Raw genomic sequence first — 46382 nt, forward strand, 5'->3', positions numbered from 1 at the left:
GCGAGGAAGTGCAGGGCCCGGCGCAGCAGGAGGAGTTCGTCCTGATGCACTGCGACAACGTCGAGGCCGCCGGCTTCGTCTCGCACCTGAAGTTGCCGCACTACGTCGACTTCCAGTCCGAGCTGGAGCTGATCCGCAAGCTGCGCCAGCCGCAGGCCGAACCGGCCGAGGTAGCCGCCGAGACGCCGGCAAAGGAGAAACGCGCATGAATGCCCACGCCATTCCCGCCAGCGAGGCGGGCTACAACTTCGCCTACCTCGACGAGCAGACCAAGCGCATGATCCGCCGCGCGCTGCTCAAGGCGGTCGCCATTCCCGGCTATCAGGTGCCCTTCGGCGGCCGCGAGATGCCGCTGCCCTATGGCTGGGGCACCGGCGGCATGCAGCTGACCGCGGCGATTCTCGGCGCCGACGACGTGCTCAAGGTGATCGACCAGGGCGCCGACGACACCACCAACGCGGTGTCGATCCGCCGCTTCTTCGCCCGCACTGCCGGGGTCGCCACCACCGAACGCACCCCAGAAGCGACGGTGATCCAGACCCGCCACCGCATCCCGGAAACCCCGCTCGCCGCCGGGCAGATCATGGTCTATCAGGTGCCGATTCCCGAGCCGCTGCGCTTCATCGAGCCGTCGGAAACCGAGACGCGCACCATGCACGCGCTGGGCGACTACGGCGTGATGCACGTGAAGCTCTACGAGGACATCGCCACCTTCGGCCACATCGCCACCAGCTACGCCTACCCGGTGACGGTGGACGGGCGCTACGTGATGGACCCGTCGCCGATTCCCAAATTCGACAACCCCAAGCTGGACCGCAGCCCGGCACTGATGCTGTTCGGCGCCGGCCGCGAGAAGCGCCTCTACGCCGTGCCGCCGTACACCCGCGTGGTCAGCCTGGATTTCGAGGATCACCCGTTCCAGATCCAGCAGTGGGAACAGTACTGCGCCATCTGCGGCAGCGGCGATTCCTACCTCGACGAACTGATCGTCGACGACGCCGGCAGCAAGCAGTTCGTCTGCTCGGATACCGACTATTGCGCGCAGCGCGTCCAGCAACAGGAGAGCCGCCCATGAGCGCCGCCGAACAACTGCTGCCCGCCCCGAGCATCGGCACCGAGCCGCTGTTCGCGGTACGCGACCTGACCCGCCTGTACGGCCCGGAAAAGGGCTGCCAGGGCGTCTCCTTCGACCTTTACCCCGGCGAGGTGCTGGGCATCGTCGGCGAGTCCGGCTCGGGCAAGTCCACCCTGCTCTCGCTGCTCTGCGGCCGCTGCCCGCCGGATCGCGGCAGCGTGCAGTACCGCGATGGTGCCGGCGACTGGCTCGACCTCTACGCCGCCAGCGAGGCCGAGCGGCGCACGCTGCTGCGCACCGAGTGGGGCTTCGTCGAGCAGAACCCGCGCGACGGCCTGCGCATGGGCGTTTCCGCCGGCGCCAACATCGGCGAGCGGCTGATGGCCCAGGGCGTCAGGCATTACGGCCAGCTGCGCGCCGCCGGGCTCGATTGGCTCAAACAGGTAGAGATCGACCCGGCGCGCATCGACGACCTGCCGCGGACCTTCTCCGGCGGCATGCAGCAACGCCTGCAGATCGCCCGCAATCTGGTCTCCAGTCCAAAGCTGGTGTTCATGGACGAACCCACCGGCGGCCTCGACGTGTCGGTGCAGGCACGCCTGCTCGACCTCCTGCGCGGGCTGGTGCGCGAGCTGGATCTGGCGGTGGTGATCGTGACCCACGACCTCGCCGTGGCGCGCCTGTTGGCCGACCGACTAATGGTGATGCGCCGCTCGCGAGTGGTGGAGTCCGGCCTGACCGACCAGATCCTCGACGACCCGCAGCATCCCTATACGCAGCTCTTGGTGTCCTCGGTGCTGCAGCCATGAAGGAATCCGTCATGACGAACCTGATCGAGGTCCGCGACCTCGCCAAGACCTTCACCCTGCACCAGCAGCACGGCGTCAGCCTGCAGGTGCTGCGCGGGCTGAACTTCACCGTCGCCGCCAGCGAATGCCTGGTGCTGCACGGCCAGTCCGGCGCCGGCAAGTCGACCCTGCTGCGCACGCTGTACGGCAACTACCTGCCCGCCGGCGGCAGCATCCGTATCCGCCATGCCGGTGACTGGCTGGAGCTGGTCGGCGCCGAGCCGCGCCAGGTGCTCGCCGTGCGCCGGCAGACGCTGGGTTACGTCAGCCAGTTCCTGCGGGTGATTCCGCGGGTGCCGGCGCTGGAGGTGGTGATGGAACCGGCGCTGGCGCGCGGCTGGACGCGTGTCGATGCCGAGGCGCGGGCCAAGGCGCTGCTGACCCGGCTGAACATTCCCGAACGGCTCTGGCAGCTGGCCCCCGGCACCTTTTCCGGCGGTGAGCAGCAGCGCGTCAACCTGGCGCGCGGCTTCATGGTGAGCTGGCCGGTGATGCTGCTCGACGAACCCACCGCCTCGCTGGACGAAGCCAACGCCGCCGTGGTGCTGGAACTGATCGACGAAGCCAAGGCGGCCGGCAGCGCGCTGATCGGCATCTTCCACGACCGCGCGATCCGCGAGGCAGTCGCCGACCGTTACCTGGACATGACGCAGGAGGACCTGGCCCATGCCAGCTGAACAGATACTCAGCAACGCCCGACTGGTGCTGGCCGATCAGGTGATCCACGGCAGCCTGCTGATCCGCGATGGCCTGATCGCCGACATCAGCGCAGGCGCCAGCAGCCTGCCACAGGCCCAGGACCTGGGCGGCGACCTGCTGCTGCCGGGGCTGGTGGAGCTGCACACCGACAACCTGGAAAAGCACATGAGCCCGCGGCCGGGCGTGGACTGGCCGTCCGCCTCGGCGGTGCTGACCCATGACGCGCAGATCGTCTCCGCCGGCATCACCACGGTGTTCGATGCGCTGTCGATCGGCGACATCAATCCCAAGGGCAAGCGCATGCAGCAGCTCGGGGTGATGCTCGAGGCCATCGCCGCGGCCGAGGCGGCCGGGCAGACCCGCGCCGAACACCGCCTGCACCTGCGCTGCGAAGTCAGCCACCCGCAGTGCCTGGAGCTGTTCCGCGAGCTGGTCGAGCAGCCGCTGGTGCAGCTGGTCTCGGTGATGGACCACGCGCCGGGCCAGCGCCAGTTCGCGCGCATGGAGAAGTACCGCGAGTACTACATGGGCAAGTACCACCTGAGCCCGGCGGAGATGGATGCCTTCGTGACCGAGCAGCTGGCCAACTCGGCGCGGCACAGCGACCAGCAGCGCGCCGCCATCGTCGACATCTGCCAGGGCCGCGAGCTGGCGCTGGCCAGCCATGACGACGCGACGCTCGATCACGTCGAGGAATCGGCCGGCTACGGCATGGCCATCGCCGAATTCCCGACCACTTTCGAGGCCGCCGAGGCCAGCCATGCGCGCGGGCTGAAGGTGCTGATGGGCGCGCCGAACATCGTCCGTGGCGGCTCGCACTCGGGCAACATCGCCGCCGCCGATCTGGCGCAGCGCGGCGTGCTGGACATCCTCTCCAGCGACTACTACCCGGCCAGCCTGCTGCAGGCCGCGCTGGGCCTGGCCGAGCAGGACAACGGCTACGACCTGCCGCGTGCCATCGCCACCATCAGCCTGGCGCCGGCCCGCGCGGCCGGGCTGGATGATCGCGGCGAGATCGCCGTCGGGCTGCGCGCCGACCTGGTGCAGGCGCAGGTGCACAAGGGCCAGCCGGTGATCGGCCAGGTCTGGCGCCAGGGCCGGCGGGTGTTCTGATGGCGCATTCCGGCAAAGCTGACAAGGAGCCAGCGGGTAGCGTGGCTGACTCTATACTGCCTGCCACTGCGCTGGCTTCGATGATCGGGAGTAACCCCATGCAAGGCCGCTTGATCTACCTGATCGGCCCCTCCGGTGCCGGCAAGGACAGTCTGCTCGACGCCGCACGCGCAGCGCTCGCCCAGCGTGGCGTGCGCATCGCCCAGCGAGTCATCACCCGTTCGGCCGAGGCGGTCGGCGAAGCGGCGCATTCGGTGAGCGCCGAGGAGTTCGAACGCCTGGAAGCCGAACAGACCTTCGCCCTCGCCTGGCGCGCCAACGGGCTGGCCTACGGCATCCGCGCCGAGATCGACGCCTGGCTGGCCGCCGGCGAGGACGTGCTGGTCAACGGTTCGCGCGGCTATCTGCCCGCGGCGCGACAGCGCTATCCGAACCTGCTGGCGGTGCTGCTGACCGTCGAGCAGGACGTGCTGCGCGAGCGCCTGCTGAACCGCGGCCGGGAAACCCCGGAGCAGATCGAGGCACGGCTGGCACGCAATGCGCTGTTCACCGGCGAACTGGATGACTACATCCGCCTGGACAACTCCGCCTCGCTGGAGCGCAGCGTCGAGCGCCTGCTGCAGCTGCTCGACGAGCACCGCCAATGCGGCTGACCCTGCTCGGTACCGGCGATGCCGCGCAGCTGCCGGTGTACAACTGCGGCTGCCCGGCCTGCGCCCGTGCGCAGAGCGAGCCGGCGTATCGCCGCGGCCCGTGCAGCGCGCTGATCGAATGTGGCGGACAAAGTTGGCTGCTCGACAGCGGCCTGACCGACCTCTGCGAGCGCTTCGCTCCCGGCAGCCTCAGCGGCATCCTGCAGACGCACTACCACGCCGATCACGCGCAGGGCCTGCTGCACCTGCGCTGGGGCACCGGGCTGCGCATTCCGGTGCACGGCCCGGACGATCCCGATGGCTTCGCCGATCTCTACAAGCACCCGGGCATCCTCGATTTCAGCACGCCGTTCGCCGCCTTCGAGCAGCGCATGCTCGGCACGCTGCGCGTCACCGCACTGCCGCTGGTACATTCGAAACCCACCCTCGGCTATCTGCTGGAAGGCCACGATCGCTGCATCGCCTACCTCACCGATACCGTCGGCCTGCCGGACAGTACCCGCGAGCTGCTGCAGGACACCGCGCTGGACGTACTGGTACTCGATTGCTCGACGCCGCCGCGCGATACGCCACCGCGCAACCACAACGACCTCACCCGCGCGCTGCAGAGCATCGAGGAGCTGCAGCCGGCGCAGGCCGTGCTGACCCATATCGGCCACGAGCTGGATGCCTGGTTCATGCAGGCGCCACGAGAACTGCCGGAAAACGTGTGTCTGGCGCGGGATGGGATGACGCTGTAACGCAGCTTGCCACCACCACCGGCGGGGAGCGGCGAAATACCGAGCAGGCCTATGGCAACGCGTGGAAAACGCTGCGCGGTTTTCCACCCTACGTTGACGATGGCGATGGCGATGGCGATGGCGATGGCGATGGCGATGGCGATGGCGATCGTAGGGTGGATAACGCGAAGCTTATCCACCCGGCCCCCACTCACCGCGGAAAAAACCTCGAGAGCCACGCAACACATGGAGCGACGTTGCAGTTTTTCGGCGGCTGGGCCTGGATCCGGCGCCGGCTAGCGCCCCGGCTGCGGGCGAAAGCCCGGCACGCTGCTCGGCCGTTCGACCCGCGCGGCCGGCATGCTGCAGTTGAGGTCGCGGAACGCGCGTTCGTTGAGCCGCTCCCAGCCTTCGCCCGGCGAGGTCTGGCGGCAGATGATGGTGCCGTCGAGCTTGCTCTGCCATTGGTAATAGGGCGCCGGCACCGCGCTGGCGGCAACGGGCAGGAACAGACTGAGGGCGAGCAGGAAAGTGCGCATGGCGGGCTACGGCGGAACGATGGCGCCACTCTAACCCTTCGGCCGCCCTTGGCAAGCGCCGTCCGGCGAGTACATCCCCTATGACCTGCCGGCCAAGGTTCGCTGCGCCGTGAGCGAACTCCTGCCGATCGAGCGTTAACGATAAGCGGATTTTTGCCTATTGCTGCCACAAGCAACACACGGAAGCCCGCTGCAGCGCGTTTTCATCGACTGGCACGGCTTCTGCTAATGGCTTTCTGCTCGATGCGATTCCAACGACAAGAAGAGCTGCCAGCGATTCCACCTTCCGGGACCTTCTCCCGGTGTCATCGCCCCCTCTGCTTGTGCGTCTGGCGCGTTCCCCGAACGCGGCATCGTCTATCGTCAACATGCTGCGCCAACCAATAAAAACGAAACGGAGATCCACCATGAGACTGACCAAACGCCTGGGCCTGCTCGCTGCCGCTGCGGCCTTCACTGCCAGCACCGCGGCCGTCGCTGCGCCGACCTTCATCAACATCCTCACCGGCGGTACCAGCGGTGTGTACTACCCGATCGGCGTGGCCCTGTCGCAGCAGTACAACAAGATCGACGGCGCCAAGACTTCCGTGCAGGCCACCAAGGCTTCGGTGGAAAACCTCAACCTGCTCCAGGCCGGCCGTGGCGAACTGGCGTTCTCCCTGGGTGACTCGGTAGCCGACGCCTGGAACGGTGTCGAGGACGCCGGCTTCAAGGCTCCGCTCAAGTGCCTGCGCGCCATCGCCGGGACCTACAACAACTACATCCAGATCGTTGCCAGCGAAGAGTCCGGCATCAAGACCCTGGAAGACCTCAAGGGCAAGCGCATCTCCGTCGGCGCGCCGAAGTCCGGCACCGAGCTGAACGCCCGCGCGATCTTCAAGGCCGCCGGCCTGAGCTACGAGGACATGGGCCGCGTCGAGTTCCTGCCCTACGCCGAGTCGGTCGAGCTGATCAAGAACCGCCAGCTGGACGCCACCCTGCAGTCCTCGGGCCTGGGCATGGCCGCCATCCGCGACCTGGCCAGCACCATGCCGGTGACCTTCGTCGAGATCCCGGCCGAAGTGGTCGAGAAGATCGAGAGCGACGCCTACCTGGCGGGCGTGATCCCGGCCGGCACCTACGACGGTCAGGATGCTGACGTGCCGACCGTGGCCATCACCAACATCCTGGTCAGCCACGAGAAGGTCTCCGATGAAGTGGCCTACCAGATGACCAAACTGATGTTCGACAACCTGTCGTCCCTGGGCAACGCCCACTCCGCCGCCAAGGACATCAAGCTGGAAAACGCCACCAAGAACCTGCCGATTCCGCTGCACCCGGGTGCCGAGCGCTTCTACAAGGAAGCCGGGGTTCTCAAGTAACCCAGCGCTGAACGACGGGCTGAGCAGGCCCTAGCGCCTGCTCCAGCCCGCTCCTTGTAGCAGCAGGCTTGCCTGCGTTGCCTCGTTGGCAAGCCTGCTTCTACAGGCCCCACCTTGCAGTGAGAGAGTGATACCCATGAGCGAAAGCCAAGGACTGCACGCCAGTCCCAGCGAATGGCCGAGGGCGCTGTTCTACGTCGCCCTGCTGTTCTCCATCTATCAGATCGTCACCGCCGCCTTTCACCCGGTGTCCAGCCAGGTGCTGCGCGCCGGTCACGTCGGCTTCCTGTTGCTACTGGTGTTCCTCTGCTACCCGGCGCGCGGCAACGGCAAGCCGTTCCAGCCAGTGGCCTGGGTACTCGGCCTGGCCGGTTTCGCGACCTTTTTCTACCAGTGGTATTTCGAGGCGGACCTGATCCAGCGCTCCGGCGACATGACCACCACCGACATGGTGGTCGGCCTGACGCTGATCGTGCTGGTGTTCGAGGCCGCCCGCCGGGTGATGGGCATCGCCCTGCCGATCATCTGCGGGCTGTTCCTCGCCTACGGCCTGCTCGGCGAATACCTGCCCGGTGATCTCGCGCACCGCGGCTATTACCTGGACCAGATCGTCAACCAGCTGTCGTTCGGCACCGAAGGCCTGTACGGCACGCCGACCTACGTCTCGGCGACCTACATCTTCCTGTTCATCCTGTTCGGCTCATTCCTCGAGCAGGCGGGCATGATCAAGCTGTTCACCGACTTCGCCATGGGCCTGTTCGGCCACAAGCTCGGCGGCCCGGCCAAGGTGTCGGTGGTGTCCTCGGCGCTGATGGGCACCATCACCGGTTCCGGCGTGGCCAACGTGGTCACCACCGGCCAGTTCACCATTCCGCTGATGAAGCGCTTCGGCTATCGCCCGGCCTTCGCCGGCGGCGTCGAGGCCACCTCGTCGATGGGCAGCCAGATCATGCCGCCGGTCATGGGTGCGGTGGCCTTCATCATGGCCGAGACCATCAACGTGCCCTTCGTCGAGATCGCCAAGGCCGCGCTGATTCCGGCGCTGCTCTACTTCGGCTCGGTGTTCTGGATGGTCCATCTGGAAGCCAAGCGCGCCGGCCTCAAGGGCCTGCCGAAGGACGAATGCCCGAGTGCCTGGACTGCGGTGAAGGAGCGCTGGTACCTGCTGATCCCGCTGGTGGTGCTGGTCTGGCTGCTGTTCTCCGGGCGTACGCCGATGTTCGCCGGCACCATTGGCCTGTCACTGACGGCTATCGTCATCCTCGGCTCGGCGATCATCCTCAAGGTCTCAAACTTCGCCTTGCGCATCGCCTTCTGGATCGCCCTCGGCCTGCTCTGTGCCGGATTCTTCCAGCTCGGCATCGGGGTGATCTTCGGTGTCATCGCGGTGCTGGTGGCGGTGTGCTGGTTCATCAAGGGCGGCCGCGACACCCTGACCATCTGCCTGCACGCGCTGGTGGAGGGTGCGCGCCATGCGGTGCCGGTGGGTATCGCCTGCGCCCTGGTCGGGGTGATCATCGGCATCGTTTCGCTGACCGGCGTGGCCTCGACCTTCGCTGGCTACATCCTCGCCATCGGCCGGGACAACCTGTTCCTCTCGCTGATCCTGACCATGCTGACCTGCCTGGTGCTGGGCATGGGCATCCCGACCATCCCCAACTACATCATCACCAGCTCGATCGCCGCGCCGGCGCTGCTCGACCTCGGCGTGCCGCTGATCGTCTCGCACATGTTCGTTTTCTACTTCGGCATCATGGCCGACCTGACGCCGCCGGTGGCGCTGGCCTGCTTCGCCGCCGCGCCGATCGCCAAGGAGCGCGGCCTGAAGATCAGCATGTGGGCCATCCGTATCGCCATCGCCGGCTTCATCGTGCCGTTCATGGCGGTGTACAACCCGGCGCTGATGATGCAGGGCGGCGACTGGGGCGCCACGCTGTACATGCTGTTCAAGGCGGCCTTCGCCATCGGCCTGTGGGGCGCGGTATTCACCGGCTACCTGCAGCGGCCCATGGCGCTGTGGGAGAAGCTGCTGGCCTTCGCTGCCGGCGCGGCGATGATCATGTCGTTGCCGATCAGCGATGAAATCGGCTTCGCCCTGGGCGCGCTGTTCCTTATCCAGCACTTCTGGCGCGCCCGCCGCTCCGTGCCGGCAGCCACGGCGTGATCGGTCTGTGCCTGGGGCTGGCCGGCGTGGTGTGGGCCGAAGTGCCCACCCCCGCCTTCACCCTGGCGTGGAACCACACCATCGAGAAGATCCGCTGGGAAGAGGATTACCGCGTGACGCCGGACGGGCTGCTGCTCGGCGAAGCGCGGGTCAAGGGTTCTGGTGCCGGGATGGAAATCCCGGATGACGCCGAACTGCGCGACGGGGCCTGGCACTACCAGCGCCAGATGCCTGCGTTGCCACTCCTGCGCCTGGGGCGAACCCCCGAGGCAGGGGATTACCAACTGTGTTTTGACCAGCGTTGCCACGCGATGAGCGAATGGCTCGGCCCGCCACAAGCGGACCAGCCCGCGCTGGAGCTCTGGAGCTGCGAGGTCGCAGCCACCGGAGATTCCTGATCCGCCACGCGGGCGCCTCGCCCGTGGATCGGGAGGCGGTTCCACCCTAGGGCTCCGCGCCACAGGGTGGATAACCACCGCCGCGCAGCCTTTGCCACCCCATTCACGCCATCAGACCGTCAGCCCGGCCTCCCGGCGCAGTGCCGCGTACTGCCGTGCGCGGCGCTTGCGCCACCAGATCACCACGCCGGTCACCGACAGCACGGCAATCGCCACACCGAGCACAGCGATCAGGATGCGCCCCGGCAGGCCGAGGATGCGTCCGCCGTGGATCGCCGGTTGCAGCAGGTGGAACTGCTGGCCCAGCGTGCCCTGGCCGGGAACCTCCTGGTTCTCAACAACTCGCGCCACGTCATTCGATCGTCGAACGGATCACACACGGGCGCTGCATGCTCGCCGCCGCTTGGCTAGGCTATGCGAACAACCCGTCCGGAGCCCGCCATGAAACACACCCTGCCCACCCTCGCCTTCGCATTTCTCGCCTGTAGCCTGCCTGTACAGGCGGCACCGATTCTTCCCGGCCTGTGGGAATTCACCAGCCGCAACATCGAAGTCGACGGCGAGCAGATGCCGGGAATGGACGAAATGCTCGAACAGATGCAGAACCTGCCCGCCGAGCAGCGCCAGATGATGCAGGACATGCTGGCGGCACAGGGCGTGCAGCTTGGCGGCCAGGGCGTGCGGCTCTGCCTGAGCGAAGCGCAGGTCAAAGCCGAGGAGCTGCCGTTCAGCGACCAACCGGATTGCACGCAGGAGATCACCGAACGCAGCGACGGCGTATGGAAGTTCCGCTTCCAGTGCCCCGATGCCAGCGGTCAGGGCGAAACCCGCTTCATCAGCGAGCGCGAGTTCGTCAGCGTGGTGGAAAGCGAGTTCACCGTCGACGGCGAGCCAGGTACCAGCCGCATGGAATCGCACGCGCGCTGGTTGAGCGAGGATTGCGGCACCCTGAAGCCTGCACGCTGAAGCGCTGTTCCACGTGAAACCCCCGGCGGCACTGGGCTTGCGCGGTCAGTCGGTGCTTTCCCAGCTGCCACCGCTGTTCTGTTCGCAGGCCGGCTGCAGGAAGCGACCATCGCTGGCGACGCCGTAATAATGAATATCCTGGCGATACGGCATGTTCGACACTTGGGCATTGCGGCATATGCCGAATGCGCCGTCCGGACAGTTTTCGACGAATTGCACGTCGACTTGCTGATCCTTCAGTTGCGGCTGGCAGTAGCCGGAACGAAACAGCTCCGACGGAATGTTGCCGTTCTGTTGGCAGAGCTTCACTTCGATGCGCGCGTCATGGCTGTGGACGATGCAGGCCTCGGCCAGCACCTGACCAGCCATACCCAGCAGCAGCGGCAGCAACAACATCGAACGCATCGCGAGATCCCCTCCAGTCGGACGGCGCCGACTCTAGCACGCCGCCGCGCAAAAATCGGCTTCCCAGCACACGCCTAAACGCAGACCATGCGCCCATGCTGATGCACATTCCTACGCACCTGATCGCCGGCCCGTTGGGCGCCGGCAAGACCAGCCTGATTCGCCAGCTGCTGGCGCAGAAACCTGCCGATGAGCGCTGGGCGGTGCTGATCAACGAGTTCGGCCAGATCGGCCTCGATACGGCATTGCTGGCCGAGGGTCCGCGCCTGGGCGTCAGCCTGACGGAAGTCGCCGGCGGCTGCCTGTGCTGCGTCAACGGCCTGCCCTTCCAGGTCGGCCTGACGCGCCTGTTGCGCCAGGCCCGCCCACAGCGGCTGTTGATCGAGCCTTCGGGGCTCGGCCATCCGGCCCAGCTGCTGCGCCAGCTCAACCAGGCGCCCTGGACCGACGTCCTGGCGGTACAGCCGGCCCTGCTGGTGGTCGATGCCGCCGCGCTCAGCCGTGGCGCCGCCCTGCCGGCGTCCCAGCTACAGGCGCTGCCCGAAGCCGGCCTGCTGGTGCTGAACAAGAGCGAGCTGCTGGATGCGGCGGAACGGGAAGCGCTGGACCAACGCCTGCCGGGCCGGCCACGGTACTGGACCAGCCAGGGCGTCCTGCCGCTGGCGCTGCTGCCCGGGATCGACCGGCAGGCCACCGAAGATGCCAGCGCCGACGAACTGCCGGCTGCAGCAGCGCCGCTGCCCGGCGTCTGGCTCGATCCGCAACGACCGGTTTGCCAGGCCCAGGAAAGCGTCGAAGGCTGGAGCATCGGCTGGCGTTGGCACCCGAGTCAGCAGTTCGATATGACCCGGCTACAGCGCTGGTTGCAGGCCTGGCCGTGGCGGCGGGCCAAGCTGGTCATGCATGGGCAAAGCGGCTGGCTGTCGGGCAATGCGCTGGACGGCCAGGCGCTGCAGCTCCGGCCGAGCGAATGGCGCAAGGATTCCCGTCTGGAGCTGATCTTCGCCGCTCCTCAACCGCAGTCTGAATTGCAGGAGGGCCTGGACGCCTGCCGGCTCATGCCGTCGGGCTAGCTAGTCACGGCGGCGCCATTCGTCGAGCTGGATGACCCGTCCGGCCGGCGCCTCCTCGGCAGCGCGGAAGGGATGCGCATCGAGCTCGATACGCCCGACGCGGCTGCCGAACATCATGATCTGCCCGACATGCCGCTGTTCACCGGTGACGGTGAACTCGAAGTCGTAGACGCGCGCCAGCCGGCGATGACCGCCGCCGTCGCGCAGCAGAGTCAGGCGCTTGAAAGCGACATTGCCGTCGAGCAGTTCGACGTCCAGCTGCCGGCAATGCCGACGCACCGCGAGCAGGGCACGCTCACGAATGCCATGTGCGTGCCAGAGCCAGGCCGCGGCCGTAGCGAGCAGTAGAAAGACGAACAGGTTACCGAGGGTCAGCATAGGTGTTCCGAAAAGTGGCCTGCACAGGTTGTCGCCACAGGCGAAGCATCAGGCGGCGCTCAGCTTTCCAGCCAGACATCGCGCGCCCAGTGCCAGACCGTTTCCCAGGTCTCCTCAGTGAGTTCGTGGGTGTCACCGTCGAACAGCGTGACCTCGCCTTCCAGGTCGACCACGTAGTAGTCGCGGCCATCCTGGCAGATCGGCAGCAGATCGCGCGGAACCCCCGCGTCCCAGGCATTGGCCGCCACTTCCGGCAGGTAGGTGTGCGACTGCGGATCGGTGGCCGTAACCGGCTCCAGACGACCGTAGATCACATCGCTGACCTGCAGCAGGAATTCGCGCAGGCCGAACGGCAGATTGATCAGCAACTGTTCCTCGATCTCCACCAGCAGATCGTCGTCCGGCAGCTCCAGCGGCACCGGCACCGGCTCGTTGAGTTCGCGCAGCTGTTCGATTACCTCTTCCATACCACCTCCTGTCGTGTGCCCCCGGGCAAGGTGCCGTTTATACAGCCCGCCGGATTGGCGAGCCAGTTCTCTCGGGTTAAAGTGCCCGACCAAGCAAAACACTCGGATACTACGTTTCCCCATCAAGCAACGCTGCACCCCTCAGCACAGTCATAGACATTAGGTAGCAACTCGCATTGGTGCCTGCCCGTCACCTTCGGTCCAACGGACCTGAACAAGGACACACACAATGACCACTACCGAGGCCCAGGACCTGCGCGAGGCCATCGAACGATGCGCCGCTGAACCCATCCACATCCCCGGCAGCATCCAGCCACATGGCTTCCTGCTGGTGCTCAGCGAGCCAGAGCTGCGGGTGCAGCAGGCCAGCGACAATGTCCGCCGCTGGCTCGGCATCGAGGCCGAAGCGCTGCTCGGCCAGCCGCTGTCCGCGCTGTTCGCCACGGCGCCGATCGAAGCCGGCCTGGCGGGACTCACCGCAGACGATCACAACCCCTTTCATCTGAGCGACGTCAGCTTCGCCTTGGATGGCGGCAGCATGCAGCGCTTCGCCTTGATGGCGCACCGGCATGCTGGCCGGCTGATCCTCGAGTTCGAGCGCGCCGGCAACCCGGGGCAGGCCTACGACACGCTGTATCCACTGATGCGGACGTTCGTCGCCCAGCTGCAGGAAACGCGTGAACTCGACGACCTGTGCCGGCTGGCGGTCGAAGAGGTCAAACGCATCAGCGGCTTCGGCCGGGTCAAGGCCTACCGCTTCGACGCCGAAGGCAATGGCCTGGTGCTGGCGGAAGTGGCCGAGCCGGGCTACGCGCGCTACCAGGGATTGTGCTTTCCCGCTGCCGACATCCCCCCACAGGCGCGACGGCTGTACCGCGAGAACCTGATTCGCGTCATCCAGGACGCCAACTACCAGCCGTCGCCGCTGGTGCCGCCGTTCGACCCCGTCTCCGGCGCGCCGCTGGACCTGAGTTTCGCGGCGTTGCGCAGCGTTTCCCCAGTACACCTGCAATACATGCGCAACATGGGCACGCTGGCGTCGATGTCGATCTCCATCGTCATCCGCGACCGGCTCTGGGGGTTGATCTCCTGCCACGACGCCGAGCCGCGCGCGGTCAGCTACCAGACCCGCACCGCCTGCGAACTGCTCGGGCGCATCCTCGCGCTGCAGATCGAGGCCCGCGAAAGCGCCAGCCTGGCGCAGCGCAAACTCGAACTGCGTCTGCAGATCGTGCAGCTGCTCTCGGCCATGGCCGATCGCGACAGCATAGTCGAGGGCTTCCGCCAGCAGCCGGAAGTGGCACTCGGCTTCGTAGGTGCCAGCGGTGCGGCGATCATTTCCGCGGATCGCTGCGAGACGCTCGGAGAAACGCCCGACCACGAGCAGATCATGCAGCTGGCGCACTGGCTGGCCGAGCAGCGCGATCAACTGGTCTTCCACAGCGACTGCGTGAGCCGCGACATTCCCGCGCTGCCAGCGCTCGCCGCACATTGCGCCGGGATCATGGCGATCCCGATTTCCCGCCTGCATGCCCACTACCTGATCTGGTTCCGCCCAGAACAGGTCAAGACCGTCGACTGGGCCGGCCAGCCGGAGAAACGCATCGACGGCCACAGCGGTGCGCTGAGCCCCCGTCACAGCTTCGAGCGCTGGCGGGAGATCCTGCGCGGCCACGCCCAGCCCTGGGAGTCGGTGGAGATCGAGGGCGCGCTGGAGCTGCGCAATGCGGTGCTCGGCATCGTCCTGCGCAAGGCCGAAGAAATGGCCCAGCTCACCGGCGAGCTGCGTGCCAGCAACAAGGAACTGGAGTCGTTCTCTTACAGCGTCTCCCACGACCTGCGCGCGCCATTACGCCATATCGCCGGCTACACCGAGTTGCTCGGCGAGCTGGAGGGCAGCCGCCTGAGCGAGCGCGGGCTGCGCTTTCTCGACAACATCGCCGAGGCCGCCAGCTTCGCCGGCACGCTGGTGGACAACCTGCTGAGCTTCTCGCAGATGGGTCGCTCGGCGCTGCGTCTGTCGGATGTCGATCTCGGTGCACTGGTCGCCTCGATCCGCGAGGAGATCGCACCCGATTGCGCAGGCCGGCAAATCGAATGGCAGCAGCGACCGATGCCGATCGTGGTCGCCGATGCCGCCTTCATTCACATGGCGCTGCGCAACCTGATCGACAATGCGCTCAAGTACAGCCGCACGCGTGCGCCAGCGGTGATCGAGATCGGTGCCGAGCAGCGATCCGGCGAGGTAGTGGTCTACGTCCGTGACAACGGCGTGGGCTTCGACATGCAGTACGCCGGCAAGCTGTTCGGCGTCTTCCAGCGCCTGCATCGCATGGAAGAATTCGAAGGCACCGGCATCGGCCTGGCCAGTGTGCGACGCATCATCGAGCGGCATGACGGCCATGTCTGGGCCGAAGGCCAGCTGGATCAGGGCGCCACTTTCTACTTCGCTCTGCCAAAACTGACCTATTCATCGTCCCTGGACCGAGACAACCGATGCTGAAACCGATACTGCTGGTCGAGGACAACCCCCACGACCTGGAACTGACGCTGATCGCCCTGGAGCGCAGCCAGCTGGCCAACGACGTGGTGATCATGCGCGACGGTGCCGAAGCGCTGGCCTATCTGCTGCGCACCGGTACCTATGCCGGACGGGCCGACGGCAACCCGGCGGTGCTACTGCTGGACCTGAAACTGCCCAAGGTAGACGGTCTTGAAGTGCTCAAGACCGTACGCGAAACCGCCGAGCTGCGCAGCATTCCGGTGGTCATGCTGACTTCCTCACGGGAAGAGCCCGACCTGATGAAGGCCTACGAACTCGGGGTGAACGCTTACGTGGTCAAACCGGTCGAATTCAAGGATTTTGTCGCCGCAATCTCCGAACTCGGCGTCTTCTGGGCGGTTCTCAACGAACCACCGCCTGGTTCGCTGCGGCTCAAACGCGCGCGCAACAGCGACGAAAAGAACTGAACGACTCACGACCCGCCCCCTGCGGGCCGTTTCGATGGGGCCTGCTTGCTCGACAGGATGGATATGCCCGCGTCAAAGAACATCGCCGTCCTGTTCATCGAGGATAGCCCGCACGATGCCGAACTGGCCCAGCTGGCACTGGAGCGCAACGGCTATAGCCTGGACACCGAGCTGGTGTATGACCATGCCGGGGTGATCGAGGCACTGCAGCGCCGCCACTTCGACCTGATTCTGGCGGACTTCATCCTGCCGGGTTTTTCCGGCAGCCAGGCGCTGCAGGAAGCCCGGCGGCTGGCGCCACAGACGCCCTTCATCTTCCTTTCCGGGGTATTCGGCGAAGAGCATGCGGTCAACATGATGCGCTCCGGCGCGGTCGACTACGTGCTCAAGCAGAACCTCGAGTTTCTGCCCAAAGCCGTCGAACGGGCGCTGGGCGAGGTCAACGAGCGACAGCGGCGTCTGCAGGCCGAACAGGCGCTGCGCGAAGTCGAAGTGCGTGCACGGCTGGCCATCGATTCCGCACGCCTGGGCATGTGGGATTACGAGCCGCAGAGCGGCAAGCTGGTCTGGGACGAGCGCTGCCGCACGATGTTCGGCCTCGAAGTCGACGCTCCGGTGGACATGGCGCTGTTCGAACAACTCTGCCATCCGGAAGACCGCGTACGGATGCACGAGAAGATCGCGCAGGCCATCTCCGGCGGTAACGACGGTGAGTACGCCACCACCTATCGCGTGCTGTTCGACGATGGCAGCGTCCGCTGGATGGAAACCCGCGGCCAGGCCTTCTTCGCCGATGGGGTCTGTACACGCTTCGTCGGTGTGGTGATGGACATCACCGAACAGCAACTGGCGACCCAGACCCTCAAACGGCTGAACGCCACCCTGGGCGAGCGGGTCGAGGAACGCACCCGTGAACGTGACCGCACCTGGGAACTGTCGCGTGACCTGCTGGCGGTGACCGAGCTGAACATGATGCCGGTCGCGCTGAACCCGATCTGGGAACACACGCTCGGCTGGCCGCTCGAGCAGTTGCTGGCGAGCCCGCTGTCGGGGCTGATCCACCCCGACGACCTGCAGGCCGCGCTGGAGGAAACCGTCCGCGTCGGCAATGGCAAGGTGACCAACCGCTTCGTCAATCGCATGCGCCATCGCGACGGCAGCTACCACTGGCTGTCATGGACCGCGGTCGCCGATGCCGGGCGCATCTATGCGGCGGCCCGCGACATCACCAGCGAAATCGCCGCGGTGGACCGGCTCGCCGAAGCCAACCGCGAGCTGCGTGAGCAGATTCAGGAGCGCGAGCGGGTCGAGGCGACGCTGCGGCAGATGCAGCGGCTCGAAGCCGTGGGCCAGCTGACTGCCGGCGTCGCGCACGACTTCAACAACCTGCTGACGGTCATTCTCACCAGCGCCAGCTTCCTCAAGAACGACCTGGAAAACGGCGCTCCGGCAGAACGAGCCCTGCGCCGTCTGCAGTACATCCGCGAATCCGGCGAACGCGGCGCGACGCTGACCAGCCAGCTGCTCGCCTTCGCCCGCCGCCAACAGCTGGCGCCTGCCGCAGTGGACCTGAACGAAACGCTGCTCGGCTTGCTCAGTCTGCTGAAAAGCACGCTGGGCGGCAGCGTCAGCGTCGAAACCGATCTGCAGGACGATCTCTGGCACGCCCTGGTCGATCCGACCCAGTTCGAGATGATCATCCTCAATCTAGCGATCAATGCCCGCGATGCCATGGCCGATGGCGGCCGTCTGACCCTGGGCACGCGCAACGTGGAGATCGAACAACCGCCATTGCGCGCCGAAGACCCCAGTCCCGGCGAGTACGTGGAGCTGTCGGTCGCCGACACCGGCGTTGGCATGAGCGACGAGGTGCTGAGCAAGGCCTTCGAACCCTTCTTCACCACCAAAGACGTCGGCAAGGGCTCCGGCCTCGGCCTGGCGCAAGTGTTCGGCTTCGCCAAGCAATCCGGTGGCGGCGCACGCATCGCAACCCGCCGGGGTGTTGGCACCACGGTCAAGGTCTTTCTGCCACGCACGGTGGCACCGCGTGTAATCAAATCGATTGCCACACTGGATGCCGGCAGCCAGGCGGACAACAGCCGGCACAACATCCTGCTGGTGGACGACGATCACTGCGTGCGCGAAGTGACCGCACAGATGCTGCGTGAACTGGGCTTCGGCGTGACCGCTGCCGAAAGCGGCACCCGCGCGCTGCAGTTGCTTGGCGACGGGAGCGAGATCGATCTGCTGCTGGCCGATTTCGCCATGCCCGGCATGAACGGCGGCGAGCTGGCGCGTGCGGTGCGGGCTCGCCTGCCGCATCTGCCGGTGCTGTTCATCACCGGTTACGCCGATCTCTGCGAATTGGGCCTGGACGCCTTCTCGGTCATCCAGAAGCCGTTTCGCGAGGAACAGCTGGCAAGCAAGATTCATCTCGCGTTGGGCGAACGCAGTCTGGCCAATGGCTGAACTGCGCGCGCGTCTGCGCCAGGCGACTGCACCGCTGCACGCGCGGGTCGACGATGCCTTCGCCGGCTTCACCTTCGATCGGCACGATGGCTACCGCCGCTTCCTGCGCGCCCACTGCCGGGCGCTCGATGCCCTGGAAGTCGCGCTGGAGCGCGCCGGTGTGCATAACCTGCTCGACGACTGGCCGCAGCGCGTGCGCCGCCATGCGCTGCGACAGGACATCGCCGACCTCGGCGACCTGCCACCAGCCCCCTTGACCGCGCCGGCGCTGTGCGACACCGGCAGCTGCTGGGGTGCTGCCTATGTGCTGGAAGGCTCGCGCCTGGGCGGACAAGTCCTCGCACAACGCCTGCGACAGGCCACTACGCACGCACCGACACGCTACTTGGACCACGGCGACGTCTCCCGGCTCTGGCCGCGCTTTCTGAAGCGATTCGAGGGCGAAGCCAGGGCCGATGATTGGCCGACGCTGCTGGCCGCGGCCGAGGCAGCCTTCGCGCTGTTCATCGATGCAGCGGCGCTGGAGCATGACGAAGCGAACCGCTGAAAGCAGAAAAGCCCCGAAGGGCTTTTCTGCTGGGTTGCGGGTTGTCAGCGCCGGCGCGGCGCGCGCTGCCGGCAATGCACTCCGCTTACTCCACGGTCACCGATTTGGCGAGGTTGCGCGGCTGGTCGACGTCGGTGCCGCGCAGCACGGCGACGTAGTACGACAGGAGCTGCAACGGCAGGGTGTAGAGGATCGGCGCCAGCGCATCGTGGATGTGCGGCATGTTCACCACGAAAGTCCCCTCGCCGTTCTCCAGTCCGGCGGCACCATCGGCGAAGACGATCAGCTCGCCGCCGCGCGCGCGCACTTCCTGCAGGTTGGACTTGAGCTTCTCCAGCAGCTCGTTGTTCGGCGCCACCGTGACCACTGGCATGTCGGCGTCCACCAGCGCCAGCGGGCCGTGTTTGAGTTCCCCGGCCGGGTAGGCCTCGGCATGGATATAGGAGATTTCCTTGAGCTTGAGCGCGCCTTCCATGGCCACCGGATACTGCGCACCGCGACCGAGGAACAGCGTGTGGTGCTTCTCGGCGAAGTGCTCGGCGATCTTCTCCACCGTGGCATCCATCGCCAGTGCTTCACCCAGGCGCGTCGGTAGCCGGCGCAGTTCGGCAACCAGCTCGGCTTCCGTCGCCGCCGACAGGTTGCCGCGCACCTGGCCGAGCGCCAGCGTCAGCAGCATCAGCCCGACCAGCTGCGTGGTGAAAGCCTTGGTCGAGGCGACGCCAATTTCCGGGCCAGCCTGGGTTAGCAGACAAAGATCGGATTCGCGCACCAGCGAGCTGATGCCAACGTTGCAGATCGCCAGGCTGGCGAGGTAGCCCAGTTGCTTGGCATTGCGCAGCGCAGCCAGCGTGTCGGCGGTCTCGCCGGACTGGGAAATGGTGACGAACAACGTGTCGGGCTGTACCACCACCTTGCGGTAACGGAACTCGCTGGCCACTTCGACCTGACAGGGAATCCCGGCCAGTTCTTCGAGCCAGTACCGCGCGACCATACCGGCGTGATAGCTGGTACCACAGGCAACGATCTGCACGTTGCGCACCCGCGCGAACAGTTCGGCGGCCTGCGGTCCGAAGGCCTGGACCAGCACCTGCTGCTCACCCAAGCGCCCTTCCAGGGTGCGCTGCACCACCTTGGGCTGCTCGTGGATTTCCTTGAGCATGAAATGACGGTACTCGCCCTTGTCTACCGCCTCGGCCCCCTCGTGATACTGCACGATTTCGCGCTGTACCGGCTGACCGTCGACATCCCAGATCTGCAAGCCGTCGCGGCGGATCTCGGCGATGTCGCCCTCCTCCAGGTACATGAAGCGGTCGGTCACCTGGCGCAGCGCCAGCTGATCGGAAGCGAGGAAGTTCTCGCCCAGCCCCAGGCCGATCACCAGCGGGCTGCCACTACGCGCGGCCAGTAGACGATCAGGCTGGCGGGCCGAAATCACTGCCAGGCCATAGGCACCATGCAGTTCCTTGACCGCCGCTTTGAGCGCAGCGGTGAGATCGCCGAGCGAATCGAGCTTGTGGTGCAGCAGGTGCACGATGACTTCGGTATCGGTGTCGGAGTGGAATGCGTAGCCGAGCGCTTTGAGCTGGCTGCGCAGCGCCTCGTGATTCTCGATGATGCCGTTGTGCACCACGGCCAGGTCAGTCCCGGAGAAATGCGGATGGGCGTTGCGCTCGCAGGGTGCGCCGTGGGTGGCCCAGCGGGTGTGGGCGATGCCCAGGCGTCCGGTCAACTGAGTCTGCTGCTGAGCCTGCTCCAGCTCGGCGACCTTGCCGTTGCGGCGCAGGCGCTGCAGCGCCCCGGCGCCATCGACCACGGCGATGCCGGCGCTGTCATAACCCCGGTATTCCAGGCGCTTGAGGCCCTCGAGCAGGATCGCGGTAATGTTGCGTTCGGCGACGGCGCCAACGATGCCACACATGGTCAGGTCTCCAGATTGGGTTCGACGGCCGCGCAGATCAGCTTGACGCCACGGGCCTGGATAAGGGTGCGCGCCTCGTCGCTGAGGCGCTCATCGGTGATCAGGGTATGGATGCTGCTCCAGGGCAGCTCGAGATTCGGTATCCGTCGGCCGATCTTGTCGGACTCGGCCAGCACGATGACCTCACGGGCGACATCGGCCATGACCCGCGACAGCCCCAGCAGCTCATTGAAGGTGGTCGTGCCACGTTCGAGATCGATGCCGTCGGCGCCGATGAACAGTTGGTCGAAGTCGTAGGAACGCAGCACCTGCTCGGCGACCAGGCCCTGAAAGGATTCCGAATGCGGGTCCCAGGTACCGCCGGTCATCAGCAGCACCGGCTCGTGCTCGAGCTCGCGCAGTGCGTTGACCACGTTCAGCGAGTTGGTCATTACCACCAAGCCGTGCTTGTGGCCGAGCTGCGGGATCATCGCCGCCGTGGTGGTACCGCTATCGATGATGATCCGCGCATGTTCGCGGATGCAGCCGACTGCCGCGCGGGCGATGGCCTGTTTGCACGACGAAATGGGCTGCACGCTATCGCCGATCAATTCCTGCGGCAACGGCACCGCGCCGCCGTATCGACGTAGCAACAGGCCGTTTTTTTCCAACGCGGTGAGATCCTTGCGGATCGTGACTTCGGAGGTTTCGAAACGCCGCGACAGCTCATCCACACTGACCTCGCCACGCTCGTTGAGCAAGGCGAGGATGGCGTGGCGACGTTGTGGGGTGTTGCGCTTCGACATTGATATGTTTCGATTCGAAATATAACGGCGCGAATCAAAACATAAGTGCCGCGGCGCTGCAAGCGAACCGGCCTCGTCGGCCGACGGCGAGCATCTTCCGAGTGACTGACGCGCGCTCGACTTACGATTGCTTCTTCGGGCGCTGCCAGCCTTCGATGTTGCGCTGGCGCCCGCGGCCCAATCCGAGCGTATGCGCCGGCACGTCCTCGGTGATGGTCGAGCCGGCACCGGTGGTTGCGCCATCTCCCAGATTCAGCGGTGCGACCAGTGAACTGTTGGAGCCGATGAAGACGTCCTCGCCCATCACCGTCTTGAACTTGTTGGCACCGTCGTAGTTGCAGGTGATGGTGCCGGCGCCGATGTTCGTCCGCGCGCCGATCTCGGCGTCGCCCAGATAACTGAGATGCCCAGCCTTGGCGCCATCGCCCAGCGTTGCGTTCTTCAGCTCGACGAAGTTGCCCACATGCGCCTTGGCGCCCAGAACGCTGCCCGGACGCAGCCGCGCGAACGGGCCGCAGTCGGCGCCCTCACCGACTTCCGTACCGTCGAGATGGGAGTTGGCCTTGACGATCGCACCGCAGCGCAGGGTGCTGTCCTTGATCACGCAGTTCGGCCCGATCTGCACCTCGTCCTCGATGATCACCTTGCCCTCGAGCACCACGTTGACGTCGATCAGCACGTCTCGGCCAATGCTGACCTGGCCACGTAGATCGAAGCGCGCCGGGTCGCGCAGGGTGACGCCCTCGGCCATCAACCGGCGGGCCGCCCGCTGCTGGTAATGGCGCTCCAGCTCGGCGAGCTGGATACGATCGTTGGCGCCCTGTACCTCGAGCGCATCCTGCGCGCGCTCGGTGGCGATCTGCAGACCGTCGGCCACCGCCATCGCGATCACGTCGGTCAGGTAGTACTCGCCCTGAGCGTTGCTATTGGACAGCCGCCCCAGCCATTCCCCCAGACGCGCGCCCGGCACGGCGAGTATGCCGGTGTTGCCTTCGCGGATCGCCCGTTGCTCGGCACTGGCGTCCTTGTGCTCGACGATCGCCCGCACGCTCCCGTCGGTGTCACGAACGATCCGCCCATACCCGGTCGGATCAGCGAGCTCGACGGTAAGCAGCGCCAACTGCTGTGCGGCTACCTTGGCCAAGAGGCGTTGCAGGGTCTGCGCCTCAATCAGCGGCACATCTCCATAAAGAATCAACACGCGTTCAGCCGACAGGTTCGGTAGCGCCTGCGCCACTGCATGTCCGGTGCCGAGCTGCTCGGCTTGCACGACGAAATTCAGGTCGGAACCCGCCAGCCGCTCGCGTACCTGTTCCGCGCCATGACCGATCACCACCTGGATGCTGCGCGGCTTTAGGGCGCGCGCGGTATCGATGACGTGTCCGAGCATGGACTTCCCGGCAACAGGGTGAAGGACTTTCGGCAAGGAGGAACGCATGCGCGTGCCCTGGCCAGCGGCGAGGATGACGATATCGAGAGACATGGGCGAATCCTGGACGGGTCTGGTGTACCGCCATCGTCTACCCAGCTGAAACGGACGGGCAGATCAACGCGATAGCTGAAAAAGAAAAAGGGTAGCCAAGGCTACCCTTTTACTCGTGCGCGATGAAGTCGCGGATCGATCAGTGCCGACCGTACTTCTTGCGCAATGCCTCGATGGTGCGCAGCTGAGCTGCAGCCTCGGCGAGACGTGCGGCGGCGGAACCGTAATCGAACTCCGCGCCCTTCTCGTGCAGCGCCTTTTCGGCGGCCTTGACGGCAGCCTGAGCGGCTGCCTCGTCGAGGTCCTTGGCGCGCGTAGCGGTATCGGCAAGCACCTTCACCATGTTCGGCTGCACTTCGATGAAGCCGCCGGAGATGTAGAAGATTTCCTCGTCACCACCCTGCTTGATCACTCGCACCGGACCGGGCTTGAGATCGGTCAGCAGCGGCGCGTGCCCCGGCAGGATACCGATGTCACCAAGGTTCCCGTGGGCGATGACCATTTCCACCAGCCCCGAGAACAGCTCTTCTTCCGCACTGACGATGTCGCAATGGACTGTCATAGCCATGTTCATGCCTCGGTAATCAGCCTGGCCAGCAGCTGCCAGTCAGGCTGGTTGGCGCCCGCGAACGGGCGCGCCAGTTACAGTTTCTTGGCTTTCTCGATGGCTTCGTCGATGCTGCCGACCATGTAGAACGCCTGTTCCGGCAGATGGTCGTAGTCGCCATTGAGGATGCCGGAGAAACCACGGATGGTTTCCTTCAGCGGCACGTACTTGCCTGGCGAGCCAGTGAAGACTTCGGCCACGAAGAACGGCTGGGACAGGAAGCGCTGGATCTTACGAGCACGGGATACCAGCTGCTTGTCGGTCTCGGACAGTTCGTCCATACCGAGGATCGCAATGATGTCCTTCAGCTCCTTGTAGCGCTGCAGCACGTACTGAACGCCGCGAGCGGTGTCGTAGTGCTCCTGCCCGATCACCAGCGGATCCAGCTGACGCGAAGTCGAGTCGAGCGGATCTACCGCCGGGTAGATACCCAGGGAAGCGATGTCACGCGACAGTACGACGGTGGCGTCGAGGTGGGCGAAGGTGGTCGCCGGGCTCGGGTCGGTCAGGTCGTCCGCGGGAACGTAGACGGCCTGTACCGAGGTGATCGAGCCATTCTTGGTGGAGGTGATGCGCTCCTGCAGAACGCCCATCTCTTCGGCCAGAGTCGGCTGGTAACCTACCGCCGAAGGCATACGGCCCAACAGCGCGGACACTTCGGTACCGGCCAGGGTGTAACGGTAGATGTTGTCGACGAACAGCAGAACGTCACGACCTTCGTCACGGAACTTCTCGGCCATGGTCAGGCCGGTCAGAGCCACGCGCAGACGGTTTCCCGGCGGCTCGTTCATCTGGCCGTAAACTAGGGCAACCTTGTCCAGAACGTTGGAGTCCTTCATCTCGTGATAGAAGTCGTTACCTTCACGAGTACGCTCACCCACACCGGCGAACACGGAGTAACCGCTGTGCTCCATGGCGATGTTACGGATCAGCTCCATCATGTTTACGGTCTTGCCGACACCGGCACCACCGAACAGACCGACCTTACCGCCCTTGGCGAACGGGCAAACCAGGTCGATAACCTTGATGCCGGTTTCCAGCAGCTCGTTGCCGCCAGCCTGCTCTGCGTAGGACGGAGCAGCGCGGTGGATGGTCCAGCGCTCTTCTTCGCCAATCGGGCCGGCTTCGTCGATGGGGTTACCCAGGACGTCCATGATGCGGCCGAGGGTCTGCTTACCGACCGGCACGGAGATACCGGTGCCGGTGTTGACGACGTCCAGGCCACGCTTGAGGCCTTCGGTCGAACCCATGGCGATGGTACGGACAATGCCGTCGCCCAACTGCTGCTGGACTTCCAGGGTGGTCTCGGCGCCCTGAACTTTCAGTGCGTCATAGACGTTCGGTACCAGATCGCGCGGAAATTCCACGTCGATAACGGCGCCGATGATTTGAACGATACGTCCGCTACTCATGTTTGGTTCCTCTGAATATTTGAACCGTTCTTAAACCGCGGCAGCGCCGCCGACGATTTCCGAAATTTCCTGAGTGATCGCAGCCTGACGGGCCTTGTTGTAGACCAGTTGCAGGTCGCTAATCAGCTCACCGGCGTTGTCGGTTGCGTTCTTCATGGCAATCATCCGCGCGGCCTGTTCGGCTGCGCCGTTCTCAACTACCGCCTGATAGGCCTGGGACTCGATGAAGCGAACCAGCAGGGCATCCAGCAGCTGCTGGGCATCCGGCTCGTAGAGGTAGTCCCACTGACCTTTCTTGACCGGCTCGGCGTTCTCGTCTGCGGCCAGGGGCAGCAGCTGATCGACCGTGGGCTTCTGGGTCATGGTGTTGATGAACTTGTTGGATACCAGGTACAAGCGATCGATACGGCCTTCGTAGAAGCCGTCCAGCATGACCTTGACGCTGCCGATCAGATCGTTGATCGATGGCTCTTCGCCGAGGTTGCCGATCGCCGCGACGACGTTGCCGCCGAAGCTGCGGAAGAAGCTCGCGCCCTTGTTGCCGATCACGCAGAGGTCAACTTCGACCTTCTGATCGTGCCACTCCTTCATGTTCTTGATCAGGACCTTGAACAGGTTGATGTTCAGGCCACCGCACAGACCACGATCAGTAGACACGACGATATAGCCGACACGCTTGACCGGACGCTCAACCATGAACGGGTGACGGTATTCCGGGTTGGCGTAGGCCAGATGGCCGATTACCTGCCGGATCCGCTCCGCATAAGGGCGGCTGGCAGCCATGCGCATCTGTGCCTTGCGCATCTTGCTGACCGCCACCTTTTCCATGGCGCTGGTGATCTTCTGCGTGCTTTTGATGCTCGCAATCTTGCTGCGAATCTCTTTTGCGCCTGCCATTTGACACCTATCGGGTTAGCAGGCGGGAGCCTCGCGGCTCCCGCTGCGGCTTACCAGCTCTGCGTGGCCTTGAACTTCTCGATACCAGCCTTCAGGCCAGCGTCGATTTCGTCATTGAAGTCGCCCTTCACGTTGATCTTCGCCATCAGGTCGGCGAACTCGCGGTTGAAGAAGGCGATCAGGGCCTGCTCGAAGGCGCCAACCTTGGCCACTTCCACGTCCGTCAGATAGCCACGCTCGGCGGCATACAGGGACAGGGACATGTCGGCGATGGACATCGGCGCGTACTGCTTCTGCTTCATCAGCTCGGTAACGCGCTGACCATGCTCCAGCTGCTTGCGGGTCGCTTCGTCGAGGTCGGAAGCGAACTGTGCGAACGCAGCCAGTTCACGGTACTGAGCCAGTGCGGTACGGATACCACCGGACAGCTTCTTGACGATCTTGGTCTGCGCGGCACCACCGACGCGGGATACCGAGATACCGGCGTTGACGGCCGGACGGATGCCTGCGTTGAACATGGCCGATTCCAGGAAGATCTGACCGTCGGTGATCGAAATCACGTTGGTCGGAACGAACGCGGAAACGTCGCCCGCCTGGGTTTCGATAATCGGCAGAGCGGTCAGCGAGCCGGTCTTGCCAGTCACCGCACCATTGGTGAACTTCTCGACATACTCTTCGGAAACGCGAGAAGCGCGCTCCAGCAGACGGCTGTGGAGATAGAACACGTCGCCCGGGTAGGCTTCACGTCCCGGCGGACGACGCAGCAGCAGGGAGATCTGGCGATAAGCCACGGCCTGCTTGGACAGATCGTCATAGACGATCAGCGCGTCTTCACCGCGGTCGCGGAAGTATTCGCCCATGGTGCAGCCGGCGTACGGAGCCAGGTACTGCAGCGCAGCGGACTCGGAAGCCGAAGCAGCCACCACGATGGTGTTCTGCAGAGCGCCGTGCTCTTCCAGCTTGCGCACCACGTTGGCGATGGTCGACTGCTTCTGACCGATGGCCACGTAGACGCAGCGGATGCCGCTGTTCTTCTGGTTGATGATGGCGTCGATGGCCAGGGCGGTCTTACCGATCTGACGGTCACCGATGATCAGCTCGCGCTGGCCACGGCCTACCGGGATCATGGCGTCGACCGACTTGTAACCGGTCTGCACCGGCTGGTCTACCGACTTACGCCAGATCACGCCCGGCGCGACCTTCTCGACCGCGTCAGTTGCCTGAGCGTTGATCGGGCCTTTGCCGTCGATCGGGTTGCCCAGTGCGTCGACGACGCGACCTAGCAGTTCCGGACCAACCGGAACTTCGAGGATGCGGCCAGTGCACTTGGCGCTCATGCCTTCGGTCAGGCCCAGGTAGTTACCCAGAACCACGGCACCGACGGAGTCCTGCTCCAGGTTCAGTGCCATACCAAAGATGCCGCCAGGGAACTCGATCATCTCGCCGTACATGACGTCGGCCAGACCGTAGATGCGTACGATACCGTCAGAAACGCTGACGACGGTGCCCTCATTACGGGCTTGAGCAGCAACATTCGATTTCTCGATGCGCTGCTTGATGATTTCACTAATCTCGGAAGGATTCAGTTGCTGCATGCCATGACCCTCAAATCAGGATTTCAACGATTCGGCCAACTGGCTCAGTTTGCCGCGGACCGAACCGTCGACAACCACATCACCGGCGCGAATCAACACGCCGCCGATCAGCGCAGGATTCACGGCCTGCTGGAGGTTGACGGTGCGATCTAGCCGCTTCGACAGGGCGGCAGCCAAAGTTTGGAGTTGCTCGTTGCTGAGCTCGAAGGCGGTTTCAACTTCTGCCTCGAGCGTTTTCTCGGCTTGCGCCTTGATGTCCTCGTACAGCTCCCACACGGTCGGCAGGACCGCCAGGCGATCATTCTCGCCAAGGGTCTGGACGTAGTTGCGGAACGCTTCATCAGCGTCGTCACCGAGCAGACGCACCAGTTCCTTGACCTTGCTTTCGCTGGTCAGGCGGGGGTCGTTCAGCAACGCTGCGACGTCGGGAACTTCAACAGCGATGGCGGCCAGGTTCAGCATTTTCGACCAGGAATCGGTCTGTCCGGCCGCGCTGGCGAACTCGAAAGCGGCTTTCGCGTAAGGCCGAGCAAGCGTCTGGGTATTGATCATCGCTTGCCTCGCTTAGAGTTGGGAGGCCAGTTTTTCGACCAGCTCGTTGTGCACCTTGGCGTCCACCTGGGACTCCAGGATCTTCTCTGCACCGGCGACGGCAAGAGCCGCTACCTGACTGCGCAGTTGGTCCCTGGCACGGTTCACTTCCTGTTCGATCTCGGCGCGGGCGCCGGCGACCAGTCGCTCGCCTTCAACACGTGCCTGCTGCTTGGCTTCCTCGATGATCGCGTTGGCGTGCTTGTTCGCCTGCTCGAGAATCTGGGCAGCCTGCTCCTTGGTCTCACGAAGGGTGTTGGACACCTTGTCCTGAGCCAGTTTCAGGTCCTGCTGCGCACGGCCTGCCGCATCCAGTCCTTCGGCGATCTTCTTCTGGCGTGCGCTCATGGCGGCCGTGATCGGCGGCCAGACGAACTTCATGCAAAACCAGACGAAGATAGCGAAAGCGAGCGTTTGACCGAACAGCGTCAAGTTAATGTTCACAGCGATTTACCTCGTGCTATCTCGTTCAACGCGGGAGTCATTCCACGGCGACGGGGCTCGCCCGGCGAACCCCATCTCAAACCGGAAAAATGATTAACCGGCGACAACGAAGATGAGGTACATCGCGATACCAACGCCGATCATCGGCACGGCGTCGAGCAGACCAGCCATCAGGAAGGTCTTGGTTTGCAGCTGAGGAGCCAGCTCAGGTTGACGAGCGGTGGATTCCAGCAGCTTGCCACCCAGCAGGGCGAAGCCGATACCAGTGCCCAGGGCACCCAGACCGATCATGATGGAGGCGGCGATGTAGACGAGTTCCATGTAAAGCTCCTGAAGCTAAGGGGGGTTAAGGTTTTTCGGTTAAAACGTTAGCGGTTTTCAGTGATGTTCTTCATGGGCAGAGCTCAGGTACACCACCGTCAGTACCATGAAGATGAAGGCCTGCAGCGGAATCACCAGGATATGGAAGATCGCCCAAGGCACATTCAGGGTCCACTGCACGTAGAACGGCAGCAGGGCGATGAGGATGAACACCACCTCACCAGCGTACATGTTGCCGAACAGACGCAGCGCGAGACTGAGCGGCTTGGTCAGCAGGCCGAGAATCTCGAGGAACAGGTTGAACGGCACCAGCGACCAGTGGTTGAACGGGGTAAACGCCAGTTCCTTGCTGAAACCGCCGAAACCCTTGACCTTGACGCTGTAAAACAGGATCAGGATGAACACGCCGAGCGACAGGCCAAAGGTGCCGTTCGGATCGGCGGTCGGCACAATCTTGAACGCCGGCAGGCCGAGCAGACCGGCGATGCCCGGGATGTAGTCGACCGGAATCCACTTCAGGCTGTTCATCAGGAACACCCAGACGAAGATGGTCAGCGCCAGCGGAGCGATCAGAGTATTGCGGCCATGGAAGGTGTCTTTGACCACGCCTTCGACGAATTCGACGCACATCTCGACGAAATTCTGCAGCTTGCCCGGTACGCCGGCGGTTGCGGCCTTGGCGGCGCTACGGAACAACAGGATGAAGAGGGCGCCCATCAGCAGCGACCAGCCCAGTGTGTCCAGATGGAAGGCCATGAAACCCATGTCGCGAGCCTCGAGGCCGGTCTGGGCAATGGTCCAGGTCGCCTGGTCGAGGACAGTACCATCAGCACGCTCGTAACCAGCCGGCAGCTTGCCGTAGGTCAGGTTTTGCAGGTGGTGCTGGATATATTCAGCCGGTGTGCTCGCCATAAACGCCTCAAATGCTCAATGCTTCGGATTGTTTTTCATCAGCAGGAGCGCGCTCGCCCCGACGCCAAGAACCAGCAAGTAGCCGGTAAACAAGGCAACCGGATTGAGCGGTCTTACTCCCACAAACACCAGCGCGAAAAGCGCCGCTGCCAGAATTTGTTTGCCCATCTCGCCGGACCAGAAGGACTGGACGATTGCTCTGGTCGAACGCGCGCCAAAATAACGGAACGCTTTGTACGCGAAGTACAGATTCGCCAACCAGGCAATCAGTCCGCCGAGCAGCGCTGAATAGCCGGCGACGATACCAAAAAATACCCCGCTTAAGACAGCGGCGAGCAGTACAACCAGCGCTTGCACCTGCAATACGCGGACGGCCGGCAAACGATGGAAAGGTGTCTTGTTGCGTATGTTCACCGTATAACCATCTTCAGCGGCGGGTCACGGCTGGCGCTCTTCCGCAGTCCAAAAAAGCGCGGCGAGTATAGGAGCAGGACCCACCCGGTTCAACCGTCAGGTAGTAATTTCCGACCAGCACTACAAAATCTTTGTATCAGCGAATGTGCGCCAGTACGCCCTGCAACTCATCCAGCGAATTGTAGCGAATCACCAGTTGCCCTTTGCCCTTGGTGCCATGCTTGATCTGCACCGGAGAGCCCAGGCGTTCGGCCAGCCGCTGTTCCAGGCGGCTGATGTCGGGATCACTCTTCGGTTCTGCCTTGGCGGCTTCTTTTCCGTTCAGCCACTGGCGAACCAGTGCCTCGGTCTGGCGCACGGTCAGACCACGTGCGACAACGTGCCGCGCCCCTTCTACCTGCTGTTCGGCCGGCAGGCCGAGCAGCGCACGGGCATGGCCCATCTCGAGATCGCCGTGCGAGAGCAGCGTTTTGATCTCTTCCGGCAGTCCGATCAGACGTAGCAGATTGCTGATCGACACCCGCGACTTGCCCACCGCATCGGCAACCTGTTGCTGGGTCAGCTGGAATTCCTGCTGCAGCCGCTGCAGTGCCATGGCCTCCTCGATAGGGTTGAGGTCCTCGCGCTGGATGTTCTCGATCAACGCCATGGCGATGGCGGCTTCGTCCGGAATATCGCGCACCATCGCCGGAATGCTGTCCTTGCCCGCCTGCTGGCTAGCCCGCCAGCGGCGTTCGCCAGCGATGATCTCGTAGCGCCCACCGGCGATCGGGCGTACCACAATCGGCTGCATCACGCCCTGGCTCTTGATCGATTGCGCCAGTTCTTCCAGCGTCGTGGGGTCCATATCGCGTCGCGGCTGGTACTTGCCACGCTGGATGAGATCCAGCGGCAGATGCCGCAGCTCGCGATTGTCCACCTGTACGGCTTCTTCCTGCATCGCCGCCACCGTAGCGCCGCCGAGCAGGGCATCCAATCCGCGTCCGAGACCTCGTTTCTTGGTTGCCATGAAGATTCCTTATGCGAGTGCGCCGCGCGCGGCTTTGCGCTGACGGCGAGACAGCTCTCCGGCCAACGCCAGATAGGCCATTGCGCCTTTTGATTGCTTGTCGTAGACCAATGCCGGCATGCCGTGACTCGGAGCCTCGGCGAGACGCACGTTACGAGGGATGACCGTGTCGTAGAGCTTGTCGCCGAAGTGTGCCTTCAGCTGAGCTGAGACATCGCTGGTCAGGCTGCTGCGCGGATCGTACATGGTGCGCAGCAGGCCCTCGATGGTGAGGCTGGGATTGAGTACCTGGGCGATGCGCTGAATCGAGTTGACCAGGTCGCTCAACCCTTCGAGGGCGTAGTACTCGCACTGCATGGGGATGATCACCCCGTCGGCTGCGGTCAGCGCATTGATGGTCAGCATCGACAGTGACGGTGGGCAGTCGATGAGAATGTAATCGTAGTTTTCACGTACCGGAGCGAGCGCCTCGCGAAGGCGGTTTTCCTTAGCCGGCAGATTGAGCAGCGCAACTTCCGCAGCCGTGAGATCGCGGTTGGCCGGCAACAGCTGGTAGCCGCCATGTTCGGAATACTGCATGGCATCGACCAGGCTGCACTCGCCTATCAGCACGTCGTAGATCGAATAGTTCAGGTTCAGCTTGTCCACACCGCTGCCGGTGGTGGCATTGCCCTGCGGATCGAGGTCGACCAGCAGCACCCGACGTCGGGTGGCAACCAGCGAGGCCGCCAGGTTGATGCAGGTGGTGGTCTTGGCGACACCGCCCTTCTGGTTGGCGATGGCGAATACTCTAGCCATGGTCAGTGTCTGTCCGGGTCATGAAGTGCGGCGCAGTATCAGCAGATGGCGCTGACCTTGGCAACCGGGAACCTTGAGGACGTGACAGGCCTCGAGACGGAAGTCAGGTGGCAAGGCTTGCAGCTCGTCGTCAGGCTGTACCCCTTTCATCGCCAACCAGCGCGTATCGCAGTTACCCAGGTGACGGGTCCAGCTGGCAAAGTCCTGCAACGAGCTGAAGGCGCGCGAGGTGATGCCGTCGAAGGCGGCCGCAGGCTGGAACTGCTCGACGCGGCTATGCACCACTTCGAGATTGGCCAGCTTCAGCTCGAGCTTCACCTGAGTGAGGAAGCGCGTCTTTTTGCCGTTGGAGTCGAGCAGAGTGAATGCGCGCTCGGGAAACAGAATCGCCAACGGCACGCCAGGCATGCCGCCACCGCTGCCCACGTCGAGCCAACGCTGGCCTCCTTCGGCGACAAACCGCACCACACTGAGACTGTCGAGCAGATGGCGCGACACCATCTCATCCGGATCGCGGACCGCCGTGAGGTTGTACGCCTTGTTCCACTTGATCAGCAACGCCAGATAGGCGAGCAGCTGCTCGTGTTGCAATGGGCTGAGGTCGACGCCCAGCTCACGGGCGCCAAGGCGAAGCTCCTCGGCGTGGTGCGGACTGACCAGACTCATCAGGCGCTCTGCTCCAGCTGCTGGCCAGCGCTGCGCTTTTTCAGATGAATCATCAGCAGCGAAACCGCCGCTGGCGTCACGCCGGGAATCCGCGATGCTTGACCAAGAGTCTCAGGACGGGCTTGGGACAGCTTGTGCTGGATCTCCTTGGACAGTCCGGAGATGGTCGCATAGTCGATATCTTCCGGCAGTCGGATGTTCTCGCTAGCGCGCAGCCGCTCGATTTCTTCCTGCTGGCGTTCGATGTAACCGGCGTACTTGGTCTTGATCTCCACCTGCTCGGCAACCTGCGCATCCTCGACACCATCGCCGGTGAGTTCGACCAAGCTGCGGTAGTCGATCTCCGGACGTGCCAGTAGATTCAACAGGTTGTACTCGCGTGCCAGCGGACTGCCGAAACGCTCGACGATGGCCTCGCCCTCGGGCGTACCCGGACGGACCCAACTGCTCTTCAGGCGCTGCTCTTCGCGTTCGATACCCTCGCGCTTGGCACAGAACGCCGCCCAACGGTCATCATCGACCAGGCCCAGCTCGCGGCCTTTTTCGGTCAGACGCAGATCCGCATTGTCCTCGCGCAGGATCAGCCGATACTCGGCGCGCGAGGTGAACATGCGATAGGGCTCCTGAGTGCCAAGCGTGATCAGGTCATCCACCAGCACGCCGAGATAGGCCTCGTCACGGCGGGGGCACCAGGCATCACGGCCTTGAGCGCGCAGTGCGGCGTTAGCGCCGGCGAGCAGGCCCTGGGCGCCCGCCTCCTCGTAGCCGGTGGTGCCGTTGATCTGGCCGGCGAAGAACAGCCCGCCGATCACCTTGGTCTCCAGGCTGTACTTGAGATCGCGCGGGTCGAAGTAGTCGTACTCGATCGCATAGCCCGGGCGCACGATATGTGCGTGCTCCATGCCACGAATGCTCTGCACGATCTGCAGCTGCACGTCGAACGGCAGCGAGGTGGAGATGCCGTTGGGATACAGCTCGTGAGTGGTTAGGCCTTCAGGTTCGAGGAAGACCTGGTGGCTGTCCTTGTCAGCGAAACGGTGGATCTTGTCCTCGATCGAAGGGCAGTAGCGCGGACCAATGCCTTCGATCACGCCCGAATACATGGGCGAGCGATCCAAGTTAGCAGCGATGATCTCGTGAGTGCGCGCATTGGTGTGGGTGATCCAGCAGCTTACCTGTGCCGGATGTTGATCGCGGCTGCCGAGGAACGACATCACCGGCAGCGGGTTGTCGCCCGGTTGCTCAGTCATCTGCGAAAAGTCCACCGAACGGCCATCGATGCGCGGCGGCGTACCGGTCTTCAGCCGGCCGACGCGCAGGGGCAACTCACGCAGCCGTTGCGCGAGGGCAATCGAGGGCGGATCACCAGCCCGACCGCCGGAGTAGTTCTGCAACCCGATATGGATCAGTCCGCCGAGGAAGGTACCGGTGGTCAGTACCACCGAGGTAGCGAAGAAACGCAGCCCCATCTGAGTGACCACGCCCTTGACCACGTCCTGTTCGACGATCAGGTCATCGGCCGCCTGCTGGAATATCCACAGGTTCGGCTGGTTCTCCAGGATCGTGCGAATAGCCGCCTTGTACAAAACACGGTCGGCCTGCGCGCGGGTGGCGCGTACCGCTGGTCCCTTGCGGCTATTGAGCACGCGGAACTGGATGCCGCCCTTGTCAGTGGCGGTGGCCATAGCACCACCCAGGGCATCGATCTCCTTGACAAGGTGGCTCTTGCCGATGCCACCGATGGCCGGATTGCAACTCATCTGCCCCAGGGTTTCCACATTGTGGCTGAGCAGCAGGGTCTTCACGCCCATGCGTGCTGCTGCCAAGGCAGCTTCGGTACCGGCATGGCCGCCACCGATAACGATCACGTCAAAACGGGAAGGGAAGTCCACCACGCACCTCGTGCCTGTTCAGATGGGAGTTTTTGGGAAGCCGCGAAGTATAGGCAGTTAGCCGTCGCATAAGAAGGGCCTTGGACAAAAAATAACCAGCCGGGCATCTGAAGTGGTGGTCCTTCAAAAAGATTAAAAAAGAAGAAATTTATAAAGAGCTTGTTTATATGTTTATGTATGTGCAAGCCGAAATCTGTGGATAACCTCTTGTAGGCCTCGAAACAACAGGGTCGTGGCAAAGGATAACGCTGTGCTGCGCCTATGGGTTACCGGTGCGAATGCAGTACGCACCTTGTGGATTAAAGCAACGTTTATGCACAGCCGAATGCGCGCGCAGCTTTCAAAGCTGGTTATCGACTGGGTTCAAGAATGCTTTTCCACAGGGCTTAGCGCGCCGAAGCCGCACGCTTTTAGACCGACGGGGCACGAGCGGCTGCCCCTTTGGAGCGGGGCGGGACAGTGAGGTTACCCCTAGCCGGGGTTTACTTGCCGATACAGAAGCTGGAAAAGATCCGGCCTAGAAGGTCGTCAGAAGTGAAGGCTCCGGTAATCTCGCCAAGAGCTTGTTGGGCGAGCCGCAGATCCTCGGCGAGCAGCTCGCCTGCACCTGCCTGAGTCAACTGGGCATGCCCGTGGTGCAGGTACTCGTCAGCCAGACGGAGCGCATCGAGATGGCGACGGCGCGCGCTGAAGCTGCTCTCGGCGGTCTGCTCATAGCCCATGCAATGCTTCAGATGTTCGCGCAGCAATTCGACGCCCTCGCCCGATCGCGCGCACAGACTCACGCTCACCAGACCGTCATTGCTTACGCTCAGTGCGATGGGATCGCCGCTGAGGTCCGCTTTATTACGGATCACAGTGACCTTGCTGGGACAGGGTGCGCTGTCGAGAAACTCCGGCCAGAGGGCCAGCGGGTCGGCGGACTCAGGCGCACAGGCATCGACAACCAAGAGCACACGGTCTGCTTCGCCTATGGCATCTAGCGCCCGCTGAACGCCGATACGCTCGACCTGATCCTGGGTATCGCGCAAGCCGGCGGTATCCAGTACATGCAGCGGCATGCCATCGATGAGGATGTGCTCGCGCAACACGTCGCGCGTGGTACCGGCGATATCGGTAACAATCGCCGCCTCCCGGCCGGCCAGCGCATTGAGCAGGCTGGATTTCCCCGCGTTGGGCCGGCCGGCAATCACCACCGTCATGCCATCGCGCAGCAGCGCGCCTTGCCCGGCTTCGCGTAGCACTGTGGATAACTCTGCGCGAACGGCTTCGAGTTGGGTTAGGACATGACCATCGGCGAGAAAATCGATTTCCTCCTCGGGAAAATCGATTGCCGCCTCGACATAGATGCGCAGTTGAATCAGCTGCTCGGTGAGGCCATGGACTCTGCGGGAAAACTCGCCTTGCAGGGAGCGCAGCGCGTTGCGCGCAGCCTGCGCGGAACTCGCTTCGATCAGATCAGCGATCGCTTCGGCCTGGGCCAGATCCAGCTTGTCGTTGAGGAACGCTCGTTCGCTGAACTCTCCAGGACGCGCAAGCCGCGCGCCGAGTTCCACGCAGCGTTGTAATAACAGGTCGAGTACCACGGGCCCGCCGTGCCCCTGCAGTTCCAACACATCCTCACCGGTGAAGGAATGCGGCCCCGGGAAGAACAGCATCAGTCCCTCGTCGATAACCTCACCATCGTCAGCATGGAACGGTCCGTAGTGAGCGTGGCGCGGGGTTGGTTCGCGACCGCTCAGGGTTATAGCCAGCGCTTTGGCGCGTGAGCCGGAGACCCTGACGATACCGACCCCACCGCGACCGGGAGCGGTGGCGACGGCGGCTATGGTTTCGCGGACTGGGCTCATGGCGGTTCTCCAATGGCGACGGGTAAATAGCAGAACGCCCCAATCAAGGGGCGTTTTGCATCAAGCGAAGGTCGGGTCAGGCCGTCTTGGCCCCCTCGATCTGCCGAGTAATGTACCACTGCTGAGCGATCGACAAGACGTTGTTGACCACCCAGTACAGCACCAGGCCGGCAGGGAACCAGAGGAAAAAGAAGGTGAAGATGATCGGCAGGAGCTTCATCACCTTGGCCTGCATCGGATCCGGCGGGGTCGGATTCAGCTGCTGCTGGATGAACATGGTGACGCCCATGATGATCGGCAGGATGAAGAAGGGATCCTTGATCGACAGGTCGGTGATCCAGAACATCCAAGGTGCCTGGCGCATTTCTACGCTTTCCAGCAGTACCCAGTACAGGGCCAGGAATACCGGCATCTGCACGATGATCGGTAGGCAGCCGCCCAGTGGATTGATCTTTTCCTTCTTGTACAACTCCATCATCGCCTGGGACAGCTTCTGGCGATCATCGCCGTGCTGTTCCTTCAATGCTTGCATCTTGGGCGATACCGCTCGCATGCGGGCCATTGACTTGTAGCTGGCGGCGGACAGGGGGAAGAAGGCCAGTTTGATGATGATGGTCAGGACGATGATCGACCAACCCCAGTTACCCAGCAGTGCATGGATGTTTTCCAGCAGCCAGAAGATCGGCTGGGCAATGAACCAGAGGATGCCGTAATCAACGGTCAGGCGCAGGCCGGGTGAAAGCTCCTCGAGCTTCTCCTGACTTTTCGGACCGGCATACAGCGTGGCGCCGGTTTCGCCTTGAGCGCCTGGCGCCACGCTGACCGCCGGCCCGGTGAAACCGATGATGTAGTTGCCCTGGCTATCCTTGCGGGTCTGGACCAGGTTGGTATCGTCTGTCTGAGGAATCCAGGCGGTAACGAAGTAGTGCTGCAGCCATGCAATCCAACCGCCCTGCACAGTTTCGCGCAGGTTCTTGTCGTCCATGTCGCCCATTGAAACCTTGGTGTAGGGCTCGTCCTTGGTCCACAACGCCGCACCCAGGTAGGTCGCGGTGCCAGTTGCGGTGCTTGAGGACGGATCGGCGCTGCTGTCGCGCTTGAGCTGGCCGAACAGGTAACCGGTCCAGGGCTTGTCGCTCTGGTTGTCGATCAAATAACGCACGGCCAGGTCGTACTGGCCACGATCGAAGGTGAAGCGTTTGACGTAGTTGATGCCGTCAGCGCTGTACTTCAGATCGACAACCAGCTGGTCCTGACCTTCGGCGAGCTGGTACTCGCTCTTCTCGCTGCTGTACTGCGGACGACCGCTGGCCTTGTCAGGGCCATCGCCGATCAATCCGCTCTGGGCTTCATAGGTCCGCTCGCTGCTCCGCTCGAACAGCTGGAACGGGACCTCCGGATGATCCTGCCGGCGGGGATACTTCGGCAGATTCAATTCGACGATATCGCCGCCGCGTGGGTCGATGGCAACGTCCAGAACATCGGTGCGCACGCGAATCAGCTGGCTGCTCGGTACAGCTGGCGCAACGATGCTGGCCTGTTGCTGACTGGCTACCGCGGGTACGTCCTCATGATTGCCCTCGACAGCCGTCGACGGGCTTTCCGGCAACGCCGCCATGGACGACTGGGTTTGAGAGGTCGCTGCTGGAAGTGCTGCCTGACCGTAATCCTGGTTCCACTGAAGAACCATCAGGTAGGCAACGACTGCCAGAGCTACGAGCAGTATCGAGCGTTTGATATCCATGGTTACTCGGCCATCGGAGATGAATTGGAAGTGTTGTGAGGAGGCACAGGATCGTAGCCACCCGGGTTCCACGGGTGGCAACGCCCCAACCTGCGCAGGCTCAGCCAGCCGCCACGCAACAGACCATGGGTTTCGATGGCCTCAAGTGCATAGCAGGAGCAGCTTGGATAGAAACGACAGTGACTGGCCATCATCGGACTGATGGCGTACTGGTAGACCTTGATCGAAGCGATGGCCAATTTACGCATGGGTGCTGTTGGCGGCTCCAGGTTCGACGGCGGTCTTGGCTGGGTTGCGTGACAGTCGCTTCCAGAGCTTGGCGAACTGCTTCGCCAGTTCGGGATTGTCCAGATCAGCCAATCCCTTGCGGGCGATGATCACGATGTCCCAGCCCGCCAGTTCCAGCTGGTGGTGGCGAAAGGTTTCCCGTATCTGCCGCTTGATGCGGTTACGTTCCACCGAAAGCTTGACGCTTTTCTTGCCGATCACCAACCCAAGGCGGGGGTGTTGCAGATCGTTCTCGCGTGCCAGCAGCAGGACGTTCCTGCCAGGCACCTTACCGGAAGGGGAGTCGAAGACTGCCTTGAATTGGCGGGGAGTCAGCAGACGCTTTTCCCGGCCGAAGCCCCGACTCACTACCTGTTCCGATATCAGACGGTCAGACGCTTACGGCCTTTGGCGCGACGGCGGGACAGAACTTGACGACCGTTCTTGGTGGCCATGCGGGCACGGAAGCCATGGGTACGAGCGCGCTTGATGGTGCTGGGTTGGAAAGTGCGTTTCATGGTGCGGTTACCTGGTGATCCATTGCGGGCCGGAATGGCCCCCTTTTAAGAGACCGGCGATTGTAGAGAAGCAACCGAGTCAGGTCAATTTCCAACCAACGCTTGGGCAGGAAAAGATAAGAAAAAAGAAAGATTAAAAAAGCTTTCTAAATCTAGTGCTTATGTATGGTGACACGTCGTCTTGTGTATAAGTAATTCAAATAATTGTTTTTAAAAGGAAAATTCATAAGATAACCTGGTGCGAAACGGGTGCGCTCCCGGTGCGCAAGCGGTGTGGTTGCTGGGGATTAGTCTGATGAATATCCACAGATGGTGTCTACCTGAGCTTTCGCACAGGGCTCTCAACTGATCTCAGGGATACTTATCCACAACTCTTACGCTGCCGGTTTGTAGATCTCTTCATACATATACGACTAACCCTCATCCATTGGGATTGCTGGTAGTTGTGGATAACCATCCGTCTGCTCGCTACAATGGCTGCCGTCTTACCTCGACAGTGTCGATAGGAGTTTCCGTGTCGGTGGAACTTTGGCAGCAATGCGTGGAGCTATTGCGCGACGAGCTGCCTGCTCAGCAATTCAACACATGGATTCGTCCGCTGCAGGTCGAGAGCGAGGGCGATGAGTTGCGCGTCTATGCGCCTAACCGTTTCGTGCTCGACTGGGTCAACGAGAAGTATCTTTCACGGTTGCTCGAGTTGCTTGCAGAACGGGCGAGCGGAATGACGCCGGCGTTGTCGCTGCTGATCGGTAGTAAGCGTACGGCCGCGGCTGCCCTGCCTTCCGCTGCGGCGGCGCGCGCGCAAGCTACCCCCGCGGTTGCCGCATCTCCGGCCGGACCTGAACCGGCACCTAGATTCGAGCCGGTATCCTCCGTCGCTGTCGAAAGCGAACCTACGGGGGATGCCGCCAAGCCTGCGCGTAACGTGCAGGTTGAGGGGGCCCTCAAGCACACCAGCTATCTGAATCGGACCTTTACCTTCGAGAACTTCGTTGAAGGTAAGTCCAACCAGCTAGCGCGGGCCGCTGCCTGGCAGGTAGCGGACAATCCCAAGCATGGCTACAACCCGCTGTTTCTTTATGGGGGCGTCGGCCTGGGCAAGACCCACCTGATGCACGCGGTGGGCAACCACTTACTCAAGAAGAACCCCAATGCCAAGGTGGTCTACCTGCATTCGGAGCGATTCGTCGCGGATATGGTCAAGGCGTTGCAGCTCAACGCTATCAACGAGTTCAAACGGTTCTACAGGTCAGTGGATGCGCTGCTGATCGACGATATCCAGTTCTTCGCAAAGAAGGAGCGCTCCCAGGAGGAGTTCTTCCACACCTTCAATGCCCTGCTTGAAGGCGGGCAGCAGGTGATCCTGACGAGCGACCGTTACCCGAAGGAGATCGATGGCCTGGAGGAGCGTCTCAAATCCCGTTTCGGCTGGGGGCTCACGGTAGCCGTCGAACCTCCTGAACTGGAAACCCGGGTAGCGATCCTGATGAAAAAGGCCGATCAGGCCAAAGTCGAACTGCCGCACGATGCGGCGTTTTTCATTGCTCAGAGAATTCGTTCCAATGTTCGCGAGTTGGAAGGTGCATTGAAACGGGTTATCGCCCATGCGCATTTCATGGGGCGGGACATCACCATTGAACTGATTCGCGAGTCGCTCAAGGATCTGCTGGCGTTGCAGGATAAGCTGGTGAGCGTCGACAATATTCAGCGTACGGTCGCTGAGTATTACAAGATCAAGATTTCCGATTTGCTGTCGAAAAGACGCTCGCGCTCTGTAGCCCGTCCTCGACAAGTGGCAATGGCGCTTTCAAAAGAGCTGACCAATCACAGCCTTCCCGAAATCGGCGATGCGTTCGGTGGTCGCGATCACACCACGGTGCTTCATGCCTGCCGTAAAATCGCCGAACTTCGGGAAATAGACGCCGATATTCGGGAAGACTACAAGAATTTGCTCCGAACTTTGACCACCTGAGTGCGAACCATCCAATAGGCAAGGGACCAGACCATGCATTTCACCATTCAGCGCGAAGCCCTGTTGAAACCCCTGCAACTGGTTGCTGGCGTTGTCGAACGGCGCCAAACCTTGCCGGTGCTATCCAATGTTCTGCTCGTTGTAGAAGGACAGCAGCTGTCGTTGACCGGTACTGACTTGGAGGTCGAGCTGGTTGGACGTGTGGCGCTCGAAGACGCCGCCGAACCCGGCGAGATCACCGTTCCTGCACGCAAGCTGATGGATATCTGCAAGAGCTTGCCGAGCGATGCAGTCATCGACATTCGACTGGATGATCAGAAGGCGCTGATCAAGTCAGGACGCAGCCGTTTTACCTTGTCTACCCTTCCTGCCAACGATTTCCCTACCGTCGAGGAAGGGCCTGGCTCGCTTGGTTTCAGTGTCGAACAGGGCAAACTGCGTCGGCTGATCGAGCGCAGCAGTTTCGCCATGGCACAACAGGATGTGCGCTACTACCTGAACGGTATGCTGATTGAAGTTTCTAGCGGCTTACTGCGCACCGTAGCGACCGACGGCCATCGTTTGGCGATGTGTTCCATGCAGGCGGGGATCGAGCAACCTGACCGTCATCAGGTCATTGTGCCGCGAAAGGGGATTCTCGAATTGGCGCGGCTACTCACCGACCAGGATGCTCAGGTAAGCATCGTTTTGGGTCAGCATCACATTCGTGCGACCACCGGTGAGTTCACTTTCACGTCCAAGCTGGTCGACGGCAAGTTTCCCGATTACGAGCGGGTATTGCCCCGTGGCGGCGACAAGCTGGTAGTGGGCGATCGCCAATTGTTGCGCGAGGCATTCAGTCGTACAGCGATTCTTTCCAACGAGAAGTATCGGGGCATTCGTCTGCAGCTTGAGAATGGCCTACTGAAGATTCAGGCCAACAACCCCGAGCAGGAAGAGGCAGAGGAGGAAGTTGTTGTCGACTACAACGGTGGTTCGCTTGAAATCGGCTTCAACGTCAGTTATTTGCTCGACGTGCTGGGCGTAATGACTACCGACCAGATTCGACTGATTCTTTCTGACGCAAATAGTAGTGCCCTGGTTCAGGAATTTGATAACGACGACTCCGCCTACGTCGTTATGCCGATGCGCTTGTAACCCTCCGCGTTAATGTCGCTCAGCCGTCTCTCCGTCACCGGGGTGCGTAATCTGCAACCGGTGACGCTTACCCCCTCTCCTCGCATCAACATCCTCCACGGCGACAATGGCAGCGGTAAGACCAGCTTGCTCGAAGCGGTCCACCTGCTTGGATTGGCGCGATCGTTTCGCAGCCTGCGACTTACCCCGGTAATTGCCTACGAGCAACCCAGCTGTACGGTGTTTGGAGAAGTTCAGTTGGCGGGCGGGCAGCGCTGTGCGTTGGGCGTTGCACGGGATCGCAGCGGTGAGATGCGCATCCGTATTGATGGACAGAACGCCCGCAGCGCCGCCGAGCTGGCCGACCTGCTGCCCTTGCAATTGATCAATCCCGATAGTTTTCGCTTGCTCGAAGGCGCGCCAAAGCTTCGAAGGCAGTTTTTGGATTGGGGTGTGTTCCACGTGGAACAGCGTTTCCTGGGAGCTTGGCAGCGCCTCCAGCAGGCACTGCGGCAACGGAACTCGTGGCTGCGGCGTGGTACACTGGACGACGCTTCGCAAGTCGCCTGGTCGCGAGAGCTGGCACTCGCGAGTGAGGAAATTGACGGTTATCGCCGGAATTATATTCAGACGTTCAAGCCGGTCTTCGAACGTACGTTGAGTGCTCTTTTAGAGCTGGACGGCCTGCAGCTGAGTTATTACCGGGGATGGGATAAAGAGCGCTCGCTAGAAGAAGTGCTGAGCGCTTCGCTGGAACGAGATCGTGCTCTCGGTCATACCCAGGCTGGGCCGCAACGTGCGGATCTACGGCTGCGGATCGGTGGACATAGTGCCGCTGAAGTGTTGTCACGCGGACAGCAGAAGCTAGTGGTCTGCGCGCTCAGAATTGCCCAGGGTCACCTCGTCAGCGAAGCTAAACGCGGCCAGTGCATCTATCTGGTAGACGATCTGCCGTCTGAGCTGGATGAACAGCATAGACAGGCGCTGTGCGGATTATTGGAGCAACTGGATTGTCAGGTGTTCATAACCTGTGTTGATTCGACCGTTTTGCAAGCAGGCTGGCATGTAGAAACGCCAGTCTCAATGTTTCACGTGGAACATGGGCGCGTTACCCAGACCACGGCCCCTCCGGAGTGAAAGTATGAGCGAAAATCACGCGTACGATTCGTCCAGCATCAAGGTGCTGAAGGGCCTCGATGCCGTACGTAAGCGTCCCGGCATGTACATTGGTGATACTGACGATGGCACAGGCCTGCACCACATGGTCTTTGAAGTGGTCGATAATTCCATCGACGAAGCGCTGGCAGGCCATTGCAGCGACATTTCCATCACTATCCACACCGATGAGTCGATCACTGTTCGCGACAATGGTCGCGGGATTCCGGTTGATATTCATAAGGAAGAAGGTGTTTCGGCTGCGGAAGTGATCATGACCGTCCTGCACGCTGGCGGTAAGTTCGACGACAACTCCTACAAGGTGTCCGGCGGTCTACACGGCGTGGGTGTCTCAGTGGTGAACGCACTGTCCGAAGAGCTGTTGCTGACGGTACGCCGTGACGGAAAAGTCTGGGAACAGGTCTATCGACATGGTGTGCCACAGGCTCCTCTGGCTGCGGTAGGTGTAACCGAAGGCTCCGGCACTGAAATTCATTTCAAGCCGTCGGCAGAGACCTTCCAGAACATCCACTTCAGCTGGGACATCCTGGCCAAGCGTCTGCGCGAGCTCTCCTTCCTCAACTCCGGGGTTGGCATCGTCTTGCGTGACGAGCGCAGTGCTAAAGAAGAGCTGTTCAAGTATGAAGGCGGTTTGAGCGCCTTCGTCGCCTATCTGAACACCAACAAGACGGCGGTCAATCAGGTTTTCCATTTCAACGTACAGCGCGACGATGGAGTGGGTGTGGAAGTGGCGTTGCAGTGGAACGATAGCTTCAACGAGAACATTCTCTGTTTCACGAATAACATCCCCCAACGCGACGGCGGCACACACCTGGCCGGGTTCCGCTCGGCGTTAACTCGCAATCTGAACAACTACATCGAACAGGAAGGTCTGGCGAAGAAGCACAAGATCTCCACCACCGGTGATGACGCTCGTGAAGGCCTGACGGCGATTATCTCGGTCAAAGTGCCGGATCCCAAGTTCAGTTCGCAGACCAAAGACAAGCTGGTCTCGTCGGAAGTTAAGACGGCAGTGGAACAGGAGATGGGCAAGTATTTTGCTGACTTCCTGCTCGAGCATCCGAACGAAGCCAAGGCTGTCGTCGGTAAGATGATCGATGCAGCGCGCGCGCGCGAGGCTGCACGTAAAGCGCGGGAGATGACCCGCCGCAAGGGCGCCCTGGACATCGCCGGGCTGCCGGGCAAGCTAGCCGACTGCCAGGAGAAAGACCCGGCACTCTCCGAACTCTACATCGTGGAGGGTGACTCCGCCGGCGGTTCTGCCAAACAGGGCCGTAACCGCAAGACCCAGGCTATCCTGCCGCTGAAGGGCAAGATTCTTAACGTCGAGAAGGCACGCTTCGACAAGATGCTCTCCTCGCAGGAAGTTGGCACCTTGATTACCGCTCTTGGCTGCGGTATCGGCCGTGAGGAATACAACATCGAGAAACTGCGTTACCACAACATCATCATCATGACCGATGCTGACGTCGACGGTTCGCACATCCGTACCCTGCTGCTGACTTTCTTCTTCCGCCAGTTGCCGGAGCTGATCGAGCGCGGCTACGTGTATATCGCCCAGCCACCGCTGTACAAGGTCAAGCGCGGCAAGCAGGAACAGTACATCAAGGACGACGAAGCGATGGAGGAATACCTGACCCAGTCCGCCCTCGAAGATGCCAGTCTGCATGTCAACGAAGATGCACCGGGCCTCGCTGGCGAGGCGCTGGAACGCTTGGTGAACGACTACCGTACGGTGATGAAGACCCTGCAGCGTCTTTCCCGACTGTATCCACAGGAGCTGACGGAGCACTTCATCTATCTGCCGCGTATTCCTGTTGAGCAACTGGCAGATCAGGCCGCCATGCAGAGCTGGCTCGAGCGCTATGCCGCCCTGCTCAAAGGAGTCGAGCGCTCAGGGCTGACCTACAGCGTCAGCCTGCGCGAGGACAAGGAGCGCCATCTGTGGCTGCCGGAAGTGGCGATCACCTCGCATGGGCTTGCCAGCTACATCACCTTCAACCGTGATTTCTTCGCCAGCAACGACTACCGTACCGTTACCGCCCTCGGCGACAAGCTCAACAGCTTGCTTGAGGAAGGTGCCTATGTGCAGCGTGGCGAGCGCAAGAAGGCGGTCGCGTCGTTCAAGGAGGCCCTGGACTGGCTGATGACTGAGGGGACTCGCCGCCACAGCGTGCAGCGCTATAAGGGGCTTGGCGAGATGAACCCCGACCAGCTGTGGGAAACGACGATGGACCCGGCTGTACGTCGGATGCTGAAGGTAACCATCGAGGATGCCATTGCTGCCGACCAGATCTTCAATACCCTGATGGGCGATGCTGTTGAACCGCGTCGGGATTTCATCGAGGCGAATGCGCTGGCGGTATCGAACCTGGACTTCTGAGCCCCTTTTCCACCCTCCTTTTCACGCAGTTCATCTAACAAAGAACCCCGGCTTTTGGCCGGGGTTCTTTGTTTATATAGCCCTAGTAAATCGAGGCGAATGGATTAATCAATTTAGAGAAATTCCATTCTCAACGTAAGGTTACTGTCATTCGGTCATCCACCTTACCGCGCCCACAAGGGCACATGAATTTACGGGGTAATCACTAATGCTGGACACCAATCTCAAGACCCAGTTGAAAGCCTACCTGGAGAAGGTCACCCAGCCCTTCGAGATCGTCGCGTCCCTCGATGACGGCGAAAAATCCCGGGAAATGCTGAGCCTGCTGCAGGACATCGTCAGCCTCAGTGACAAGATCACCCTCAAGACCGACGGCGCCGATGCGCGCAAGCCGTCGTTCTCGCTCAACCGCATTGGCGGCAACATCAGCCTGCGTTTTGCCGGCATCCCCATGGGCCACGAGTTCACCTCGCTGGTGCTGGCCCTGCTGCAGGTCGGCGGTCACCCGTCGAAGACCGCGCCGGAAGTGATCGAGCAGATCAAGGCGCTCGACGGCGACTACCAGTTCGAAACCTACTTCTCGCTGTCCTGCCAGAACTGCCCGGACGTGGTCCAGGCGCTGAACCTGATGGCCGTGCTCAACCCGAACATCAAGCACGTCGCCATCGACGGCGCGCTGTTCCAGGACGAAGTCGAAGCGCGGCAGATCATGTCGGTGCCGAGCATCTACCTCAACGGCGAGCTGTTCACCCAGGGCCGCATGAA

46 protein-coding genes and 1 pseudogene (1 of these 47 only partly in view) are annotated in these 46382 nt (G+C 62.6%); 21 read left to right on the forward strand and 26 right to left on the reverse strand.

The window, feature by feature from the left end:
* The 7 genes from N8H22_RS03775 to phnP all read left to right on the forward strand — a co-directional run.
* Positions 1 to 209, forward strand: the end of a protein-coding gene (locus tag N8H22_RS03775) for a carbon-phosphorus lyase complex subunit PhnI (RefSeq protein ID WP_264589269.1). Its footprint begins 901 nt before the window's first position; only the last 209 of its 1110 coding nucleotides appear in the window; the start codon falls outside the window, past its left edge; the stop codon is at positions 207 to 209.
* A complete protein-coding gene (locus N8H22_RS03780) occupies positions 206 to 1075 on the forward strand; it encodes an alpha-D-ribose 1-methylphosphonate 5-phosphate C-P-lyase PhnJ (protein ID WP_264589270.1) in 870 nt (289 codons plus the stop codon). The genes N8H22_RS03775 and N8H22_RS03780 overlap by 4 nt, the downstream gene beginning before the upstream one ends.
* Complete coding sequence (gene phnK / locus N8H22_RS03785; protein ID WP_264589271.1) at positions 1072 to 1884, forward strand: phosphonate C-P lyase system protein PhnK; 813 nt, start codon at positions 1072 to 1074, stop codon at positions 1882 to 1884. The genes N8H22_RS03780 and phnK overlap by 4 nt, the downstream gene beginning before the upstream one ends.
* Before the next feature lie 11 nt (positions 1885 to 1895).
* Positions 1896 to 2600, forward strand: a complete 705-nt coding sequence (gene phnL, locus N8H22_RS03790; RefSeq protein ID WP_264589272.1) for a phosphonate C-P lyase system protein PhnL — start codon at positions 1896 to 1898, stop codon at positions 2598 to 2600.
* Entirely contained in the window at positions 2590 to 3735 is a 1146-nt protein-coding gene (locus N8H22_RS03795) for an alpha-D-ribose 1-methylphosphonate 5-triphosphate diphosphatase (RefSeq protein WP_264589273.1), read from the forward strand. The genes phnL and N8H22_RS03795 overlap by 11 nt, the downstream gene beginning before the upstream one ends.
* A gap of 98 nt (positions 3736 to 3833) precedes the next feature.
* Positions 3834 to 4388 carry a phosphonate metabolism protein/1,5-bisphosphokinase (PRPP-forming) PhnN gene (phnN, locus tag N8H22_RS03800; protein WP_264589274.1) on the forward strand — a complete coding sequence of 185 codons (555 nt, stop codon included), beginning with the start codon at positions 3834 to 3836 and terminating at the stop codon, positions 4386 to 4388.
* Positions 4379 to 5128 carry a phosphonate metabolism protein PhnP gene (gene phnP, locus N8H22_RS03805; protein ID WP_264589275.1) on the forward strand — a complete coding sequence of 250 codons (750 nt, stop codon included), beginning with the start codon at positions 4379 to 4381 and terminating at the stop codon, positions 5126 to 5128. Before phnN ends, phnP begins: the two co-directional genes overlap by 10 nt.
* Before the next feature lie 275 nt (positions 5129 to 5403).
* On the opposite strand, the gene N8H22_RS03810 is transcribed toward phnP, so the two are convergent.
* Positions 5404 to 5646 (reverse strand): hypothetical protein, encoded by a 243-nt coding sequence (locus tag N8H22_RS03810; protein ID WP_264589276.1) that lies wholly within the window; start codon positions 5644 to 5646, stop codon positions 5404 to 5406.
* A gap of 407 nt (positions 5647 to 6053) precedes the next feature.
* Here N8H22_RS03810 and N8H22_RS03815 point away from each other — a divergent pair, with 407 nt between their 5' ends.
* The 3 genes from N8H22_RS03815 to N8H22_RS03825 all read left to right on the forward strand — a co-directional run bounded on the left by N8H22_RS03815 (position 6054) and on the right by N8H22_RS03825 (position 9569).
* Complete coding sequence (locus tag N8H22_RS03815) at positions 6054 to 7007, forward strand: TAXI family TRAP transporter solute-binding subunit (RefSeq protein ID WP_264589277.1); 954 nt, start codon at positions 6054 to 6056, stop codon at positions 7005 to 7007.
* Positions 7008 to 7143: 136 nt separating this feature from the next.
* On the forward strand, positions 7144 to 9171 hold the full coding sequence (locus N8H22_RS03820; protein WP_264589278.1) for a TRAP transporter permease: 2028 nt from the start codon (positions 7144 to 7146) through the stop codon (positions 9169 to 9171).
* A complete protein-coding gene (locus tag N8H22_RS03825) occupies positions 9168 to 9569 on the forward strand; it encodes a DUF1850 domain-containing protein (RefSeq protein WP_264589279.1) in 402 nt (133 codons plus the stop codon). The genes N8H22_RS03820 and N8H22_RS03825 overlap by 4 nt, the downstream gene beginning before the upstream one ends.
* A 111-nt stretch (positions 9570 to 9680) precedes the next feature.
* Here N8H22_RS03825 and N8H22_RS03830 read toward each other — a convergent pair.
* Positions 9681 to 9899, reverse strand: a pseudogene (locus tag N8H22_RS03830) (PepSY domain-containing protein); the annotation flags it as partial.
* A 111-nt stretch (positions 9900 to 10010) separates the two neighbouring features.
* Between N8H22_RS03830 and N8H22_RS03835 the strand changes: the two are divergent.
* Entirely contained in the window at positions 10011 to 10535 is a 525-nt protein-coding gene (locus N8H22_RS03835) for a DUF3617 domain-containing protein (RefSeq protein ID WP_264589280.1), read from the forward strand.
* A gap of 45 nt (positions 10536 to 10580) precedes the next feature.
* Here N8H22_RS03835 and N8H22_RS03840 read toward each other — a convergent pair whose 3' ends face one another.
* Positions 10581 to 10940, reverse strand: a complete 360-nt coding sequence (locus N8H22_RS03840; protein WP_264589281.1) for an NADH:ubiquinone oxidoreductase — start codon at positions 10938 to 10940, stop codon at positions 10581 to 10583.
* A 95-nt stretch (positions 10941 to 11035) separates the two neighbouring features.
* On the opposite strand from N8H22_RS03840, the gene N8H22_RS03845 reads away from it, so the two are divergent.
* Positions 11036 to 12013, forward strand: a complete 978-nt coding sequence (locus N8H22_RS03845; protein ID WP_264589282.1) for a GTP-binding protein — start codon at positions 11036 to 11038, stop codon at positions 12011 to 12013.
* Here the strand turns inward: N8H22_RS03845 and N8H22_RS03850 are convergent, their stop codons facing one another.
* Both N8H22_RS03850 and N8H22_RS03855 read right to left on the reverse strand, forming a co-directional pair.
* Positions 12014 to 12391, reverse strand: coding sequence for a DUF3301 domain-containing protein (locus tag N8H22_RS03850; RefSeq protein WP_264589283.1), 378 nt, complete (start codon positions 12389 to 12391; stop codon positions 12014 to 12016).
* A gap of 59 nt (positions 12392 to 12450) precedes the next feature.
* Positions 12451 to 12858, reverse strand: coding sequence for an SMI1/KNR4 family protein (locus N8H22_RS03855; protein ID WP_264589284.1), 408 nt, complete (start codon positions 12856 to 12858; stop codon positions 12451 to 12453).
* 229 nt (positions 12859 to 13087) lie between these two features.
* Here N8H22_RS03855 and N8H22_RS03860 point away from each other — a divergent pair, with 229 nt between their 5' ends.
* The 4 genes from N8H22_RS03860 (at position 13088) to N8H22_RS03875 (ending at position 18844) form a co-directional block, all read left to right on the forward strand.
* Entirely contained in the window at positions 13088 to 15361 is a 2274-nt protein-coding gene (locus N8H22_RS03860) for an ATP-binding protein (protein WP_264589285.1), read from the forward strand.
* Complete coding sequence (locus tag N8H22_RS03865) at positions 15355 to 15828, forward strand: response regulator (protein ID WP_264589286.1); 474 nt, start codon at positions 15355 to 15357, stop codon at positions 15826 to 15828. The genes N8H22_RS03860 and N8H22_RS03865 overlap by 7 nt, the downstream gene beginning before the upstream one ends.
* A gap of 63 nt (positions 15829 to 15891) precedes the next feature.
* On the forward strand, positions 15892 to 18297 hold the full coding sequence (locus tag N8H22_RS03870; RefSeq protein WP_264589287.1) for a response regulator: 2406 nt from the start codon (positions 15892 to 15894) through the stop codon (positions 18295 to 18297).
* The gene (locus N8H22_RS03875) at positions 18290 to 18844 is read left to right on the forward strand and encodes a biliverdin-producing heme oxygenase (RefSeq protein ID WP_264589288.1); all 555 of its coding nucleotides are present in this window, start codon (positions 18290 to 18292) and stop codon (positions 18842 to 18844) included. Before N8H22_RS03870 ends, N8H22_RS03875 begins: the two co-directional genes overlap by 8 nt.
* 85 nt (positions 18845 to 18929) lie before the next feature.
* Here N8H22_RS03875 and glmS read toward each other — a convergent pair whose 3' ends face one another.
* The 21 genes from glmS to rpmH form a co-directional block, all read right to left on the reverse strand.
* Entirely contained in the window at positions 18930 to 20765 is a 1836-nt protein-coding gene (gene glmS / locus N8H22_RS03880; RefSeq protein WP_264589289.1) for a glutamine--fructose-6-phosphate transaminase (isomerizing), read from the reverse strand.
* Positions 20766 to 20767: 2 nt separating this feature from the next.
* Positions 20768 to 21550 carry a DeoR family transcriptional regulator gene (locus tag N8H22_RS03885; RefSeq protein WP_264589290.1) on the reverse strand — a complete coding sequence of 261 codons (783 nt, stop codon included), beginning with the start codon at positions 21548 to 21550 and terminating at the stop codon, positions 20768 to 20770.
* 121 nt (positions 21551 to 21671) lie between these two features.
* A complete protein-coding gene (glmU, locus tag N8H22_RS03890; RefSeq protein ID WP_264589291.1) occupies positions 21672 to 23033 on the reverse strand; it encodes a bifunctional UDP-N-acetylglucosamine diphosphorylase/glucosamine-1-phosphate N-acetyltransferase GlmU in 1362 nt (453 codons plus the stop codon).
* 139 nt (positions 23034 to 23172) lie between these two features.
* Positions 23173 to 23601: a F0F1 ATP synthase subunit epsilon gene (locus N8H22_RS03895; RefSeq protein WP_237255414.1), complete on the reverse strand. Its 429-nt coding sequence runs from the start codon at positions 23599 to 23601 to the stop codon at positions 23173 to 23175.
* Positions 23602 to 23675: 74 nt separating this feature from the next.
* Positions 23676 to 25052: a F0F1 ATP synthase subunit beta gene (atpD, locus tag N8H22_RS03900; RefSeq protein ID WP_102833153.1), complete on the reverse strand. Its 1377-nt coding sequence runs from the start codon at positions 25050 to 25052 to the stop codon at positions 23676 to 23678.
* A gap of 30 nt (positions 25053 to 25082) precedes the next feature.
* Positions 25083 to 25949, reverse strand: coding sequence for a F0F1 ATP synthase subunit gamma (gene atpG, locus N8H22_RS03905; RefSeq protein WP_253752427.1), 867 nt, complete (start codon positions 25947 to 25949; stop codon positions 25083 to 25085).
* Positions 25950 to 25999: 50 nt separating this feature from the next.
* A complete protein-coding gene (gene atpA / locus N8H22_RS03910) occupies positions 26000 to 27544 on the reverse strand; it encodes a F0F1 ATP synthase subunit alpha (protein WP_264589292.1) in 1545 nt (514 codons plus the stop codon).
* A gap of 15 nt (positions 27545 to 27559) precedes the next feature.
* Entirely contained in the window at positions 27560 to 28096 is a 537-nt protein-coding gene (locus tag N8H22_RS03915; protein WP_264589293.1) for a F0F1 ATP synthase subunit delta, read from the reverse strand.
* A 12-nt stretch (positions 28097 to 28108) separates the two neighbouring features.
* Entirely contained in the window at positions 28109 to 28579 is a 471-nt protein-coding gene (locus N8H22_RS03920; RefSeq protein ID WP_264589294.1) for a F0F1 ATP synthase subunit B, read from the reverse strand.
* A gap of 93 nt (positions 28580 to 28672) precedes the next feature.
* Positions 28673 to 28900 (reverse strand): F0F1 ATP synthase subunit C, encoded by a 228-nt coding sequence (gene atpE / locus N8H22_RS03925; protein WP_003290909.1) that lies wholly within the window; start codon positions 28898 to 28900, stop codon positions 28673 to 28675.
* 57 nt (positions 28901 to 28957) lie between these two features.
* Positions 28958 to 29812: a F0F1 ATP synthase subunit A gene (atpB, locus tag N8H22_RS03930; RefSeq protein WP_264589295.1), complete on the reverse strand. Its 855-nt coding sequence runs from the start codon at positions 29810 to 29812 to the stop codon at positions 28958 to 28960.
* Positions 29813 to 29827: 15 nt separating this feature from the next.
* Positions 29828 to 30226 carry a F0F1 ATP synthase subunit I gene (locus tag N8H22_RS03935; protein ID WP_264589296.1) on the reverse strand — a complete coding sequence of 133 codons (399 nt, stop codon included), beginning with the start codon at positions 30224 to 30226 and terminating at the stop codon, positions 29828 to 29830.
* Positions 30227 to 30362: 136 nt separating this feature from the next.
* Positions 30363 to 31235 carry a ParB/RepB/Spo0J family partition protein gene (locus N8H22_RS03940; protein WP_264589297.1) on the reverse strand — a complete coding sequence of 291 codons (873 nt, stop codon included), beginning with the start codon at positions 31233 to 31235 and terminating at the stop codon, positions 30363 to 30365.
* A gap of 9 nt (positions 31236 to 31244) precedes the next feature.
* Entirely contained in the window at positions 31245 to 32033 is a 789-nt protein-coding gene (locus tag N8H22_RS03945) for a ParA family protein (RefSeq protein ID WP_264589298.1), read from the reverse strand.
* 18 nt (positions 32034 to 32051) lie between these two features.
* Entirely contained in the window at positions 32052 to 32699 is a 648-nt protein-coding gene (rsmG, locus tag N8H22_RS03950) for a 16S rRNA (guanine(527)-N(7))-methyltransferase RsmG (protein ID WP_264589299.1), read from the reverse strand.
* Positions 32699 to 34591 (reverse strand): tRNA uridine-5-carboxymethylaminomethyl(34) synthesis enzyme MnmG, encoded by a 1893-nt coding sequence (mnmG, locus tag N8H22_RS03955; RefSeq protein WP_264589300.1) that lies wholly within the window; start codon positions 34589 to 34591, stop codon positions 32699 to 32701. The genes rsmG and mnmG overlap by 1 nt, the downstream gene beginning before the upstream one ends.
* A gap of 482 nt (positions 34592 to 35073) precedes the next feature.
* Positions 35074 to 36441, reverse strand: a complete 1368-nt coding sequence (gene mnmE, locus N8H22_RS03960) for a tRNA uridine-5-carboxymethylaminomethyl(34) synthesis GTPase MnmE (RefSeq protein WP_264589301.1) — start codon at positions 36439 to 36441, stop codon at positions 35074 to 35076.
* Between the two features lie 76 nt (positions 36442 to 36517).
* Positions 36518 to 38185 carry a membrane protein insertase YidC gene (gene yidC, locus N8H22_RS03965; RefSeq protein ID WP_264589302.1) on the reverse strand — a complete coding sequence of 556 codons (1668 nt, stop codon included), beginning with the start codon at positions 38183 to 38185 and terminating at the stop codon, positions 36518 to 36520.
* Positions 38186 to 38187: 2 nt separating this feature from the next.
* Complete coding sequence (yidD, locus tag N8H22_RS03970; RefSeq protein WP_063540255.1) at positions 38188 to 38433, reverse strand: membrane protein insertion efficiency factor YidD; 246 nt, start codon at positions 38431 to 38433, stop codon at positions 38188 to 38190.
* Complete coding sequence (rnpA, locus tag N8H22_RS03975) at positions 38426 to 38821, reverse strand: ribonuclease P protein component (protein WP_264589303.1); 396 nt, start codon at positions 38819 to 38821, stop codon at positions 38426 to 38428. The genes yidD and rnpA overlap by 8 nt, the downstream gene beginning before the upstream one ends.
* 14 nt (positions 38822 to 38835) lie before the next feature.
* On the reverse strand, positions 38836 to 38970 hold the full coding sequence (rpmH, locus tag N8H22_RS03980; protein WP_003290924.1) for a 50S ribosomal protein L34: 135 nt from the start codon (positions 38968 to 38970) through the stop codon (positions 38836 to 38838).
* A 514-nt stretch (positions 38971 to 39484) separates the two neighbouring features.
* On the opposite strand from rpmH, the gene dnaA reads away from it, so the two are divergent.
* The 5 genes from dnaA to N8H22_RS04005 all read left to right on the forward strand — a co-directional run.
* A complete protein-coding gene (gene dnaA, locus N8H22_RS03985) occupies positions 39485 to 40942 on the forward strand; it encodes a chromosomal replication initiator protein DnaA (protein ID WP_264589304.1) in 1458 nt (485 codons plus the stop codon).
* A gap of 33 nt (positions 40943 to 40975) precedes the next feature.
* Complete coding sequence (dnaN, locus tag N8H22_RS03990; RefSeq protein ID WP_264589305.1) at positions 40976 to 42079, forward strand: DNA polymerase III subunit beta; 1104 nt, start codon at positions 40976 to 40978, stop codon at positions 42077 to 42079.
* A 12-nt stretch (positions 42080 to 42091) separates the two neighbouring features.
* Positions 42092 to 43195 carry a DNA replication/repair protein RecF gene (gene recF / locus N8H22_RS03995; protein ID WP_264589306.1) on the forward strand — a complete coding sequence of 368 codons (1104 nt, stop codon included), beginning with the start codon at positions 42092 to 42094 and terminating at the stop codon, positions 43193 to 43195.
* A 4-nt stretch (positions 43196 to 43199) separates the two neighbouring features.
* Complete coding sequence (gyrB, locus tag N8H22_RS04000; protein ID WP_264589307.1) at positions 43200 to 45617, forward strand: DNA topoisomerase (ATP-hydrolyzing) subunit B; 2418 nt, start codon at positions 43200 to 43202, stop codon at positions 45615 to 45617.
* A 208-nt stretch (positions 45618 to 45825) separates the two neighbouring features.
* Positions 45826 to 46382 (forward strand): thioredoxin family protein (locus tag N8H22_RS04005; RefSeq protein WP_264589308.1); only part of this gene is annotated, 557 nt, incomplete at its 3' end.

It is taken from the genome of Stutzerimonas sp. S1 (assembly GCF_025966695.1).
Lineage (GTDB): Bacteria > Pseudomonadota > Gammaproteobacteria > Pseudomonadales > Pseudomonadaceae > Stutzerimonas.

What these genes read in the sequence shown, in the direction of transcription:
- N8H22_RS03780 (WP_264589270.1), top strand. Translation starts at nt 206, where the DNA reads ATGAATGCCCACGCCATTCCCGCCAGCGAGGCGGGCTACAACTTCGCC.
- phnK (WP_264589271.1), top strand. Translation starts at nt 1,072, where the DNA reads ATGAGCGCCGCCGAACAACTGCTGCCCGCCCCGAGCATCGGCACCGAG.
- phnL (WP_264589272.1), top strand. Translation starts at nt 1,896, where the DNA reads ATGACGAACCTGATCGAGGTCCGCGACCTCGCCAAGACCTTCACCCTG.
- N8H22_RS03795 (WP_264589273.1), top strand. Translation starts at nt 2,590, where the DNA reads ATGCCAGCTGAACAGATACTCAGCAACGCCCGACTGGTGCTGGCCGAT.
- phnN (WP_264589274.1), top strand. Translation starts at nt 3,834, where the DNA reads ATGCAAGGCCGCTTGATCTACCTGATCGGCCCCTCCGGTGCCGGCAAG.
- phnP (WP_264589275.1), top strand. Translation starts at nt 4,379, where the DNA reads ATGCGGCTGACCCTGCTCGGTACCGGCGATGCCGCGCAGCTGCCGGTG.
- N8H22_RS03810 (WP_264589276.1), bottom strand. Translation starts at nt 5,646, where the DNA reads ATGCGCACTTTCCTGCTCGCCCTCAGTCTGTTCCTGCCCGTTGCCGCC.
- N8H22_RS03815 (WP_264589277.1), top strand. Translation starts at nt 6,054, where the DNA reads ATGAGACTGACCAAACGCCTGGGCCTGCTCGCTGCCGCTGCGGCCTTC.
- N8H22_RS03820 (WP_264589278.1), top strand. Translation starts at nt 7,144, where the DNA reads ATGAGCGAAAGCCAAGGACTGCACGCCAGTCCCAGCGAATGGCCGAGG.
- N8H22_RS03835 (WP_264589280.1), top strand. Translation starts at nt 10,011, where the DNA reads ATGAAACACACCCTGCCCACCCTCGCCTTCGCATTTCTCGCCTGTAGC.
- N8H22_RS03840 (WP_264589281.1), bottom strand. Translation starts at nt 10,940, where the DNA reads ATGCGTTCGATGTTGTTGCTGCCGCTGCTGCTGGGTATGGCTGGTCAG.
- N8H22_RS03845 (WP_264589282.1), top strand. Translation starts at nt 11,036, where the DNA reads ATGCTGATGCACATTCCTACGCACCTGATCGCCGGCCCGTTGGGCGCC.
- N8H22_RS03850 (WP_264589283.1), bottom strand. Translation starts at nt 12,391, where the DNA reads ATGCTGACCCTCGGTAACCTGTTCGTCTTTCTACTGCTCGCTACGGCC.
- N8H22_RS03855 (WP_264589284.1), bottom strand. Translation starts at nt 12,858, where the DNA reads ATGGAAGAGGTAATCGAACAGCTGCGCGAACTCAACGAGCCGGTGCCG.
- N8H22_RS03860 (WP_264589285.1), top strand. Translation starts at nt 13,088, where the DNA reads ATGACCACTACCGAGGCCCAGGACCTGCGCGAGGCCATCGAACGATGC.
- N8H22_RS03865 (WP_264589286.1), top strand. Translation starts at nt 15,355, where the DNA reads ATGCTGAAACCGATACTGCTGGTCGAGGACAACCCCCACGACCTGGAA.
- N8H22_RS03870 (WP_264589287.1), top strand. Translation starts at nt 15,892, where the DNA reads ATGCCCGCGTCAAAGAACATCGCCGTCCTGTTCATCGAGGATAGCCCG.
- N8H22_RS03875 (WP_264589288.1), top strand. Translation starts at nt 18,290, where the DNA reads ATGGCTGAACTGCGCGCGCGTCTGCGCCAGGCGACTGCACCGCTGCAC.
- glmS (WP_264589289.1), bottom strand. Translation starts at nt 20,765, where the DNA reads ATGTGTGGCATCGTTGGCGCCGTCGCCGAACGCAACATTACCGCGATC.
- N8H22_RS03885 (WP_264589290.1), bottom strand. Translation starts at nt 21,550, where the DNA reads ATGTCGAAGCGCAACACCCCACAACGTCGCCACGCCATCCTCGCCTTG.
- glmU (WP_264589291.1), bottom strand. Translation starts at nt 23,033, where the DNA reads ATGTCTCTCGATATCGTCATCCTCGCCGCTGGCCAGGGCACGCGCATG.
- N8H22_RS03895 (WP_237255414.1), bottom strand. Translation starts at nt 23,601, where the DNA reads ATGGCTATGACAGTCCATTGCGACATCGTCAGTGCGGAAGAAGAGCTG.
- atpD (WP_102833153.1), bottom strand. Translation starts at nt 25,052, where the DNA reads ATGAGTAGCGGACGTATCGTTCAAATCATCGGCGCCGTTATCGACGTG.
- atpG (WP_253752427.1), bottom strand. Translation starts at nt 25,949, where the DNA reads ATGGCAGGCGCAAAAGAGATTCGCAGCAAGATTGCGAGCATCAAAAGC.
- atpA (WP_264589292.1), bottom strand. Translation starts at nt 27,544, where the DNA reads ATGCAGCAACTGAATCCTTCCGAGATTAGTGAAATCATCAAGCAGCGC.
- N8H22_RS03915 (WP_264589293.1), bottom strand. Translation starts at nt 28,096, where the DNA reads ATGATCAATACCCAGACGCTTGCTCGGCCTTACGCGAAAGCCGCTTTC.
- atpE (WP_003290909.1), bottom strand. Translation starts at nt 28,900, where the DNA reads ATGGAACTCGTCTACATCGCCGCCTCCATCATGATCGGTCTGGGTGCC.
- atpB (WP_264589295.1), bottom strand. Translation starts at nt 29,812, where the DNA reads ATGGCGAGCACACCGGCTGAATATATCCAGCACCACCTGCAAAACCTG.
- N8H22_RS03940 (WP_264589297.1), bottom strand. Translation starts at nt 31,235, where the DNA reads ATGGCAACCAAGAAACGAGGTCTCGGACGCGGATTGGATGCCCTGCTC.
- N8H22_RS03945 (WP_264589298.1), bottom strand. Translation starts at nt 32,033, where the DNA reads ATGGCTAGAGTATTCGCCATCGCCAACCAGAAGGGCGGTGTCGCCAAG.
- rsmG (WP_264589299.1), bottom strand. Translation starts at nt 32,699, where the DNA reads ATGAGTCTGGTCAGTCCGCACCACGCCGAGGAGCTTCGCCTTGGCGCC.
- mnmE (WP_264589301.1), bottom strand. Translation starts at nt 36,441, where the DNA reads ATGAGCCCAGTCCGCGAAACCATAGCCGCCGTCGCCACCGCTCCCGGT.
- yidC (WP_264589302.1), bottom strand. Translation starts at nt 38,185, where the DNA reads ATGGATATCAAACGCTCGATACTGCTCGTAGCTCTGGCAGTCGTTGCC.
- yidD (WP_063540255.1), bottom strand. Translation starts at nt 38,433, where the DNA reads ATGCGTAAATTGGCCATCGCTTCGATCAAGGTCTACCAGTACGCCATC.
- rpmH (WP_003290924.1), bottom strand. Translation starts at nt 38,970, where the DNA reads ATGAAACGCACTTTCCAACCCAGCACCATCAAGCGCGCTCGTACCCAT.
- dnaN (WP_264589305.1), top strand. Translation starts at nt 40,976, where the DNA reads ATGCATTTCACCATTCAGCGCGAAGCCCTGTTGAAACCCCTGCAACTG.
- recF (WP_264589306.1), top strand. Translation starts at nt 42,092, where the DNA reads ATGTCGCTCAGCCGTCTCTCCGTCACCGGGGTGCGTAATCTGCAACCG.
- gyrB (WP_264589307.1), top strand. Translation starts at nt 43,200, where the DNA reads ATGAGCGAAAATCACGCGTACGATTCGTCCAGCATCAAGGTGCTGAAG.